The organism is Caloramator sp. mosi_1, assembly GCF_028622835.1.
GTDB lineage: Bacteria > Bacillota > Clostridia > Clostridiales > Caloramatoraceae > Thermobrachium.
In genome coordinates, this window is record NZ_CP117677.1 from 2442861 (window position 1) to 2500531 (window position 57671).

39 protein-coding genes, 39 pseudogenes and 1 other annotated feature (2 of these 79 cut by a window edge) are annotated in these 57671 nt (G+C 30.9%); of the genes and pseudogenes, 4 read left to right on the plus strand and 74 right to left on the minus strand.

Going from position 1 to position 57671, the window contains the following annotated elements; translation table 11 throughout:
* The 16 genes and pseudogenes from rsmB to dapF form a co-directional block, all read right to left on the minus strand.
* A pseudogene (gene rsmB / locus PL321_RS21935) lies at positions 1–708 on the minus strand (16S rRNA (cytosine(967)-C(5))-methyltransferase RsmB); it reaches 619 nt to the left of the window's first position.
* A gap of 57 nt (positions 709–765) precedes the next feature.
* Positions 766–1449: a zinc metallopeptidase gene (locus PL321_RS17240; protein ID WP_273962783.1), complete on the minus strand. Its 684-nt coding sequence runs from the start codon at positions 1447–1449 to the stop codon at positions 766–768.
* Between the two features lie 10 nt (positions 1450–1459).
* Positions 1460–2387 (minus strand): annotated as a pseudogene (fmt, locus tag PL321_RS17245) (methionyl-tRNA formyltransferase).
* A 4-nt stretch (positions 2388–2391) separates the two neighbouring features.
* On the minus strand, positions 2392–2841 hold the full coding sequence (gene def, locus PL321_RS17250) for a peptide deformylase (protein ID WP_273962784.1): 450 nt from the start codon (positions 2839–2841) through the stop codon (positions 2392–2394).
* Positions 2842–2854: 13 nt separating this feature from the next.
* Complete coding sequence (locus PL321_RS17255; RefSeq protein WP_337961215.1) at positions 2855–3436, minus strand: hypothetical protein; 582 nt, start codon at positions 3434–3436, stop codon at positions 2855–2857.
* Positions 3430–4620: a replication restart helicase PriA gene (gene priA / locus PL321_RS17260; protein ID WP_273962785.1), complete on the minus strand. Its 1191-nt coding sequence runs from the start codon at positions 4618–4620 to the stop codon at positions 3430–3432. The genes PL321_RS17255 and priA overlap by 7 nt, the downstream gene beginning before the upstream one ends.
* A gap of 8 nt (positions 4621–4628) precedes the next feature.
* Positions 4629–4853 carry a hypothetical protein gene (locus PL321_RS17265; RefSeq protein ID WP_273962786.1) on the minus strand — a complete coding sequence of 75 codons (225 nt, stop codon included), beginning with the start codon at positions 4851–4853 and terminating at the stop codon, positions 4629–4631.
* A pseudogene (locus PL321_RS21940) lies at positions 4841–5253 on the minus strand (hypothetical protein). The gene PL321_RS17265 and the pseudogene PL321_RS21940 overlap by 13 nt, the downstream one beginning before the upstream one ends.
* A gap of 160 nt (positions 5254–5413) precedes the next feature.
* A pseudogene (gene coaBC, locus PL321_RS17275) lies at positions 5414–6590 on the minus strand (bifunctional phosphopantothenoylcysteine decarboxylase/phosphopantothenate--cysteine ligase CoaBC).
* A gap of 13 nt (positions 6591–6603) precedes the next feature.
* A complete protein-coding gene (gene rpoZ / locus PL321_RS17280) occupies positions 6604–6828 on the minus strand; it encodes a DNA-directed RNA polymerase subunit omega (RefSeq protein WP_273962788.1) in 225 nt (74 codons plus the stop codon).
* Positions 6821–7440: pseudogene (gmk, locus tag PL321_RS17285) on the minus strand (guanylate kinase). Before gmk ends, rpoZ begins: the two are co-directional and overlap by 8 nt.
* 15 nt (positions 7441–7455) lie before the next feature.
* The gene (gene remA / locus PL321_RS17290) at positions 7456–7731 is read right to left on the minus strand and encodes an extracellular matrix/biofilm regulator RemA (protein ID WP_273962789.1); all 276 of its coding nucleotides are present in this window, start codon (positions 7729–7731) and stop codon (positions 7456–7458) included.
* 11 nt (positions 7732–7742) lie between these two features.
* A pseudogene (locus PL321_RS17295) lies at positions 7743–8619 on the minus strand (YicC/YloC family endoribonuclease).
* Between the two features lie 334 nt (positions 8620–8953).
* Positions 8954–9142, minus strand: a pseudogene (locus PL321_RS17300) (aminotransferase class I/II-fold pyridoxal phosphate-dependent enzyme); the annotation flags it as partial.
* A 31-nt stretch (positions 9143–9173) separates the two neighbouring features.
* On the minus strand, positions 9174–10025 hold the full coding sequence (locus tag PL321_RS17305) for an aminotransferase class I/II-fold pyridoxal phosphate-dependent enzyme (protein WP_337961216.1): 852 nt from the start codon (positions 10023–10025) through the stop codon (positions 9174–9176).
* Positions 10026–10168: 143 nt separating this feature from the next.
* A pseudogene (gene dapF / locus PL321_RS17310) lies at positions 10169–10961 on the minus strand (diaminopimelate epimerase).
* Positions 10962–11040: 79 nt separating this feature from the next.
* Between dapF and PL321_RS17315 the strand changes: the two are divergent.
* Together PL321_RS17315 and PL321_RS17320 are read left to right on the plus strand one after the other, a co-directional pair.
* Positions 11041–11611 (plus strand): annotated as a pseudogene (locus PL321_RS17315) (NFACT family protein).
* 50 nt (positions 11612–11661) lie between these two features.
* Positions 11662–12660 carry an NFACT RNA binding domain-containing protein gene (locus tag PL321_RS17320; RefSeq protein ID WP_337960872.1) on the plus strand — a complete coding sequence of 333 codons (999 nt, stop codon included), beginning with the start codon at positions 11662–11664 and terminating at the stop codon, positions 12658–12660.
* Positions 12661–12771: 111 nt separating this feature from the next.
* Here the strand turns inward: PL321_RS17320 and pyrR are convergent, their stop codons facing one another.
* The 41 genes and pseudogenes from pyrR to PL321_RS17530 form a co-directional block, all read right to left on the minus strand.
* Positions 12772–13308 carry a bifunctional pyr operon transcriptional regulator/uracil phosphoribosyltransferase PyrR gene (gene pyrR, locus PL321_RS17325; RefSeq protein ID WP_273962790.1) on the minus strand — a complete coding sequence of 179 codons (537 nt, stop codon included), beginning with the start codon at positions 13306–13308 and terminating at the stop codon, positions 12772–12774.
* Between the two features lie 14 nt (positions 13309–13322).
* A pseudogene (locus PL321_RS17330) lies at positions 13323–14242 on the minus strand (RluA family pseudouridine synthase).
* Between the two features lie 8 nt (positions 14243–14250).
* A complete protein-coding gene (gene lspA / locus PL321_RS21945; protein WP_443110837.1) occupies positions 14251–14652 on the minus strand; it encodes a signal peptidase II in 402 nt (133 codons plus the stop codon).
* A gap of 111 nt (positions 14653–14763) precedes the next feature.
* A pseudogene (locus PL321_RS17335) lies at positions 14764–15131 on the minus strand (DUF134 domain-containing protein).
* Between the two features lie 161 nt (positions 15132–15292).
* A complete protein-coding gene (locus PL321_RS17340) occupies positions 15293–15445 on the minus strand; it encodes a DUF5320 domain-containing protein (protein WP_273962791.1) in 153 nt (50 codons plus the stop codon).
* 403 nt (positions 15446–15848) lie between these two features.
* Complete coding sequence (locus tag PL321_RS17345) at positions 15849–16325, minus strand: Fur family transcriptional regulator (RefSeq protein ID WP_273962792.1); 477 nt, start codon at positions 16323–16325, stop codon at positions 15849–15851.
* Positions 16316–16669: a NifB/NifX family molybdenum-iron cluster-binding protein gene (locus PL321_RS17350; protein WP_273962793.1), complete on the minus strand. Its 354-nt coding sequence runs from the start codon at positions 16667–16669 to the stop codon at positions 16316–16318. Before PL321_RS17350 ends, PL321_RS17345 begins: the two co-directional genes overlap by 10 nt.
* A pseudogene (locus PL321_RS17355) lies at positions 16666–17536 on the minus strand (ATP-binding protein). The gene PL321_RS17350 and the pseudogene PL321_RS17355 overlap by 4 nt, the downstream one beginning before the upstream one ends.
* Positions 17527–18358, minus strand: a pseudogene (locus tag PL321_RS17360) (P-loop NTPase). Before PL321_RS17360 ends, PL321_RS17355 begins: the two co-directional pseudogenes overlap by 10 nt.
* A 17-nt stretch (positions 18359–18375) precedes the next feature.
* Positions 18376–18734 (minus strand): annotated as a pseudogene (locus PL321_RS17365) (NifB/NifX family molybdenum-iron cluster-binding protein).
* 13 nt (positions 18735–18747) lie between these two features.
* A complete protein-coding gene (locus tag PL321_RS17370; protein WP_273962794.1) occupies positions 18748–19200 on the minus strand; it encodes a hypothetical protein in 453 nt (150 codons plus the stop codon).
* The gene (locus PL321_RS17375; protein WP_273962795.1) at positions 19161–19904 is read right to left on the minus strand and encodes an NAD(P)/FAD-dependent oxidoreductase; all 744 of its coding nucleotides are present in this window, start codon (positions 19902–19904) and stop codon (positions 19161–19163) included. Before PL321_RS17375 ends, PL321_RS17370 begins: the two co-directional genes overlap by 40 nt.
* Positions 19898–20095: an FAD/NAD(P)-binding oxidoreductase gene (locus PL321_RS17380; protein WP_273962796.1), complete on the minus strand. Its 198-nt coding sequence runs from the start codon at positions 20093–20095 to the stop codon at positions 19898–19900. Before PL321_RS17380 ends, PL321_RS17375 begins: the two co-directional genes overlap by 7 nt.
* A 159-nt stretch (positions 20096–20254) precedes the next feature.
* Entirely contained in the window at positions 20255–20512 is a 258-nt protein-coding gene (locus PL321_RS17385) for a hypothetical protein (protein ID WP_273962797.1), read from the minus strand.
* Positions 20509–20781: a TraR/DksA C4-type zinc finger protein gene (locus tag PL321_RS17390; protein WP_273962798.1), complete on the minus strand. Its 273-nt coding sequence runs from the start codon at positions 20779–20781 to the stop codon at positions 20509–20511. Before PL321_RS17390 ends, PL321_RS17385 begins: the two co-directional genes overlap by 4 nt.
* An 89-nt stretch (positions 20782–20870) precedes the next feature.
* Entirely contained in the window at positions 20871–21002 is a 132-nt protein-coding gene (locus PL321_RS17395) for a DUF5665 domain-containing protein (RefSeq protein ID WP_337961217.1), read from the minus strand.
* Positions 20978–21154 carry a hypothetical protein gene (locus PL321_RS17400; protein ID WP_273962799.1) on the minus strand — a complete coding sequence of 59 codons (177 nt, stop codon included), beginning with the start codon at positions 21152–21154 and terminating at the stop codon, positions 20978–20980. Before PL321_RS17400 ends, PL321_RS17395 begins: the two co-directional genes overlap by 25 nt.
* Before the next feature lie 184 nt (positions 21155–21338).
* Positions 21339–22066: pseudogene (aroF, locus tag PL321_RS20435) on the minus strand (3-deoxy-7-phosphoheptulonate synthase).
* A gap of 8 nt (positions 22067–22074) precedes the next feature.
* A pseudogene (locus PL321_RS17415) lies at positions 22075–22766 on the minus strand (5'-methylthioadenosine/adenosylhomocysteine nucleosidase).
* Positions 22767–22866: 100 nt separating this feature from the next.
* Positions 22867–23241, minus strand: a complete 375-nt coding sequence (locus PL321_RS17420; RefSeq protein WP_337961218.1) for a 3-dehydroquinate synthase family protein — start codon at positions 23239–23241, stop codon at positions 22867–22869.
* Positions 23210–23832: pseudogene (locus PL321_RS17425) on the minus strand (3-dehydroquinate synthase). Before PL321_RS17425 ends, PL321_RS17420 begins: the two are co-directional and overlap by 32 nt.
* Before the next feature lie 61 nt (positions 23833–23893).
* Positions 23894–26681, minus strand: a pseudogene (gene ileS, locus PL321_RS17430) (isoleucine--tRNA ligase).
* Between the two features lie 47 nt (positions 26682–26728).
* Positions 26729–26922: a binding site (T-box leader), on the minus strand.
* A gap of 223 nt (positions 26923–27145) precedes the next feature.
* A pseudogene (locus PL321_RS17435) lies at positions 27146–27283 on the minus strand (DivIVA domain-containing protein); the annotation flags it as partial.
* 53 nt (positions 27284–27336) lie between these two features.
* Entirely contained in the window at positions 27337–28188 is an 852-nt protein-coding gene (locus PL321_RS17440) for a YlmH/Sll1252 family protein (protein ID WP_337961219.1), read from the minus strand.
* Positions 28189–28215: 27 nt separating this feature from the next.
* A complete protein-coding gene (locus tag PL321_RS17445; RefSeq protein ID WP_273962802.1) occupies positions 28216–28473 on the minus strand; it encodes a YggT family protein in 258 nt (85 codons plus the stop codon).
* A gap of 13 nt (positions 28474–28486) precedes the next feature.
* Entirely contained in the window at positions 28487–28729 is a 243-nt protein-coding gene (sepF, locus tag PL321_RS17450) for a cell division protein SepF (RefSeq protein ID WP_273962804.1), read from the minus strand.
* An 8-nt stretch (positions 28730–28737) separates the two neighbouring features.
* Positions 28738–28938: a hypothetical protein gene (locus PL321_RS17455; RefSeq protein WP_273962805.1), complete on the minus strand. Its 201-nt coding sequence runs from the start codon at positions 28936–28938 to the stop codon at positions 28738–28740.
* Positions 28931–29635: pseudogene (locus PL321_RS21950) on the minus strand (YggS family pyridoxal phosphate-dependent enzyme). Before PL321_RS21950 ends, PL321_RS17455 begins: the two are co-directional and overlap by 8 nt.
* A gap of 12 nt (positions 29636–29647) precedes the next feature.
* Positions 29648–30321 (minus strand): annotated as a pseudogene (locus tag PL321_RS21955) (HlyD family efflux transporter periplasmic adaptor subunit).
* A gap of 740 nt (positions 30322–31061) precedes the next feature.
* Positions 31062–32542, minus strand: a pseudogene (spoIVA, locus tag PL321_RS17475) (stage IV sporulation protein A).
* A 134-nt stretch (positions 32543–32676) separates the two neighbouring features.
* Positions 32677–33676: pseudogene (locus tag PL321_RS17480) on the minus strand (NAD(P)H-dependent glycerol-3-phosphate dehydrogenase).
* 1 nt (position 33677) lies between these two features.
* Positions 33678–34995, minus strand: a pseudogene (gene der / locus PL321_RS17485) (ribosome biogenesis GTPase Der).
* Positions 34980–36315, minus strand: a pseudogene (locus PL321_RS17490) (DUF512 domain-containing protein). Before PL321_RS17490 ends, der begins: the two co-directional pseudogenes overlap by 16 nt.
* 117 nt (positions 36316–36432) lie before the next feature.
* Positions 36433–36729, minus strand: a complete 297-nt coding sequence (locus tag PL321_RS17495) for a sensor histidine kinase (RefSeq protein ID WP_337961220.1) — start codon at positions 36727–36729, stop codon at positions 36433–36435.
* Positions 36699–37646: a sensor histidine kinase gene (locus tag PL321_RS17500; protein ID WP_273962808.1), complete on the minus strand. Its 948-nt coding sequence runs from the start codon at positions 37644–37646 to the stop codon at positions 36699–36701. The genes PL321_RS17495 and PL321_RS17500 overlap by 31 nt, the downstream gene beginning before the upstream one ends.
* A 199-nt stretch (positions 37647–37845) precedes the next feature.
* Positions 37846–38537 (minus strand): annotated as a pseudogene (locus PL321_RS17505) (response regulator transcription factor).
* A gap of 13 nt (positions 38538–38550) precedes the next feature.
* A pseudogene (gene pgeF / locus PL321_RS17510) lies at positions 38551–39162 on the minus strand (peptidoglycan editing factor PgeF); the annotation flags it as partial.
* 147 nt (positions 39163–39309) lie between these two features.
* Positions 39310–39801, minus strand: coding sequence for an anaerobic ribonucleoside-triphosphate reductase activating protein (nrdG, locus tag PL321_RS17515; RefSeq protein ID WP_273962809.1), 492 nt, complete (start codon positions 39799–39801; stop codon positions 39310–39312).
* A gap of 75 nt (positions 39802–39876) precedes the next feature.
* Positions 39877–41907 (minus strand): annotated as a pseudogene (gene nrdD, locus PL321_RS17520) (anaerobic ribonucleoside-triphosphate reductase).
* Positions 41908–41952: 45 nt separating this feature from the next.
* A pseudogene (gene nrdR / locus PL321_RS17525) lies at positions 41953–42375 on the minus strand (transcriptional regulator NrdR); the annotation flags it as partial.
* A gap of 234 nt (positions 42376–42609) precedes the next feature.
* The gene (locus tag PL321_RS17530; protein ID WP_273962811.1) at positions 42610–42801 is read right to left on the minus strand and encodes a PRC-barrel domain-containing protein; all 192 of its coding nucleotides are present in this window, start codon (positions 42799–42801) and stop codon (positions 42610–42612) included.
* A gap of 302 nt (positions 42802–43103) precedes the next feature.
* Between PL321_RS17530 and PL321_RS21960 the strand changes: the two genes are divergently transcribed.
* Both PL321_RS21960 and PL321_RS17540 read left to right on the plus strand, forming a co-directional pair.
* Positions 43104–43265, plus strand: a complete 162-nt coding sequence (locus PL321_RS21960; RefSeq protein WP_443110716.1) for a transposase family protein — start codon at positions 43104–43106, stop codon at positions 43263–43265.
* A pseudogene (locus PL321_RS17540) lies at positions 43262–44175 on the plus strand (ISL3 family transposase). The gene PL321_RS21960 and the pseudogene PL321_RS17540 overlap by 4 nt, the downstream one beginning before the upstream one ends.
* A 215-nt stretch (positions 44176–44390) precedes the next feature.
* Here PL321_RS17540 and sigG read toward each other — a convergent pair.
* The 17 genes and pseudogenes from sigG to PL321_RS17635 form a co-directional block, all read right to left on the minus strand.
* Positions 44391–45163 (minus strand): annotated as a pseudogene (sigG, locus tag PL321_RS17545) (RNA polymerase sporulation sigma factor SigG).
* Between the two features lie 68 nt (positions 45164–45231).
* A pseudogene (gene sigE, locus PL321_RS17550) lies at positions 45232–45955 on the minus strand (RNA polymerase sporulation sigma factor SigE).
* 1 nt (position 45956) lies between these two features.
* A pseudogene (gene spoIIGA / locus PL321_RS17555) lies at positions 45957–46917 on the minus strand (sigma-E processing peptidase SpoIIGA).
* Between the two features lie 189 nt (positions 46918–47106).
* The gene (gene ftsZ / locus PL321_RS17560) at positions 47107–48192 is read right to left on the minus strand and encodes a cell division protein FtsZ (RefSeq protein WP_273962813.1); all 1086 of its coding nucleotides are present in this window, start codon (positions 48190–48192) and stop codon (positions 47107–47109) included.
* Between the two features lie 20 nt (positions 48193–48212).
* Positions 48213–49478 carry a cell division protein FtsA gene (gene ftsA / locus PL321_RS17565; RefSeq protein WP_273962814.1) on the minus strand — a complete coding sequence of 422 codons (1266 nt, stop codon included), beginning with the start codon at positions 49476–49478 and terminating at the stop codon, positions 48213–48215.
* Between the two features lie 191 nt (positions 49479–49669).
* A pseudogene (locus tag PL321_RS21965) lies at positions 49670–50106 on the minus strand (DUF881 domain-containing protein).
* A complete protein-coding gene (locus tag PL321_RS17580; protein ID WP_273962816.1) occupies positions 50081–50329 on the minus strand; it encodes a hypothetical protein in 249 nt (82 codons plus the stop codon). The pseudogene PL321_RS21965 and the gene PL321_RS17580 overlap by 26 nt, the downstream one beginning before the upstream one ends.
* A 3-nt stretch (positions 50330–50332) precedes the next feature.
* Positions 50333–50688 (minus strand): annotated as a pseudogene (locus PL321_RS17585) (small basic family protein).
* A 4-nt stretch (positions 50689–50692) separates the two neighbouring features.
* Positions 50693–51397: a DUF881 domain-containing protein gene (locus PL321_RS17590; protein ID WP_273962817.1), complete on the minus strand. Its 705-nt coding sequence runs from the start codon at positions 51395–51397 to the stop codon at positions 50693–50695.
* Positions 51398–51614: 217 nt separating this feature from the next.
* On the minus strand, positions 51615–51938 hold the full coding sequence (locus PL321_RS17595; RefSeq protein ID WP_273962818.1) for an FtsQ-type POTRA domain-containing protein: 324 nt from the start codon (positions 51936–51938) through the stop codon (positions 51615–51617).
* 186 nt (positions 51939–52124) lie between these two features.
* Positions 52125–53289: pseudogene (murG, locus tag PL321_RS17600) on the minus strand (undecaprenyldiphospho-muramoylpentapeptide beta-N-acetylglucosaminyltransferase).
* 1 nt (position 53290) lies between these two features.
* Positions 53291–54400: pseudogene (gene ftsW, locus PL321_RS17610) on the minus strand (putative lipid II flippase FtsW).
* A 96-nt stretch (positions 54401–54496) separates the two neighbouring features.
* On the minus strand, positions 54497–55369 hold the full coding sequence (gene mraY / locus PL321_RS17615; protein ID WP_273962822.1) for a phospho-N-acetylmuramoyl-pentapeptide-transferase: 873 nt from the start codon (positions 55367–55369) through the stop codon (positions 54497–54499).
* Positions 55370–55378: 9 nt separating this feature from the next.
* The gene (locus tag PL321_RS17620) at positions 55379–55792 is read right to left on the minus strand and encodes a glutamate ligase domain-containing protein (protein ID WP_337961222.1); all 414 of its coding nucleotides are present in this window, start codon (positions 55790–55792) and stop codon (positions 55379–55381) included.
* Positions 55793–55918: 126 nt separating this feature from the next.
* Positions 55919–56829: pseudogene (locus PL321_RS17625) on the minus strand (Mur ligase family protein); the annotation flags it as partial.
* A gap of 2 nt (positions 56830–56831) precedes the next feature.
* Positions 56832–57314 (minus strand): glutamate ligase domain-containing protein, encoded by a 483-nt coding sequence (locus tag PL321_RS17630; RefSeq protein WP_273964671.1) that lies wholly within the window; start codon positions 57312–57314, stop codon positions 56832–56834.
* A 3-nt stretch (positions 57315–57317) separates the two neighbouring features.
* Positions 57318–57671: pseudogene (locus tag PL321_RS17635) on the minus strand (Mur ligase family protein); its annotated part runs 239 nt beyond the window's last position; the annotation flags it as partial.

The window sequence follows — 57671 nt, forward strand, 5'->3', positions numbered from 1 at the left end:
CGTCCTGAATTATAAAATAACCTTTATTAAACTCCTCAGACTTTTCTATATTAGAAAAATCCTCTAAAATCAATGCCTCTTCTACTATTCCATCATAAACATTTATGCCCTTATCCTCTAATATCTTCTTTAATTCTTCCTTGGTTATCTTTAAAGTATTTACTCTTACTGTGAGTTTTGGTGTTGTATTATTTGCCTTTAAAAGTTCCTCTGTAAAATCCTCTCCAAACTCATCAATAAACATCTTTACTATCCACTCTGGATGTGAATACTGTATTGACAGTCTTTTAATGTTATCCTTAATATTTATCTGATTAAATTGCTGTTTATTTCTCAATATGCTTCTTAACACTCCATTAACAAAGCCAGAGGCCTTCTTTTCCCTCTGTTTTACTATCTCTACAGACTCATTTATAGCTGCATACTCTGGAACCTTATCCATAAAAATATTTGGTATACAGCAATTCTTATAGAATTAAGAACCCATTTTGACATTTTATTCGTTTTTATATTTGAAAATTTATTTATAAAATAGTCTATTTTAATTAGATTTCTTAATGTTCCATATACTATTTCAGATGTAAAGGCTCTATCTAACGATTTCATATCATATCTTTTAAAATATTGATTTAACTTTATATTTGAAAATGCACCCTCTTCAATATCACATAATGTTTTTACTGCAACATATCGTGCTATGTCCTTCATATTAAACCTCCAATAATATAATATAAAATTATGAAGGAAGAATAACTTCCTTCATAATTAGTCACGAGAATCTCGTGTCAAAACCAAAAGTCTTAAGAGTTGAGATACTGCCATAAGAGTTGCTGCAACATAGGTTAGTGCTGCTGCACTAAGAACCTTCTTTGCTTTATAAAGCTCTTCTTTGTATAAAATATTGTAATTATCAAGTTGTTTTAATGCCCTTGAACTTGCATTAAACTCAACTGGCAATGTTATAACTTGAAACAAAACAACAGCTGTAAAAAGTAAAATACCAAGATTTATAAGGCCTGCACTACTTAAGAAAATTCCTAATACTATCAATACCCAAGATAGATTTGAACCAATATTTGCAACTGGAACTAATGCATTTCTAAATATAAGCGGTGCATAACCCATATTATGTTGAAGTGCGTGGCCTGCTTCGTGTGCTGCAACACCTATTGCTGCAATTGAACTGCTATGATAAACACCTTGAGATAATCTTAACACCCTATTTCTTGGATCATAGTGGTCTGTTAGATTTCCTGGTATCATTTCAATAGCAACATCATACAATCCATTGTAATTCAGTATTCTTCTTGCTGCCTCTGCACCTGTTAATCCTGATAAAGAGTACTGTTTTGAATATCTTGAATAGGTTGACTGTATTTTTGCTTGAGCGTAAAGTGAAAGCAAAATTGCTGGTATTAAAATAACAAACGTACTATCGTAATAAAACATAACTTCACCCCTATTTTAATAACTTACCAACCTCAAAATTATTTCCGTTTAAAAAGGTTGCTATATCCATTCTTTTACTTCCCTGCTTCTGTATTTCCTTCAATACTATTATACCCTCTCTGCAGGCTATTTTAACCCCATCCTTGTTTACCTCAATAATTTTCCCAGGCTCATCATATTTTCCACCTTCTATTACTTCACATCTCCAAACCTTGATCATAATATCGTCATAATAGAAATATGCACTTGGCCAAGGTGTAACACCCCTAATTAAATTAAATACATCTCTTGCATTTTTATTCCAATTAATATGTCCAAGTTCCTTATCCATCATTGGGGCATAAGTAGCCTTAGTATCATCCTGTTTTTCTGGGATAATTTCACCCTTTTCAAGTTTTTCTAATGTTTCTATTAAAAGATCTGCACCAACAACCATAAGTTTATCGTGCAGAGAACCTGCAGTATCTGTATCTAAAATTTCGACTTCCCTTTTAAAAGCATATCACCAGTATCAAGTCCAACATCCATCATCATTGTTGTAATGCCTGTTACTTTATTCCCATTAATTATAGACCAATTTATTGGTGCTGCACCTCTAAGCTCAGGTAAAAGGGAGGCATGCACATTTATACAACCAAACCTTGGTATATCAAGAACTTCCTTTGGAAGTATCTGTCCATACGCAACAACCACGCATACATCAGGATTTAGCTCTTTTAGTTTTTCTATATATTCTATTTCCTTTCTAATTTTACTTGGTTGAAAAACAGGTATATTATGTTCAATTGCAACTTCTTTTACAGGTGAATATTGAACCTTTTGTCCTCTACCCTTGGGTTTGTCTGGTTGCGTAAAAACGGCAATGACATTATGTCTTTCTATTAATCTTTTAAAGTAGGAACTGCAAAATCTGGTGTTCCCATAAATACAACCTTCATTTAATCACTCTCCCTGCTCAATTATTTTGTCAATAAACAATATACCATTTAAATGGTCAATTTCGTGGCAAAAGGCACGTGCTAAAAGCTCTTCTCCTTCTTCTATAAATTCATTTCCATTTACATCTTGTGCTTTAACCTTAACTTTATAGGGTCTCTTAACTTCACCTCTTCTATTTGGTACACTTAAGCATCCCTCAACATCTATTTGTTCTCCCTCTTCATAAATAATTTCAGGGTTGATGTACGCCTTTGGTCCATTTCCCACATCAATAACTATAACCCTCTTTAATATTCCAACCTGTGGTGCTGCAAGACCAACTCCATCTGCCTCATACATAGTATCTATCATATCCTCAACCAATATTTTTAACCTATCATCAAACTTAACTACAGGTTTACTTATTTTTCTTAATACGTCATCTCCTATTTTTCTAATTTGTCTCAAGGCCATTTACATCACTCCTTTATATTAAACTATATGGGTTTAAATCAATAGAATATTTAACTGACGTAGCCTTACTCTTATCATATATTATTTTATCAATTAATTCCACATAATCAATTATATTTCCCTTTATCATCATATTCCACCTAAAGGTATTTTTAATTTTTGAAATAAAGTTAGGTGTAGGACCAAGTATAGTAATATGATTAGGTAGAATTCTTCTAACTTCTTGTTCTATTTCTTTACACATTCTTATAAGCTCATCTTCTTTATCTGAAGTAAAAAGAAAATAGGTTAAATCAACAAAGGGAGGATTATTTAAAAATTTTCTTATCTCTATTTCCTTTTTATAAAATTCATTATAATTTTGAGTTGTTGCTAATTGTATACTATAATGTTCAGGTTCATAGGTTTGAATAATAACTTTTCCCTTTTCTTCTCCTCTGCCTGCTCTTCCAGCAACTTGAACAAGAAGTTGAAAAGTTCTTTCTGCCGCCCTAAAGTCAGGAAGATTTAACATTGTATCTGCTGCCACTACACCAACTAAAGTTACATTTTTAAAATCCATTCCCTTACTAATCATTTGAGTTCCAATTAATATATCTGCCTTATGCTCCTTAAAGAGCCTGTATAATCGTTCGTGTTCCCCTTTTTTCTTGTTGTATCCATATCCATTCTAATGACACGTGCTTGAGGAAATAATCTTTTTACTTCCTGCTCTATTTTTTCTGTGCCTGCACCAAAATGCTTTATATATTTACTTTTACAATTAGGACAAAGTTTTGGTACATACATCCTCTGCCCGCAATAATGGCATTCAAGTGTATTGGTTGAAATATGGTATGTCATAGATACGTCACAATTAGAACATTTGCAAACATACCCACATTCTCTACAGAGAACAAAGGTAGAATAGCCTCTTCTATTTAAAAATAAAATTGTCTGCCTATTATTTTTCAAATTTTCTTCTATTGAACTATAAAGCTCCCTGCTAAAAATTGACCTGTTTCCTGAAATCAATTCTTGACGCATATCTACAATGTTAACATCAGGTAGTGTTGCACTACCTATTCTTTCATCTATTTCAATCAAATTATAAAATCCCCTACTTACATTGTAATAACTCTCAATTGAAGGCGTTGCTGAACCTAAGACTAAAAGTCCGTCAATCAAGTTAGCCCTATATTCTGCCACTTCCCGTGTTAGATATTTAGGATTTTGTTCAGACTTATAGGAATACTCGTGTTCTTCATCAATTATTATTAGCTTTAAATCTTTAACTGGTGCAAACACTGCAGATCTTGCACCAACCACAATTTTAGCCTCTCCTCTAATTATTCTTCTCCATTCATCATATCTTTCACCATCCGAAAGCCTACTATGGAGTATTGCCACCTTATCATTAAATCTGCCTTTAAATCGCTCAACTGTTTGGGGAGTTAAGGATATTTCAGGAACCAAAACTATTGCTCCAAAGTTTAAGTTAATAAAGTGTTCTACTAAATTTAAATAAATCTCGGTCTTTCCACATCCTGTTACCCCTCTTATTAAAGACACTCTTCTACCTTCTCTATACTCCTTTAATATAGAATCAAATGCTCTTCTTTGTACATCAGATAAGATATGTTTAGGATAATTGACATACTCTGATGCAACCTCTCTATAGACTTCCTTTTCAAATATATCAATTACACCCTTTTCCTCTAAAGATTTAATTGTCACTCTTGAACAATTCAATTCACTCAAAATTTGTGATAGTAAAATCTCATTTATATTGTTACTCAAAATATACTCTATAACATTTTTTGCTGCTTTAATCTTTTATTATTTAACAGTTCCTCTGCCCTTTTATAATCTTTTATTCTTATAAATTCAACTGTTTTTTTATTTAAATTATGTTTCGTTTCTATTTTTAAATCTATAATACCTTTATTCCTTAAACCCATTAAATCTGCTCTTTTAAAATTAAATGATTTTAAATCAATTTTTGTATAGCTATTTTTATTTAGCATTGACAAAAACTGCTTTTCTTTTTAGAACATATACTAAAGTCTTCACTAATTATTTTTGCCTCAAACTGCTCTGAAATACCCATTTTAGGTGGCAGAATAGAATATATTGCTTCACTTAATGTACAAAAGTATTTTTGCTTCATAAAATACGCGATTTTAATAAGTTCCTCAGGCAGTGCTAATTCCTCATCAATTACATCATATATCTCTTTATACTTTATTCCATCTTCCTTTTTTCATTGATTGCTATAACAACACCCTGTATTAGTTTATTTGAAGCTCCAAAGGGCACAATAACCCTCATTCCTATTTTAATAACTTCCTTTAAATCCTCTGGAACAGAATAGTCAAAAAGCCTGTCTATTTCTTTAGAAGGATTATCTATACATATAGATGCTAATATCATATATTATCCTCCATATCTAATACTTCTCTGAACATTATGAGAAGATTTAACAATTAATTTATAATAAAAATTATAAAAGATATAATTTGTTGCAGCCTAAACTGTCATTTTATCAATATACTGTAAAATACAAAAAAGAGCAGAAATGCTCTTTTTCTGCTTATTTAACCAACAAATCAAGTATAGTATGTGCAACATCATCCTTAGACATATTTGGATAATCCTTAATATTACCAAACTTGTCTATAATCTTTATAGTATTTGTATCTGTACCAAAACCACTATCCTTTTGGCTTACATCATTTGCAACAATAAAGTCTAAATTTTTCTTTTGAATTTTCTTAATTGCATTATCCAAAACATCATTTGTTTCTGCTGCAAATCCAATAACAGTTTGATTCTTTTTCTATCTTTTATTTCTAACAAAATATCCTTATTTCTCATAAGCTCTATTTTTAAATCGTCGTCTGACTTTTTTATCTTTATATTACTTTTTTCTTTAGGTCTATAATCTGCAACTGCAGCAGACATAATAAGCACATCACAACTATCAAATCTTACGCTTACTTCTCTATACATATCCTCTGCACTATAGACCTTTACAACATCTATAAAGGAAGGTGGTTTTAAATCTGTTGGTCCTGTTATTAATGTTACATTTGCTCCTCTATCTCTTGCTGCTCTTGCAAGGGCATAACCCATCTTTCCTGTTGATCTATTTGTAATAAATCTAACTGGATCTATATCTTCTCTTGTTGGTCCAGCTGTTATAATAATGTTCTTATTTATCAAATCCTTTTCTTCGCTAAGAAGCATTTCAATGTATTCTACTATTTTCTCAGGTTCTGCTAATTTACCCTTGCCAACAGCTCCACAAGCAAGTCTTCCTTCATCTGGCTCTATAAAATGATAGCCCATTGACTTTAAAAACTCTATATTTCTTTGAACTATCTTGTTTTCATACATATTAGTATTCATTGCTGGTGCAATTAAAACTGGTGCCTTTGTCGCCATAACTGTTGTTGTAAGCATATCATCAGCAATTCCATTTGCTATTTTACCTATCACATTTGCAGTTGCTGGTGCTATAACAAAAACATCCGCCTTTTCTGCAAGAGAAATATGTTCTACCTCCCAAGTTTTAGGATCCTCGAACATATCCACAACAACGTAATTTTGGCTTAACGATTGGAAACTAAGTGGTGCAACAAACTCAGTTGCAGACTCTGTCATAATAACATATACATTAATCCCCTTCTTTTAAGCCTACTTACAACATCTAACGCTTTATAACAGGCTATTCCACCAGATACCCCAAGTACAACATTTTTGGACATATAAACACCTCAATTATTTTATACCAGATTTTAAGCTTTCGTACTTTATTTTTCCTTCATTAATTTCATTTATAGCAACAGTAACAGGCTTGTTTGAATTTACTTTAACAAGAGGTTCTGCTTTATCAATTAACTGTCTTGCACGTCTTGCTGTAACTACCACAAGTGAATACCTATCGCTAACCTTTTGTAACAGTGATACAATTGATGGATTAATCATATTAGAATTATTAGTCATTTAAAAATCCCTCCTGCAAAAATATATAGTTTCCCTTTAATCTATCAACTCTACACTTTTCAGCTACAATTATAGCTTCTAATCTTTTAACTGCATCTTCTACTACATCATTTACTATAACATAATTATAATTTGCAACAAAATTAATCTCTTGGAAAGCTGATTTAAAACGCTTTAAAAGAGACTCTTCAGTTTCTGAACCCCTCTTTTTATTCTATTTTTCAACTCCTCCATTGAAGGTGGCATAATAAACACAAATACACCCTCTGGATATTTTTCCTTAACCTTAAGGGCACCTTGTATATCTATTTCTAATATTATATCATTTCCTTCATTTAATATACGCTCAACATTTTGTCTTGGAGTACCATAATAGTTGTCATACACTTCAGCATATTCTAAGAACTCGTCCTTTTCAATCATTTCTTTGAATTTATCTTTAGAAATAAAATAATAATTTATACCCTCTACTTCATTTTGCCTTGGACTTCTTGTCGTACAAGAAACCGATAATTTTATTTCTGGATGCTTTTCTAAAAGTGCCTTACAGATTGTACCCTTACCTGCACCTGAAGGTCCAGAAATTACAATTAAAAGTCCTTTATTTTTCATAGCAATACCCTTCCTTTATTCTTCTGATTCTTCTATTACATCTACTTCTTCTTTTGTTGATAATCTATGTGCAACTGTTTCTGGTTGTACTGCAGATAATATTACGTGGTCACTGTCTGTAATAATAACTGCTCTGGTTCTTCTTCCATATGTAGCATCAATAAGCATTCCTCTATCTCTGGCCTCTTGAATAATTCTTTTTATAGGTGCTGATTCTGGGCTTACAATTGCGATTATTCTGTTTGTTGAAACAATATTTCCAAAACCAATATTTATTAATTTTATTGCCATCACTGTTCCTCCTATTCAATATTTTGTATCTGTTCTCTTATTTTTTCTATTTCACTTTTAATTTGAACTACAATATTTGTTATAGTTAAATCATTAGATTTTGAACCTATGGTATTTGTTTCTCTATTCATTTCTTGAACTAAAAATCAAGCTTCTTTCCTATTGGTTCATCTAAAGTTAAACTTTCTTTAAACTGTTTAACGTGACTTCTTAACCTAACTATTTCTTCTGTTATGTTACACTTGTCTGCAAAAATGCAACTTCGTTTAAAAGTCTTGCCTCATCAACTTCAACATTCTTTAAGAATTCTGATACTCTTTGATAAATTTTTTCTCTATACTCTTCAACAACTAAATCAGATCTTTCTTCTATTTTATCTACAAACTCTATTATTTTATCACATCTTATTAATAAATCCTCGCTTAATTTTATACCTTCTTTTTGCCTCATGTCAATAAACATATTTAAAGCATTTTCTAATGCATTCTTTAAAACATCCCAAATTTCCTCAGTAACTTCTTCCTTCTTTTCAATGCTTAAAACATCTTGGAATTTTGCTAACCTTGAAACTGTTATATCATTTTCTAAGCTTAATTTCTCACTCATAGCTTTAAAGGCATCACAGTATGCCTTTGCTATGTTTTCGTCAAGTTTTACTTCTATATCATCTTTGTTGAACTTATCCTGTGATACATAAACATCAATTTTACCTCTTGAAATATAAGTAGATATGTATTTTCTAATTTTGTCTTCCAACGACATTAAGTGTTTTGGATATCTAATGTTTATGTCTAAATACCTGTTATTTACTGATTTAAGTTCCACAGTAAATGCTCTGTTGTTTAATTCAGAGTATCCTCGTCCATACCCTGTCATACTCTTTACCACAATTTCACCTTCTAACCTTTAATCTTTATTTTTTCATTCTTTCTTATTATATCTAATGTATACATAATTTTTCAAGATTATTTTACAAATCTCCTATATAAATATGACTCCTTAAAGATTACATTGAGCTATTTCATAATATTTAGCAAGTCTTATTTTAGACTTTGAAAAGTCCGTATTCTGCACACAATGTATAGAACAAAGTAGCCCTCAAAGATGAGGGCATCTTAAGAATAGCACTTTTAAAACAAAAACTTATACTTAATTAACAAAACGAAGGAATCTTCAAGGAGCAAATCTTATCATAACTTTTTCAACAACCTTAGGAAATTTATTAAAATTCTATTGACTTTATATTTTCCATAGCCTCCCTCAATTCTTGACTATTACAGGTTAAGGATATTCTTGCAAATCCCTCTCCTCTATCTCCAAAGGCATTCCCTGGTGTAATTAAAATATGTGCCTTTTCTAAAAGCATTGTACAGAATTCTTCTGATTTATAATTGTCAGGTATCTTAAACCATACATAAAAGTTCCCTCAGAATCAAAAACAGTTAAGTTTTTGACCTTAAAGTATCTACAACTAATTTTCTTCTTTCATTATATATATCATTTATAAAATCAACATATATATCAGAAAAGTCCAGTGCAAAGGCTGCTGCCCTCTGTATTGGAATAAATTGTCCAGAATCAAAATTTGATTTAACAGAGACAATTTTATTTATTGCTTCTTTATTACCGACAACAAACCCAATTCTCCAACCAGTCATACTAAACATCTTAGAAAGACTTCCAAATTCAATTGCTATGTCCTTTGCTCCTTCAATCTGAAGAATACTCAATGGTTTTTGTGACTTAGATATAATTTCAACATAGGCCGCATCGTTTGCAATTAATATATTGTTTTCTTTTCCAAACTTTATTAACTTTGAAAAGAATTCTGTATTTGATACTGCACCTGTGGGATTATTTGGATAATTTGTAATGAGTATCTTTGCCTTTCTTTTTACTTCGTCATATATATTCTCTAATCGAGGCAAATATTTATCCCCATAGGTTAAAGGCATTGTATATACATTACATCCTGCTATATAGGCACTGGCTCTATAAACGGGATATGCAGGATCAGGTATTATAACATAGTCCTCTATATCCGTAAGTGCAAGAAACATATGTGCAATTCCCTCTTTTGAACCAATAAGCACTGCAACTTCATCTTTGTAATTTAAATCTACATTAAATCTTCTTTTATAATAATTTGATATAGATATTTTAAGTTCCTCAATTCCATCATAGGGTGGGTATTTGTGATAGTTTGGGTATTTTAAAGCCTCTGTTAAATAGTCAACGATAAATTCTGGCGTCTCAATATCTGGATCACCAATGCTTAAATCAATTACTTTTATTCCCTTGGCATTGTAATTAGTTTTTAATTCATCAAGTCTTGAAAAATATACTTTGGAACCCTATTTAATCTGTTAGACAATTTCAAAATAGGCTCTCTCCTAAAATTACTTTAATAATATAATATTCAAATTAAAATATTATGTCACAAAAGCAATCTTCCTTCACATATAAATTCAGCAGGTCCCTCCATATATACATAATCATCGTATAATATTTTTAGTTCTCCTAATTTTAAGTGAGCAATTACATCGTTGTTTGTTAATCCATTTATAAAAGTAGAAACAGCACCTGCACAGGTCCCTGTTCCACAGGCCAAAGTATATCCAGCTCCTCTTTCCCAAGTTCTGATTTTAATGTTTCCCTTATCAATAACCTTTACAAAATTAACATTAGTACCCTTTTTAAAAATATCCATTTTTTCAATTATTGGTCCATATTTTAGCACAGTTTCATCGTCTATTTCATCAACATATATTATTGTATGTGGAACTCCCATAACCATTGTAGTTGCTTTAAACTCCCTATCTAATACATTTAGCTTATAAAGTCTCCTGTCCTCTTCTATTATTGGTTTTCCCATATTAACCCTTATTGTTTTTACTTTTTCATTATCAAAAGTTAAAATCACCTCAAGTATGCCTGCTCCTGTTTCTACATTAAATTTTTGTTTTTTACTATACCCCTTTCATAAACATATTTACTAAAACACCTTAATCCATTTCCACACATTTCAGCTAAACTTCCATCTGAATTTATTATTGTCATCTTAATATCAGCACATTTTGACTCTTCAACTATTAGTATACCATCTGCACCTATACCTATGTGCCTATCACATACTTTTTTGCAAGCTCATTTAAATTTCTATTAATTTTTTCTTTTGCTTCAAAGATAATAAAATCATTTCCAAGCCCGTGCATTTTAACAAAATTCATATTATCTCCCCATTATAACTATTACATTTTATAATATATTATGTTATACTTATTTAAAAAGTCTACTGGAGGTTTTATTATGCCATTTGACGGATTAGTAACCTATAGCGTAATAAATGAACTTAAAGAATTTATAAACGGTAAAATAGATAAAATATATCAACCAAACAGTGAGGATATCGTATTAATACTAAGAAAAGAAAAAATACAAAAAACTTTTGATTTCAACAAATCCAACATCCTCAAGATTTAATCTAACAGAACAGAGCATTGAAAACCCCGTTAAACCACCTTCCTTTTGTATGGTACTTAGAAAATATGTACAAAACGGAAGAATTTTAAATATTGAACAGGTATCTCTTGATAGAATTTTAAAAATTTCTATAGAAGTAAAGGATGAACTTGGTTATCCTAATACATATTATCTAATATCTGAAATTATGGGAAAACACAGTAATATAATTCTTACTAATTCTGAATACATAATAGTTGATTCATTAAAACATATTGATTTTACTATAAGTTCTGTAAGACAAATTCTACCTAAACTTAAATACGAACTTCCACCAACAAAAACAAAAATTAACCCTCTACTTGTTACAAAAGAAGACTTTTTAAATATAATTAATGAAAATAAGTCTAAAAAATAGGAAAGGTATTAATAGATAATTTTTATGGGATAAGCAATATTTTTAGCCAAATGGTTTGTAAAAATAAAGGAGAAATTGAAATACTAAATCTATCAACCGATGATATTAATATTATTGCAAACAATTTCTTTTACTATATAGCAAAACTTAAATCCTACTCATTTGAATTTAATATTTTTATAAATGCTAAAGGTTCTAAGGATTTTTATGTGTTTAAAACAGGCAATGAATCCGATGAAACTTTTTATAACAAACCAAGCGAAATGATAGATGCCTTCTATTTTAATAGAAGTTCTGAAATAACAATAAAACAAAAATACAAGGATTTATATAAATTAGTACAATCTTTATATGAAAAAACTAATAAAAAGATTGAATCCTATGTAAATAAAATAGAAGAATGCAAAGAATTTGATAAATATAAACTTTATGCTGAACTTATATTAGCAAATCAATATACTATTAACGTTAATAGCGATGCTATTATGCTTCAAAATTACTATGATGAAAATCTAAATTTAATTGAAGTACCTTATATAAAAGGTATGACACCAATTGAAGTGTCCCAGCAGTATTATAAAAAATACAACAAAAACAAGAATACCTATGAAATGTTAAGTAAAAATTTAGAAGACTCCTTTAAAGAAAAGGAATATCTTGAAACAGTTCTAATAAATTTAGAAAATGCTACAGATTCTGAAACAATTGAAGAGATAAGAAGTGAGTTAATTATAAACGGTTTTATTAAACGCAAAATATCAAATAAATCAACAAAGTCGCAACCTATGCATTTTGTATCCTCCGACGGATACGATATATATGTCGGTAAAAGCAACCTACAGAACGACTTTTTGACTTTAAAATTTGCCTCCCAGGAGGACATTTGGATGCATACTAAAAATATACCTGGGTCCCATATTATTATAAAATCTAAAAATGGTGAAGTGTCAGATACTGCACTATTAGAAGGAGCTCTTCTTGCTGCTTATTACAGCAAAGCAAAAATTCAACTAACGTTCCTGTTGATTATACAGAAAGAAAAAATGTAAAAAAGCCAAACGGTGCAAAACCCGGAATGGTAATTTATTATACAAATAAAACAATATACATTACCCCATCAAGTGAAAAATAGAAAAAATAAAGAGGCTTACATAGCCTCTTTATTTTTCTGAAATAAGAACTACATCCTCTCCATCTATTTCCTTAAGATGCACGTGTACAATCTCCGACAAAGATGTAGGAACATTTTTTCCAACATAATCTGCTCTGATTGGAAGTTCTCTATGGCCTCTATCTATTAAAACAGCAAGCTGAATTGATTTAGGTCTTCCTATATCCACAATTGCATCTAATGCTGCCCTTACAGTTCTTCCTGTAAACAAAACATCATCCACTAATATTATCTTTTTATTTTTTATATCAAAATCAATCTTAGTATCGTTAATCTTTGGGTCTTCATATTTTTCTGTTAAGTCGTCTCTGTATAACGTTATATCAAGTATACCAACTGGTATATCTACTCCTTCAAATTGATTTATAAACTCAGCAATTCTTTTTGCTATTGGTACTCCCCTTGTTTTTATTCCAACCAAAGCTATGTCAGATACGCCTTTATTCTTTTCTATTATTTCGTGGGATAATCTTACAAGTGTTCTTCTTATTGAATTTTCATCTAATAGTTTTGCCTTTATATTCATAAACTCACCACCTATTATTTCATATTACGTAATTTATTTAATAATTCTATAAAATAATCTGGAGGAGTCGAAGTAAACTCCATATATTCCTTCTTAGTTGGATGAATAAAACCTAATGTAGTAGCGTGAAGTGCCTGACCCTGTAATTTATACTTCTGTTTTTTATAACCATAAACTGGGTCTCCAACCAAAGGATGACCTATAGAACTCATATGAACACGAATTTGATGAGTTCTTCCTGTTTTAAGTTTGCATTGTATGTACGTATTCTCTTTAAATCTCTCAAGTACATTAAAATGAGTTACAGCCTCTCTTCCACCTTCAACTATTGCCATCTTTTTTCTTTCAACTGGATGCCTTGCAATAGGTTTATTTATAGTTCCTGCCTCTTCCTTAATTACCCCTTCAGTAATTGCCAAGTATATTCTATTAACAGAATGCTCCTTAATTTGTTCTGCTAAGCTTCTATGAGCTATATCGTTTTTGCTACAACCAAAACTCCTGAAGTATCCTTATCAATTCTGTGAACAATACCAGGTCTTATTACCCCATTTATCGATGAAAGGTTTTTACAATGATACAACAATGCATTAACAAGAGTACCTGAATAATTGCCTGGTGCAGGATGTACAACCATACCTTGCGGCTTATTAACTACAACAATATCATCATCTTCATACAAAATATTAATCGGTATATCTTCAGGTTCAACCTTTAACATAACAGGTTCTGGTAAATTTAATAGTATCTCATCCTCTTCTTTTAGCTTGTAGTTATTTTTAACTACTTTTTCATTAACAGTAACATTACCATTATTAATAATCTTTTGAATTTGAGACCTTGACATATTTTCTATCATTTCAGCTAAATAAACATCTATTCTTTTACCAACATTGTCTATATCTACAATAAAATTCATAGACTGTGTCTGCATCTATTACATCACCTCTGTTTATCAAAGAATATCAATTTAATTGATAGTAAAACTGCTCCAATTGAAACATATATATCTGCAAAATTAAATACAGGCCAATCAAATATATTCTTTATATAAAAATGTATAAAATCCACAACATAATTTAAATATATTCTATCAATTAAATTGCCTATAGCTCCAGATATAACTAAAACAAGACAAAAATCAATAAATCTATCTTTACCCTTATTTTTAAATAAATAATAAATAAGTCCAAGTACAACTATTGAAGTAAAGCCTATTAATATTATCTTCTTATCTCTAAATATTCCAAAGGCAGCACCTCTATTTTCTACATAAACAAGATTTAAATACCCATTAATTAAATTTATAGGTTGTTTTACGATTAAATATTTTTTGCAATATATTTAGTTAATTGATCTAATAAAACTAATAGAATTATTAAAAATTCCATTTTATCCACCCCATTCTAACACTCAAAATTAAATATTTTAATAATAAATGATTTATATATTAATTTAATCTTTCTCCTTATTTTGCCCGTGCATTTTACCATTTCGTCTGCACATTGGACATCTATTGTCTTCTAAATCAATATCACAGATTCTATAATCCCCTCCTTCTATTTTAAGAGTTTTTCCATTTACAATAAAATCTGCAAGCTTTTTCTACCCTCTTCATATATTCTTTGTATAGTTGAACGGGCAACTCCCATTCTTTCTGCTGTTTCTTCTTGGCTTAAATTTTCTAAGTCTATCAATCTTATTGCTTCATATTCCTCTACTGACATATAAACAAATTTGTTTTCATCATTTTTCATAGCAGGACCAAACTCATTTACTTTTGGTAGACAGCATACCCTTCTATGCTTCCTTGGTCTTGGCACTTTTATCCCTCCCTCTAAAAGTTACATTTTCTATTTTATCATAAAAACTCCAATTATATAATGCCTTTATTACAAAACTAAAATAAAAAGTGCTATGGTTAATTGGCCTGCAAATTTTATTGCAACTTTGCCAATAAACATAGCACTTTTACTATAGGTTTTTAATTCTCATTTCTTCTACAGAATCTACCGCATCCCCTGCCACGTCTATCTCTTCTGCATTGTACATTGTCTTGATTATTTCCACATCTTCCAAGTCCACGCCCCGTTCTTGGTCCTCTACCATCTGGTCCTGTTCCATCTCTTCTTGGCATATTCTTAACCTCCTTTTTGGGTATATGTTCATTTCAATTTTATTGTACTACCTTTTTGGGTATATGTCAATAAACAAAAAGTAGTTTATTCTAATAAACTACCAGATTGTTGACAAACACAAAAGATGCATTGATTATGAAATTGCCCCTTGAAAGGATTTCAAATTGGCATATTTCATAAGCTTTAGCAAGTGCATCTTTAGACTTTGAAAAAGTCCGTAATTCGGCACACGATGTGCCGAGCCGAGCGGCCCTCACGGATGAGGGCATCGCGAGAGTAGGACTTTTTCAAACAAAGAAAAGCTTACACTTGATTAGCGAAATGAAGGAATGCCAAGGAAATCCTTCAAGGGGCCAAACATATTATAGCTTTTTCAACAGCCTCGTAGTTTATTCTAATAAACTACTTTTTATTACTACAACTACTGCATACACCCACAAGCATAATATCAGCATCTTGAACTTCTACATCAAAATTATTTTCTACTAAGTTATTTAATTTAATATATTCTAATATCAAATTTTTATCGTTAATATCTAAAATATTTTTGCAGTATTTACATATAAAATGAACGTGTAACACCTTACCACTGTATATCTTTAATTCATAGTAACTTGTATTGTCTATTTTTATTCTCTTTAATATTCCAAGTTCGGTAAAAGAATTAAGTGCTCTATATACAGTTGCAAGTCCTATATTTTTGTTCTTAACTAAGTTAAATATTTCATTTGCTGATATATGTCTATTTACTTCTAAAATCGTTTCCAATATTAATTGCTTTTGTTTTGTAAACTTTTGTCCAGATTCTTCTATAATTTTTCTATACCTTTCTATCATCTCTGACATATCAACATCCCACAACTTTAAAATTAATGACAATGTCCTTCATGTTGGTGTTCTCTACAAATGCTTCCACTCGACTTTAATTCACCATTAATATAATTTATAACAACATCATCGCATAAACCAGATACACCAACTATAACTTCTATTCCATTTTCATTAAATAGCATCTGAGCTGTTTCTCCCATTCCACCTGCTATTATTACATTAACACCTAAATCCTTTAAAAATACTGGTAAAAATCCTGGTCTGTGTCCTGGGTTGTCTCTAAACTCTGAATTTAAAATCTTATTGTCCTCTACATCATAAATTCTAAATCCTTCACAATGTCCAAAGTGAGCACTAACATTTTTACCTTCGCAGGCTACGGCTATTTTCATATCTTTTCCTCCTTTATTTTTAATTTTAAAAATTCCCACATTTCTCTTATAGCTTTATTGGCACTGCTTTCATCATAATCTGTAATAGGTTTTAAGTTGTTGATAGACTCCATAACCGTTTCATCAAAGGGTATTCTACCTAATATCAAAATATTGTTATTTTGAGCAAAGTCTTCTATATCCTTTGTAACCTCTAAATTTATATCATATTTATTAATACATATATAACTATTTATTCCAAAATGTTTGCATAGAGAATATACTCTTTTAAATCTTCCAATCCAGACTTTGTAGGTTCGGTTACAATTAACGCAACATTGCTACCTGTAATTGAAGATATTACAGGACAACCAATACCAGGTGAACCATCTATAATTGTTATTTTATTTTCTTTATTATATCTTTTCGCATTTTCCCTAAGCTGTGTTATAAGCTTGCCTGAGCCATCAGCTCCAATCTCCATTTCAGCCCTGGAAAGCAAACCTTTTTCTAGCTTTGTAACAAATACATCTGCTGTTTTTTCGTCCTCTAATGATATTGCGTTAGAGCTACAAACCAAACTACATAAGCCACATCCTTCACAACTAAAGGAATCTACAGTATATTCCCCCTTCTTCATCTCAATAGCGTCAAACTTGCAGACTTCTTTACACTTACCACATTTAACACAAATACTACTATCTATAGTTGCCTTTTTACTACCTAAAAATCCTTTTTCTCAATATCTTCTCCATCATAGTACAAATAAAAGTTAGGTGCATCTACATCACAATCCACCCTAATTACATCCCTTGCTAATTCTGAAAGGGCATTTGCAATTGTAGTCTTACCCGTGCCTCCTTTACCACTTAAAACAACTAATTCCACGGCAGCACCTCCCTTATGCTGTTTGCCAAACCATCAAATATTTTTTATGTTCTTCATCAAAATACATCAAATTACCCTTTGAATATAGTTTGGCCGTGTTTCTACTAAAGGGTATAGTTCCTAATATGTTAATATTGTTATCCCTGCAATATTTTTTATTATATTTTCTTTTCCGTCATCTTTGTTTATCACAACTCCAAAGGGTTTATCAAATATTTTAACAAGTTCTACCGCAAGTTTTAGATCGTGTAGTCCAAAATTAGATGGTTCTGTTACAAGCACTGCAAAGTCAGAAAATTTTAATGTATTTACAACATTACAGGAGGTACCTGGAGGACAGTCAATAACATTAACTTGATTCTTATTAACAGAATTAAGCAACGCTTTAATTACTGGAACTGCCATTGGCTCTCCAATGTTAAGTATTCCCTGCTTAACTCTTAAACCGTAGGCACTACCTGATTCAATTCTACCAATTACTCGTTTTTTATAATCTATTGCTCCTGATTTACAAACAAATTGGCAGGCTCCACAGCTATGGCACAACTTATCAAAAACTAATACATTTTCCTTTACCTTAGCAAGTGCATTAAAGTTACAAACTTTAACACACTTGCCGCAACCTACACATTTATCTTTGTTTATTATTGGATATTCTTCTTCAACCTCAAAAATTTCATCAATATTAGGTTTAAAAAACAAAAATCCATTTGGTTCTTCAACATCACAATCAACATAATTTGCATTTAGAGAAATTGCTAAATTAGTTGAAACAGTCGTTTTACCTGTTCCGCCTTTTCCACTTAATACAGCAATAATCAAGGTAATTACCTCCTAAATCACATACCGTGGTGAGCTGGGCCAGCCACATTAATTTCCTCTAATTCTTTTGCTCTTAACTTTTTAATAACTTCTACAATGCTCATCTCACTACATTTATAAGCCTTAATACCTGCTTTGTTTATAAGTTCAAAAGCATTAGGTCCTAAGCTTCCAGTTATTAAAGCATCTACTCCTTCATCTATTATTTGCTGGGCAGCTGTAATTCCTGCTCCACCCCTGATTTTTGACCTTCATTTTCTAATACTTTTACTTCTCCATTGTCAAGATTATGAATTTGAAAATATTTGCACCTTCCAAATCTTACATCCATAAAATCGCTTTTATCTTTTCCTGTAGCCGATATTGCTACTTTCATTTTAACATCTCCTTTATCTATTAATTTTTGTTAATGCATCAAGTGAAGCTGCATTTATTGGATAAGCAATTGGTGAAGATGTTAATAGTGGATGTGTTGCTACTTGGAATGTATTTAATTCATTAGCAGTTAATCCCTTTTGGATTGCAAGGCTTAATATATTTATCATCTCACCAACACTTTCTCCTCCAACTACTTGAGCACCAATTAAAACCCCAGAAGTTTTTGAGAACATAAGCTTTAATTCAATTTTACTTGTATTTGGTAATGACCCTGGATGTTTATCCATTGTTGCAAATCTTCCTATAACATAATCAAATCCCTCTTCTTTTGCTCTTCGTTCTGTTAAGCCTGCTGCAGCAAATGTTTTATTAAATACCTTAGTAGAAAAAGCACTTATTGTTCCCCTATTTTCCCTTACAAACTTTATACCATAAAGATTTGTAGCCGCAACCTTTGCTTCCATAGCAGCTGTTGATGCAAGTAGTATTGGAACATTTTTATTCGTAAAGAAACATCTTTTTCAGCACAATCACCAACTGCAAATATATCTTTTTCACTTGTTCTCATATATTCATCAACAAGAATAGCACCTTTTTCATTTAATTTTAGACCTAATTGTTTTGCAAGTTCTGAATTAGGAACTACCCCCATTCCTAAAATAACAGCATCTGCTTTTATCTTTTCTCCATTTTCAAATTCTACTTCTTCAACTTTATTATTTCCTAAAATAGACTTAACCTTTGTTCCAACCTTTAATTTAATGCCATTATTAATCATTTCTTGTTGTGCTAATTCAGCATATTCATCATCAAAGGCCTGCCATAAAATCTTATCTGCAACTTCAACTAAAGTAACATTCTTATCGTTAATCTTTAACTGTTCAGCAAATTCAACTCCAATAAATCCACCACCAATAACAACAATATCCTTCATTCCTTTTATTCTGTTCAATATATCTGCAAGGTATTCTTCATCTTTAATTATTGGAAAAACATTTTGCAAGTCATATCCATTAATAAATTTTGGTATTATAGGAAGTGAACCAGTTGCTAAAACTAATTTATCAAAACTTATTTCTTCTCCACTGACTAATTTAGCTACTTTATTTTCTTTATCTATGTTTATTACCTCATCAATTATTAGTTCAACCCCAGCATTTTTTACCATTTCATCAGGTATCCTATTTTTGATGTATCATTTAATGTACCAAATATGTAAGGTATACCGCAAGGAACCATAACACTCTTGTTTTTTCTTACCATAACAACCTTTTTATCTGGATACATTTTCCTTGATGTAGTTGCAGTTAAAATACCTCCTGCACTACCTCCTATTACTAAAATATCTGCATTTATCATCTTAACCCCTCCATATATTATTATTAGCATTTGCTATTTTAATATTACACCTATTTTTGGTTATTGTCAAATGCTTATTATATAATTACAATAGAATGATAATTACTATAAAATAAAAAGCCACATATTTTAAGTTTTGTGGCTTTTTATTTTATACTCTTATGGCAACTGATTTTTATATTGCTGATTACTAATATTTTCTACCCACTCAACAGTACCTGGTATTTGTTCATCATCATAATTTAGCTTTGCGTGTTTCATTCTATTAAAATTACCCACTTGCTGCCAAGCATCCTCTCCATCATATTCATTTTCATCGCTTACATCTCTAAAGCTTCTTCCAAAGGGAAATCCTAATACTTCCTCCTCAACTGGCCTATCAGGTTTGAATGTACTGTAGCCTAACTTATCATTCATACATTTTTGCAAGTAGAAACATAAGGAATAGCTTCTAATCTGTCCTTTTCTATTTCACCACCACATACTTCACAAATTCCATAGGTTCCATCCTCAATATTTTTTAATGCTGCATCAATCTTTGCTAAAATATTCTTTTCATTTTCAAATAATGCATAACCTCTTTCTTTATCGTATACTTCTGTTGCCATATCTGCAGGATGGTTATCTATAGTTGAAAGCTCACTTAATTCCTCCCTTTGACCTTCCTTTATACCATTTTCCTCCATATCATTTATCGTATTTAAAATGTCTCCTCTCTTTTTAAGAGATCCTGTTTATATTTATCAAATTTATTATCCTTCATAGTACCATCTCCTTATTTAATATTTAGTTGAACAAGTTTTACAACCTCTGCTACAAACCCTCCAATAATAGGAAGATTCAAAACCACTAACTTCTGTAATAGATATATAACAAAGGCACCTAAAATAGCAAAACCAAAGGCAATCCCAAATCCTCTTGCAACTCCTGAAAAAAATTTAAAGCAATCATTCTATAAGGATTTTGCATTAAATCAACATAATCTCCAATTCTTGATTTTTCAAGTTGTAAACATACTTTATTCAAAAGTTCTTCTGTTTTTCTATTATCTTCTCCCATAACAATTCCCTCCATACATATATTTTTTATAGTTGAGTAAATTTATGCATTAATATTGTTTATGTTTATCATTTATGATAATATCATTTATTATGCAAAATAAAAAAGGCTAACATACTTCAATGTTAGCCTCAACTCTAATTTATACACATATAAATTCTGTTACATTCCTCTATTATTTGTTTTAACTCCCTAAATCAATCGTTTGGTCAGAATCAGAAAAAGCTTTATCTGGATTAATATGTGCTTCAATTATTAATCCATCTGCTCCTGCTGCAATTGCTGCTCTACTCATTGGACGCACAAGCTCTCGTCTTCCTGTGCCGTGGCTTGGATCTACTATAACCTTTAGTTTTGTCTTCTGCTTAATTACCGGAATAGCATTTAAATCAAGTGTATTTCTTGTATAGGTTTCAAAGGTCCTTATTCCTCTTTCACATAATATAATGTCATTATTACCCTCTAATGCTATGTATTCAGCGGCATTTAGCCATTCTTCTATAGTTGCACTAAAGGCTCTTTTTAATAAAACTGTTTTTTAGTTTGACCAACTTCTCTAAGCAGAGGATAATTATACATATTTCTTGTACCTATTTGCAGTACATCAACCACTTCAAGCATATACTCAACATCGCGGACATCTAAAACCTCTGAAACAATTTTAAAACCATATCTTTCCTTAATACTCTTTAAAATTTCAATTCCTTCATCCTTAAGACCCTGAAAACTGTAGGGTGATGTTCTTGGTTTAAATGCCCCTCCCCTTAGATATTCTATGTTTAACTCCTTTAAACCTTCTGCTATACTATTCATTGAATCATAATCTTCAACACTACAAGGGCCAGCTATAATCAGGGGTCTTTCCTGTTTTACAGTTACATTTTTATCCTTTAAAACCCTTTTTAATTTCATATTTTCACCTACATTGCTCTTAACATATTAGAAAGTATTCCTATTGAATTTTCAATTGCTTTATTCATAAATGTTGGATAATCTACATGTGCACTTCCATCAGCCTTGTCTGAAATAGATCTTAAAACTACAAAAGGAACAGAATTCAAATAACAAACGTGTGCTATTGCAGCACCCTCCATTTCAACCGCATAGGCATTAAATTTTTCTCTAAAATACTGAATCTTTTCTCTTGAATTAATAAATTGATCACCAGATATAATTCTTCCACTATAAACTTTAAACTCATTAAGAGCTTCAGCACTTCTAACTGCAATTTGAACTAATTTTTCATCGGCCTTAAAGGAATAAACCTCCATCCTTGGAACTTGACCTACTTCATACCCAAAAGCAGTTGTGTCAAAATCGTGATGCACAAGATCAGTAGAAACCACAACATCTCCAACGTTTATTTCACTATAGACTCCACCTGCTATACCAGTATTTATAACTACATCAACATTAAAATCATCAATAAGTATCTGAGTACATACAGCTGCATTTACTTTACCTATGCCACTTCTAACTACAACTACCTCTTTTCCTAAAAACTTTCCCAAATAAAACTCCATACTTGCCTTTTTTCTATTCTTTCAACTTCCATTGACTCCTTTATCTTAATAACCTCTTCATCCATTGCACCTATTATACCTATTCTCATACTTACCTCCTATTATATTCTTGTATATTTTGTATAATCATATCAGCCTTTACATCAGTTGTTATTATAGCACGACCTATACCCTGTGGCAAAACAATTTTTATATTATTATCCACATTTTTTTATCTTTACAGATAATGTCCTTAAGTAACTTATAGTTTTCTATTTCTATTTCTGTTGGAAGTTCAAAATACTCAAGTATTTTTATTAGTCTCTCAAACATATTCTTTGTAATCAAATTTCTTTTCAATGCAATATAACTTTCATAAACCATACCAATCGCAACAGCTTCTCCGTGAAGTATATTAAAGTTGAATAATGTTTCAATTGCGTGCCCTATCGTATGGCCAAAATTTAAAATATGTCTCTCACCTAAATCCAATTCATCCTTTTCTACTATTCCTGCCTTTAGTTTAACACATTCTGAGATAATATATTTTAATTTATCTATTCCCTTTCCTAATTGATTTTTTATTTTCCTCTATAAATCTAAAAAGATTTTCGTCAAGAGATAAACCATATTTTATTACCTCAGCCATTCCATTTTTAAAATTCTTATAATCTAAGGTTTTTAATAGATTTACATCTACATATACTAAGGCAGGCTGATAGAAGGTTCCAATTATATTTTTATGCCGTCTAAATTAAACCCGTTTTTTCCTCCAACACTACTGTCAGTTTGAGAAATAATTGTAGAAGGAACATAAACTAAATGCGTACCTCTTTTATAGGTAGATGCTACAAATCCTGCAATATCCCCAACTACTCCTCCTCCAAAGGCTATTATAGTACACCTTCTATCAACATTATATTTTAGAAGTACCCTATAAATATCAAGTATTGTTTCAATTCTTTTACTTTCTTCACCGGCCTTTACAATATACTTACCTATTATTTTATTCTCAAAGTTTTTAAAATAATCTTTATAAATTGATTCAACCCTTTCATCGGTTATAATAAATATTTTTCCAATCTTTTTTTGCTCAAACCAAAAGTTCAATTGAGCATTGGTGGATGTAACAATAACACTATAGGGATTTTTAAGATTAACCTTTATCTCCTTCATATTAACACCTCAAAAATAAGGATAGCCTGTAAATGCTATCCTTATTATACAATAAAATATTTTATTTTAAAACACTCACACATCTTGAACATAAAGTTGGATGTTCACTATCCTGTCCTACAGTTTCGCTGTACACCCAGCATCTTTCACACTTTTCACCAGATGCAACAGATACAACAACAGCAAGTTCCTTATTCTCTTCACTTCTAAATGTATATTCCACTCCATCCTTTATTCCTTCATAAAGTTCAACTTTAGATACTATAAATACTGTTTGTAGATAGTCTCTAACCTCATTTAAGAATTTATATGTGTCACCCTCTGCATATATTTCTACCTTTGCATTTAAAGAGTGTCCAATTAATTTATTGTTTCTTGCAATTTCAAGAGCCTTAGCAACTTCTCCTCTGATATTTAGAATATTATCCCATCTCTTTTCAAGTTCTTCATCCACATATTCTTCTAATACCTTTGGCCAGTCTGCTAATAGAACACTGTCAACCTTTTCTCCTTCAACGTGTGGCATATACTTCCATATTTCATCTGCTGTGAAGGATAAAACAGGAGCTATCATCTTAACAAGTGAATTTAAAATTCTATACATTACTGTTTGTGCTGCTCTTCTTTCCTTAGAATCTGGTTTTTCTGTATAAAGTCTGTCCTTAATTATATCTAAATAGAAGTTACTCATATCAACTACACAGAAATTGTGTATTGCGTGGTATAGAATATGGAATTCATATCTTTCATAGGCTTCTGTAACTTCCTTTGTTAAATGTTGAAGTTTAAGTAGTGCCCACTTATCAAGTTCATTCATCTCTTTATAATCTACCATATCTTTATTTGGATCAAAATCATATAGATTACCTATCATATATCTTGCAGTATTTCTAATCTTTCTATAAACCTCTGAAAGTTGCTTTAATATATCCTTTGATATTCTAACATCACTCTTATAGTCGGCAGAGGATACCCAAAGTCTTAAAACATCTGCACCATATTCCTTGATTACATCCATTGGGTCAATTCCATTTCCAAGAGATTTTGACATCTTCTTTCCTTCTCCATCAACAACCATACCGTGAGTTATTACTGTTCTATATGGTGCTCTTCCTCTTGTTGCAACAGAAGTTAAAAGCGATGATTGGAACCAACCTCTATATTGATCGTTTCCTTCAAGGTACATATCAGCAGGCCAACTTAAATCATCTCTTGTTTCAAGAACACCTGCGTGGCTGGAACCTGAATCAAACCAAACGTCCATAATGTCTTTTTCTTTTCTAAACTTTTGTCCACCACATTCACACTTGGTGTTTTCTGGAAGAAGATCCTTAGCATCCATTTCAAACCAAGCGTCAGAACCCTTTTCCTTAAATATTTCTACAACCTTTGCTATTGTTTCCTCAGTAATTAGTTCCTTTCCACAATCCTCGCAATAGAATATTGGAATTGGAACACCCCATATTCTTTGTCTTGAGATACACCAGTCTCCTCTATCTTGAACCATACTTGCTATTCTATCTTCTCCCCAACCTGGTATCCATTCAACATCCTTAACAGCATCAACTGCTTCTTTTCTAAATCCATCTATTGAAGCAAACCACTGTTCAGTTGCTCTAAATATTATTGGATTTTTACATCTCCAGCAGTGTGGATAGGAGTGAGTTATTCTTTCTTCTGCAAGAAGCATATTTGATTCCTTTAAATCCTGTAATATTGCCTTATTACCTTCCTTATAAGTCAAACCTTCATATTTTCCAGCCTTTTCAGTAAATCTTCCCTTGCATCTACAGGATTTAAAACCTCTAACTTATACTTCATTCCAATTTCAAAGTCCTCTTGACCGTGTCCAGGTGCAGTATGAACACAACCTGTACCTGATTCTAATGTTACGTGCTCGCCTACAATAACAAGTGATTCTCTATCTATAAATGGATGATAACATACTTGACCTTCTAATTCGCTTCCCTTAAATGTCGCAAGTATTTCTTCATTTTCAAGATTTGCAGCCTTCTTAACTGCCTCAAGCAATTCTTTTGCTATTACATAAACTTCATCATTAAACTTAGCAAGAACATATTCAAAATCTGGACCTAAGCAGATTGCAAGGTTTGCAGGTAGAGTCCAAGTTGTTGTTGTCCAAATTACATAATATATATTATTTAAATCTACATTTACATTCTTAAATAGCCCCTTATCATCCTTAACTCTAAACTTAACATAGATTGAATTTGACGTTTCATCTGCATATTCAATCTCTGCCTCAGCAAGGGCAGTTTCACAGGATGGACACCAATATACAGGCTTTAAGCCCTTGTAGATGTAACCCTTTTTAGCCATCTCGCCAAACACTTCTATTTGTTTTGCTTCAAATTCTGAGTTAATGTTAAATATGGATTTTCAAAATCACCAATAACCCCAAGTCTCTTAAATTGTTCCTTTTGTCTCTCTACTTGGCTTAATGCATAATCCTTACACATTCCTCTAAATTTAACAGGATCAACGTCATTAACCTTTATACCAAGTTTCTTTATTGCCTGAAGTTCTATAGGAAGACCGTGAGTATCCCAACCTGGTACATAGGGTGAATAGAAGCCCTTCATTGTTTTATATCTTACTATAATATCCTTTAAAACTTTATTAAGTGTATGACCTAAATGAATGTCCCCATTTGCATAAGGAGGCCCATCGTGTAGAATGAAGGATTGATTATTCTTATTCTTTTCAAGTGCCTTCTTATAAATATTCTTACTATCCCATTCTTCAAGCATTACAGGTTCTTTTTGTGGTAAATTTGCACGCATAGCAAACTCGGTTTGTGGTAGATTAAGTGTTTTACTATAATCCATTATAATACCTCCCTTTTCAATTTTATCCAATAAAAACAGACCTATGCCACTGGGGCGAAGGTCTGTCCGCGGTACCACCCATATTTATAACTCATTAAGATAACGGCATACACCGGCTCAGCCTACTTAGTTCAGCCTGCAACTCAAGGGTGATTTTCAACAAAGTTAGTTTATGGGCTCTCACCAAATCCCACTCTCTGTAAAACATCCTTTGTCTACTCGTCCCTGTCATCGTTTTTTATATTTACCCATAAATATACAATAAACTAAAAATTATGTCAAGTAATTATTTTTGATTTATTATGTATTCCTTTTCAAGATTTTCAAGTTCTGATTGTAAAAGTGCTCTAAATCTATTTTTGAACATATTATACTCATTCTTTAATATTTCATATTCTTTATTTATCTCAAGAACTCTTTCTTCAGCCTTTTTATAAGTTCATTTGCAGACTCTTGAGCATTTTTTATAATAAGCTCTGCCTCCTTTTTGAACTCTCCTTTGCTTGGTCTGCTGCAGACTGTGCAAGCAGCAATGTATTCTGCAGTGTACTTTCTAAGTTCACATAATGATTTAATTTTTCATTTAAAGCTTCAATTTTTTCCTTTAAATTTAAATTTTCTTTATATAACTTTTCATAATCTTCACTTAACTGTTCTAAAAATCCTCCACCTCATCAACGTCATATCCTCTTAATACCTTTTTAAATTCTTTATTTATAATTTCATTTGGCGTTATTGTCATTATAATTCCTCCTTTATACGTATTTTTTATAGATAGAACAAGCCTTTGACTTTTTGTATTTCTAATAACAGAACTAAATATAAACCTTCCAAATCCCTTAACTGATACTATATCTCCATCATTTAATTTATAGCTTTGGTCATCGTTAGATATATAGTTTATTTTTACATTCCCTTGTTTTATAAGAGATGATGCTTCACTTCTTGAAAGATTGTATACTTCAGAAATTACTGCATCTATTCTTAAAGATGCTGCATTAACCACAATTTCTTTAAAGAACTGTACTCTTTCTCTTGCTTCTTCAAAGGTAATCTTTTCAAGTTTTATACCTGTATGCTTTATTTTATTTAAGTTAAAGACAATATAATCACTTAACTCTTTAGAAACATATATTTCTGCTCCATCATCAAAAACATTTATGTCGCCTATCTTTTCCCTTTTAATTCCCAAAGACAGCAATGCACCAAGATAGTCCCTATGACTTAGCTTTTCAAATTTAAAATTTCCATTAACCTTAATTATATCAATAGGAAAATCAACATCTAACTCTACCTTACTTATAAGGGCAACTGCCCTCTCAAAATTTCCTTTACCACCAAAATATCTTAAATGTATTTCCTTTTCCTTTGAAATTAAATTTAAGAAATACTGTTCGTCTGGCGTTAAAAAATCTGTAAACTCCTCCTGCCAAGTTCTATTAACTCTATTTACTATATCAATTAATTTGATGTATGCATCTTTTTTTCTTCGTTTCTTTTTAAAAATACGTCTATATTCATTCTCATCACCATATTATAAAAGTATAGATTTAACAAATTCTAAAAATAGAATTGCCAACATAGGTGAAAAATCTACAGGAGTATTAGGTAAAAGTTTAAATTGAAGTCTATAGAAGGGCTCTTTAATAGGATCTATTATAACCCCTATTAATCTAACTATCTGGTTATTGTGCCTATTTGGTACAACCCACGATAAAAGGGCGTCAAAGAATATAAGAAATTCTAATAGGTTTACAAATCTTAAAAAGGCATATCTTAATGAATATATCATCTTTTACCTCCCTTTATTCCATCAAAAATATATCGCTTTTACTCAATATGTTTTTTAACTCATTTTCTATTTGAACTCCCTTAGGTGTTATCAAATATATTCCTCTTTCATTATCAATCTTTTGCAAAGTACATTCAAGTGCATAAACAGCACCTGAAACCGCATCTAAAAGCCTTCTTCCAATACTTTTATCTACATCTGCTATATTCATAATAACTATGTTCTTAACCTTTAATGCATCTATCAAATCCTCCATATCATCTCCTAATGTTTGAGGATTTTTACAACTATTTTTGGAGTTATAGTTTTACTTTTTATACTTACTATTTTACCCTTTGTTTCTCTAATTTCCTCAAAATCAACATCTTCTTCAGTCTCTTCAACCTGATTTTCTATTTTCTCAACTTGTTCTTCCTCATCAACAATTCCAATTGAACCAAGCAGCTTATTTAACACATTACTCATTATTAACTTCCTCCTTATTGTAATCTCTTTCACCAAAAATACCTGTTCCTATCCTTATTATATTTGCTCCTTCCTCTATTGCAACTTCATAATCATCTGTCATTCCCATTGAAAGGTATTCAATATCAAAGTTATGGTAATTCAAATTTTTATTTCCTCAAACAATTGCTTCATCTTTTTAAAATAAAATCTGGTTGTATCAATATCTTCATTAGGTGGTATACACATAATACCCTTTATTCTTATATTTTTAAATTCAGATAACCTTTTACAAAACTCAAATAATTCTTCTTCATAAATACCATATTTTGTTTCTTCTTTACCAATGTTTATCTGTATAAGCACATCCATTATTTTATTTATCTTCTCAGCTCTTTTATTTATTTCAACTGCAAGTTCATAATCATCAAGAGAATGTATAAGTTCAACTTTATCTATTATATATTTAACCTTATTTTTTGTAAATGTCCTATAAAATGCCATTTTACATCCTTAACTTCTTCATACTTTTTAGAAATTCCTGAACTTTACTTTCACCAAAGACATAAAGGCCTGCCTTTTTAGCTTCAATAATCTTCTCTGATGGATGTGTCTTTGAAACTCCAACTAATATTATATCCTCCATATTTTTAGCACATCTATCACAAACAGCTTTAATTCTTTCCTCTATATGTCTTATATTATCGGCAATCCCCATAAAATCACCTCTTTATTTTTGTTTATCCTTTAAATTTTTAGGATTAGTAACCACCTCATCATTATCCTTTAAAATAGGATCAGAAGTAATACAAACCTTATAATCCATATGATTTATTTGAATTGGCTTAAAGTATGCATAATCTCCCTTTTTAACAAAGACTCCCTTTTTCCCATTATACTCAACAACTGACTCTCGTGGCAAAATGTACCCATAATATCTAGATTTTATTATATACCCTTCAATATATCTTTGCAAATTAAATACTGACAAATCATATTTAGTCGACAATACTATAAATATATTTTCGTTCTTTACAAAATAATCTTTAATTGTGCAGTTATATTGTTCACTATTAACCTCTAAAATCATCTCTCTATTCTTTTTAAAGTTTTAAGTTCATCCTTATTTGCAACAATACAAATATACCAGAGCGTATTATCTACTACTTTTATTCCTTCTGTTTGTTTTGAATTCTTAAAAGCTAATATATCATCCTTTGTTATGTTCTTTATATTATTTATTGTATACTTGTTTTCTGCACCATCTATATATAAAAATACTCTTCCTTGAATTGGGCTTTTTATATTTTCATATAAAATCTTATCTTTTTTAACTACTTCACCATTTTGAACCTTTAAGGCACTATTTTTAAGCTCCCCAATCTTTAAAACTTCTTCATTCATTATATATATTCCTTCAAAATAAGACTTATCTTCATACCATTCCTTAGTAATTTTTACTGTCTTATATTGAGTCTTTAAAGCTATGCTACAAAAACTATAGCTATTATCACAGATATAATTGCGGTATATTTTATCAAAAATTGCTTGTTAACCACTACATAATACCTCCTCTTCTTATAATATTTCTTCAAAAAGAACAAATTCCTTCATAGTTTTTTATTTTTTATTATTCAACAAATAATAATATAAATCATATAATAATAAAATTCAAACATACTAAAAGATAGGAGGAGATTAAAGGAGTATTGAGGAAAAAGGAGGCTATCAAATTTAATACTGAATAAACAAATTTTAAGAATATTTATACCGTTATTTCAAATTTGTATTTATCTTTTCCTTATGATATTATATAATCAAACAAATAATAAGCTCAATAATTTGTTGGGAGGTTTTAAAATGATTTCCGTAAAGGTGGTAACCTTCATTAAAGAGGTTTTCCACAAACACGATGAGTCCTTTAACTAGGCCATCCATAATAGCTCATCCAAATTATATTAAGAAAGGAGTGTATATTATGGACATCGGCAACATTAAGATGGTTAAAGAGACTATAATAGACACAAAAAGACTACTAATAACGATAAGGCTACTACTAATAAGCCAGGTTGCATAAAGATGAATGATTACTTTGCATTTTAATATACTATAAAAATTAAAGGGACCTAAGGTCCCTTTAATTTTTATAGTATTATACATAAAACTCCACTATTTCCTTCATTTATTATCTTCTGTAGCACTCTCTGCAATTTTTCCTGTACGTCTTCTGGCATCATATAAACTTTGTTTTGTAACCCTTCTTTAACAAGCTCCTCTAATGATTTTCCAAACATATTAGACTGCCATATTCTTTGAGGATCACTTTCAAATTCCTCCATCATAGATTTAACAAGTTCTTCGCTCTGCTTTTCTGTACCCACAATTGGCGATACCTCTGTTTCAACATTTGCTCTAATAATATGAAGTGATGGTGCACTTGCTCTTAATTTAACTCCAAATCTATTACCCTGTCTTACTATTTCAGGTTCTTCAAGCTTTAATTCCTCAAGCTGAGGAGGAACTAAACCATATCCAACATCCCTTGCATCCTTTAGAGCATTTGATATCTTATCATATTCCTTCTTTGCAAAGGATAAGTCCCTCATAATTTCAAGCAAATGATGTTCTCCATTAATATCATATCCAGCTATTTCACCAAGAACCCTAAAGAATAATCCTTCCTTAACCTTCATAGAAACTACAGCGGTTCCCTCGCCAAGCCTAATATCATCAAGATTTACATCACCAACAAATTCATACTGTCTGTAATCTAATACAGTTGGTTTAATATCCTTTATTTTATCTAAATTTCCAATTGAATTTTTAACTGCGTTAACGAAATTTCTCTTTAACCAGTGGTCATAGGATAGCTTTTCAACCCACTCAGGTATTCTAATTCCTATTTCTTTTATTGGGAATTCATATAAAACTCTTTCTAATATATTTTTAACATCATCTATCTTCATATTAAGTGCATCAACTGTATAAACAGGCACCTTATATTTATCCTCTAAATTTTTTCTCAAATTAATTGTATCTGGATTGTATGGATGTGTTGTGTTTAACACAACAATGAATGGTTTATTTATCTTTTTAAGTTCGTTTATTACCTTCTCTTCAGCATATATATAATTTTCTCTTGGTATATCTGCAATAGAACCATCTGTTGTTACTACTATTCCTATTGTTGAATGTTCATTTATTACCTTTCTTGTTCCTAACTCTGCAGCTTCAACAAAAGGAATTTCTTCTTCGAACCAAGGTGTCTTAACCATTCTTGATTCTCCGTTTTCAATATGTCCTGAAACTCCATCAATAATGTATCCAACACAGTCTACCATTCTAACACGCATTTTAGCATTATCATTTAATTCAATTTCAACTGCTCCATCGCTTGGTATAAACTTTGGTTCAAAAGTTGATATAGTCTTTCCTGAACCACTTTGTGGAAGTGTATCCTTTGCCCTATCTCTTACTGATTGATTAGGAATATTAGGTAAACCAAAAGCTCCATAACTCTTCTTATGAATGTTGATTTTCCTGTTCTAACAGGACCAACTACACCTAAGTAAATATCTCCCTGTGTTCTTTCAGCTATCTCCTTGTATATATCCAATCCTTCCACAATGTTACCTCCTTCTACAAACCTTCTATGTAATAATATTATTTTAAAAATAATTTTAGAACAAAAATATTAAAAACTAAAAGGTTTGTAGAAATAAAAACCTAAGCCTTAACCATAAGGCTTAGGTTTTTGAATTATATTATAATTTCAAGTTCACTCTTTTTATCTCTTGTCATAAGCTCATTGACAGCTTCTCTTGGATTTCTGTTGTTGAATAAAACTTCATACAGGGCATTAACAATAGGCATCTCAACGCCTACATTTTTAGCCAGATTATAAACTGCCTCTGTAGCGTGTACACCTTCAACAACCATACCAATGCTATCCATTGCAGTCTTTAAATCCATACCTTCCCTAACAAAATTCCACACCTTCTATTTCTTGAATGCATACTTGTACAAGTAACAATTAAATCTCCAATTCCAGCAAGGCCTGCAAAGGTCATTGGATTTGCACCAAGCTTTACTCCTAATCTTGTTATTTCTGCAATACCACGAGTCATCAATGCCGCCTTAGTATTATCTCCATAACCTAATCCATCTGATATACCTGCCGCAAGTGCAACTATATTTTTAACAGCAGCACCAATTTCAACTCCAACAACATCACTGTTAGTATAAACTCTAAAATTTGAATCCATAAATACATCCTGTATGTATTCAGCAGCCCTAATATTTTCTGAAGCTGCTACAATAGTAGTTGGAATACCAATAGAAACCTCTTCAGCGTGGGTAGGACCTGATAAAACAACTACTTCGTTATTTGGACATTCTTCCTTTATTATTTCTGACATCCTTTTATATGTATTGTTTTCAAGTCCCTTAACTAAACTTACAATTGTCTTATCCTCTGTTAAAAATCTACTTGCCTGCTTGCAGACAATTCTAAGTGCGTGGGAAGGAACAGCAAATACTACTATTTCCTTATCCTCTATGCATTGTTTTAAATCTTTAACTCCCCTCACACTATTAGGAATTTCAACATTTTTTAAATACTTTGTATTTGTGTGATTATTGTTTATCTCATCTAATAGCTCCTCATTTTTATCCCACACATCAACACTATATCCCTTTTTGCTAAATGTATAGAGATTGCACTTCCCCAGCTTCCCGCACCTATAATACCTATCCTCATATTAATCCTCCTGTTTTGATCTATATATAAATCTTATTGGCGTACCCTCTAATCCAAAATGTTGTCTTAACTGATTTTCTAAGTATCTTGCATAGGAAAAATGCACTATTTCAGGGTCATTAACAAAGAAAACAAATGTCGGAGGCTTTGTGGATACCTGTGTAGCATAATATATTTTTAGTGCTTTGCCCTTTTCAATTGGTGGCTGCTTCATCATTACAGCTTCACTTATTACTTCATTTAGTGCACCTGTCTTTATTCTCATAGCGTGCTGATCTGCAACATATTTTATAAGCTCTATTAGCTTATTTACTCTTTGACCAGTTTTAGCTGATATAAATATTATTGGTGCATAGTCTAAAAGGCTAAATCCCTTCTTATATTTTTGTAAATTCATTTATTGTTTTATCGTCCTTTTCAATTACATCCCATTTATTTACTACAATCACTACTGCCTTTCCAGCTTCGTGGGCATAACCTGCTATTCTCTCATCCTGTTCAGTTACGCCCTCATTAGCATCTAACATAACAAGACAAACATCTGCTCTTTCTATTGCAGTTATTGATCTTAAAACACTATATTTTTCAACATCTTCCTTTACCTTGCTTTTTCTTCTTATACCTGCTGTATCAATAAACAAAAACTTATCCTCACCTATTTCAACATAGCTATCTATTGCATCCCTTGTTGTTCCTGGAATATCACTTACAATTGATCTTTCTTCTCCAACAATTCTATTTAAAAGTGTTGATTTTCCTGCATTAGGACGTCCAATTATGGCAACTTTTATTTCTGGGGATTCCTCCTCATCATCTCCACTTCTTTTAAAGTGGCTTACAATTTCATCAAGCATATCTCCGAGTCCTAATCCTAATGCAGCTGATATTGAAATAGGTTCTCCAAGTCCAAGGTTATAAAAATCATATTTATTATTTTCCATTTCAATATTATCTATTTTATTAACTGCAAGAACTATAGGTTTATTTGTTCTTCTAAGCATATTTGCTACTTCATAATCATCCGCAGTAATTCCAGTTTTCCCATCCACAATAAACAAAATTACATCTGCTGTTTCTATTGCAATCTCAGCCTGTTTTCTCATCTGCTTTAAAATGATATCTTCACTGTCAATTTCAATTCCACCTGTATCAATTAAAGTAAACTTATGATTTAACCACTCAACCTCACAATACAATCTATCCCTTGTTACCCCTGGTGTATCTTCTACAATTGCAATTCTTCTTCCTGCCAGTCTATTAAACAATGTTGATTTACCTACGTTTGGTCTTCCTATTATAGCTACTATCGGCTTTGACATCTTACCACCTCACGTTCTATATTTTCTATTAGGTCTTCACCTGTAAATTTACACTTAATTATCTTTACATTTAACCTTCTACTAAGTTCATCAATACTAATATCATCTAATAGCACATCCTCATAGGCCTTAAACATATTAGATGATAGCAGCAAAGTTGTTCCTTCAATTTTTCCCTTTAGCTGTTCAATTAAATCTTTACCTGTCAAAAGACCCGTTACTGTTATTTTTTCTCCAAAGAAATTATTTATAATAGGATAAACCTTTATGTCTACATTAAATTTGATATTTATTTTTTCTGCAATGGATTTTATAAAGTTGTAGCTTGACACACCTGTTGCTATTGAAAACTTCTTTCCTTTTCCATCAAATTCAAAATACTCGATGTCACCCTCAACACAACCCTCAAAAACCTTATCATTCCTATTCCATCCTCAAGCTGTTCAAAGTCATCATAGTGTTCATAACTTGGCAATTCTTTATTTGCCATAATATAAAATTCATCTGCTAATCTAACAAAAGGTGTAGATATTTCTTGTTCAATCTCCCTTTGTATTTTCTCAACCTGTTCTATTACTGCTCTTGATGACTCTTTATTAAAGGCTTCTAATGGATATAATCCTTCTCTAAATTTTGTTATTCCAACAGGAACAACTGCAACATTTGATATATTAGGATACATTGTATATAAATCTTTTATTGTCCTTTCAAGTTCCTTACCATCATTTATTCCTGGGCATAAGACAATCTGACAGTTTACTCTAATTCCTGAATCCGTCAATCTTTTTAGATATTCTAACACCTTTCCAGCTCTTTTGTTGTTTAACATCTTAACCCTTAACTCTGGATTTGTAGTATGCACCGATACATTTATAGGACTAATTTTAAACCTGATTATTCGCTCAATGTCCTCATCCTTCATATTAGTGAGAGTTATAAAATTACCCTGAAGAAAAGAAAGCCTTGAATCATCATCTTTAAAATACAGAGTATCCCTCATCCCCTTGGGCAGTTGATCTATAAAGCAAAAATGCACTTATTAGAGCATCGTCTCGGATTATTTATACAAGGGTCATCAAACTCAATACCTAAATCTTCATAGGCATCCTTTTTAATAAGTATTTCTTTAATTTCTCCGTTCTTTTTCTTAATTTTTAGATTAATTGTACTATCAGTTGTAATATATCTATACTCAATGGTATCTAAGACATCAACACCATTAATTGAAATAATCTCATCAAAGGGTTCTATACCGTATTTTTGTGCTAAACTGTTTTTTAAAACATTTGTTACAACAATATTCCTTCTTTTGTATTCCATATACTTCACTCCATTTGTAATTTCATTATGTAATAATAACATTTAAACTAAAAATATGCAATATTAAGAATTAATAAAGCTATGAATAAATAATTTAATATACTTATTCATAGCTTTCTATAACCTATTTGTTTTCATATAGGGAAGAAAAATAGTAAAGGTTGTACCCTTATTTACTTCACTGTCAACATAAATGTTGCCCTTAAACATTAGAGCAATATGCTTTACTATCGCAAGCCCAAGTCCAGTTCCTCCCATCGACCTTGACCTTGCCTTATCAACTCTATAAAACCTCTCAAATAACCTTGGTAAATGCTGTTTTGGTATTCCAATTCCAGTATCTTTAACTTCAATTTTTGCACTATCCTCTTGCTTTTGTAATGTTATACAGACTTCCCCTTTTGAGGAGTATATTTAATTGCATTATCAACCAAGTTTATTATCATTTGTTTAAACTTGTCCCTATCTCCATATATAAATAAAGGTTCTTCTGAGTTTATAAATGTCAACTTAATATTCTTCTCAAGAGCTATTCTATCCATTATATAATAAACTTCAGTAATACATTCATTTAAGCAAACCTTTTGAAAATTGATAGAATAATCCTTATTTTCAAGCTCTGATAAGGTTAATATATCGTTTATCAATCTTGATAGTCTCTCAGATTCAACATAGATAATATCTAAGAATTTATCCCGTGTTTCTTTGTCTTCTACAAATTTTAAAGTCTCTGCAAACCCTTTAATAGATGTAAGAGGGGTTTTTAATTCGTGGGAAACATTTGCCACAAACTCAGACCTCATATTTTCCAACGCCTTTATCTTAGTAACATCGTGAATAACAAGCAAGACTCCTATTATATTTCCTGTTCCATAGTCTGTAACAGAAATTGATTTTACCTGAAGTATCCTCTGCTTATTACCATTTACTATCATTTCAACAGGCGTTTCATCTGGATTATTGATTAACTCCTCTATTCTATTATCTCTTATTACCTCAAGTATATATCTGTTTTTAGTCTCACAATGTACATTAAATATTTCCATTGCAGCTGGATTTATTAAAACTATGTTTTGATCATTATCAACAAAAATAACACCATCATCCATACTATTTAAAATTGAATACAGTTTATTTTTCTTATCATTTAAATCCTTTATTGTCTCTTCTAATCTACTTGCCATTAGATTGAAGGAATGACTCAACTGACCGAATTCATCAGCTTCATAAAATTCTATTCTTTTTTCATAATGGCCTAAAGCAATTTTCGTTGCTGTATTTGTTAGCTTTTTTATTGGATTAATTATAAAATCAACCTTAAAAATAACCAAAATACAAGTAAAAATAAGAGTAAAACTAAACTTGCTACAGCATACTGTATAAAGTCAAACTTAAACTGAAGTGTATCTATAATATATCCATATAAGTTATATTTATTTAGAATGGCATAAAAAGATAGAAATTTAAAATCACACAGAAAAAAACTATAGGAGTTATAAAAAAATCAATTTTTTTCTCATAAAATCACCATTAATCCTTAAACTTATATCCTATTCCCCTTACAGTCTCTATAAATCTTGGGTTTTTATCATCATCCTCAATTTTCTGTCTAAGATGTCTTACGTGTACATCAACTGTTCTTGTTTCTCCGTAATATTCATATCCCCATATTCTATCAAGAAGGAAATCACGTGTCATAACCTTACCCTTATTTAAAACAAGAAGTTTCAATAGTTCAAATTCCTTTAGGGTTAAATCTATTCTCCTGCCATCTTTTACAACTTCGTGTCTTTCTAAATCTATTGTTAAATTACCAATATTTATTATATTCTGTTGATTTTCATCCTTTGAATTTCTTCTCAAAACAACCTTTATTCTTGCTACAAGTTCACGTACAGAAAAGGGCTTAGTAATATAGTCATCTGCACCAAGTTCTAATCCTAATATCTTATCAAATTCCTCTCCCTTTGCAGTTAGCATTATTATTGGAATATTAGAAAGTTCATTATCTCTTTTAATTTTTTACAAACCTCAAAACCATCCATTTCAGGTAGCATTATATCAAGTAGAATCAAATCCGGCTTTTTCTCATATGCAATGTTAATTCCTTCGGTACCATTTAATGCATAATAAACCTTGTATCCATTCATTTCAAGATTATACTTAATAAGTTCTACTATATGAAGTTCATCGTCAATTATAAGTATCTTTTCAGATGCCATAGGTTTAACCTCCTTAAAGTGAAATAAAGGTACCAATTCTTCCTGTATTATTATTTACTCTATATGAATAGAATAAATCATTATTGCATTTTGTGCAAATGTTGGATATAAATATATTCTCATCTGATATGCCTAAATCAATTACCTGTTTTTTATTTTCTAAATATAAGTCTACATAGTTTTTTCCATCTCTTTTTTCTTTATAAGTAAATTTATTAAAAACATCTTCTCCTACTTCAAAACAGCAGAATGCAATTGCTGGTCCAAGTACAACATAGATATTTTCAGTTTTTGAATTAAATTCTTTTACCATCTTTTCTATCGTTTTTCTTAAAATCTCTTTATGTGTTCCCTTCCATCCTGAGTGAACAACTGCTATTACTTCATTTTTTATGTCAATTACAATTATCGGAACACAGTCAGCGGTAAAAACACCTAAAGGTATGCCCTTTTCATTAGTAATAAGTGCATCCCCAAACTTTTCCTTAATCTCTCTATAATTATCTTTATTTACAATATAAATTTCATCACCGTGTACCTGCTTTAAATACACAGCTGTATCTTCATTCATATCATTATCCTTAAGTGCCTTTGTTAAATTTTCCATTGCCCTTTTATCTTCAGTATATACCCCTAAATTAAGTTCACTATAATCCCCTTCACTAAATCCGCCTAACCTTGTTGAGAAAAATGTCTAATTCCTAAAGAATCCAGTTTACTATTCTTTAAATAAACACTTCCATTTATCTTTAAATACTTAAATTCCATAAAATCACCACTCTACTTCTATAACTTTATTACTTTCCAATGATTTTTTAACATCTATAATTCTTTGATTAGAGGAGCCTACGAAGGATTTTTTCAAAGTTCTCTTTTCCTGCATAAAAGGTCCATCTATCAAAATATCAATATTATTTAGAAGTTCCCTCTTATCCTTTTGTTTTATAATATCCTCAAACACATAACCAGTATAGCATATTATATGAATATTCTTCTCCTTTAACATTTTAGATAAAACTGAAAATTTATCTGCTTGAATTAAAGGATCTCCACCCGAAAAGGTAACACCATCAATAAATCTATTTTGAATTATATCGTTATATATTTTTTCTAATTCTACCTCATATCCACCATCTAAGGGATGCGTATCTTTATTATGACAACCTTTACAATTATGTATACATCCCTGAGAAAATATAACATACCTAATCCCTGGTCCATCAACTAAACTTTCTCTATTAATGCCAGCTATTCTTAATTTCATAATACCACCACTTCCATTATAAGATATTCTTAAAAATTTAGCATGCCTTTATATTAAAAGCATGCTAAATTTATGTTAAATATGTTTTACTCTCATTTCAAGTTCCTTTAATTTTGCATCGTTAAATCTATCTGTTGTTGATAAATAACCTGTTATTCTTCTAATTCTTCTTATATCATTTCCTTGGCACACAGGACATTCATCTTCATTTATTACTCCCTATATCCGCATATTCTACACTCATCAATTGGAAAGTTTACTCCTGCATATCCTATGTCACATTCCTTCATCCACTTTATTATCTTTTCAAAGGCATCTAAATTATGTTCAAAGGTTGATGGAAGTTCTACATAGGATATATGTCCTCCATTACATAGGCTGTGGAACTTACCTTCTATTCTTATCTTTTCAAACATACTTATCTCATAATATACTGGAATATGATAGGAATTTGTGTAATAGTCCTTATCTGTAACTCCTTTTATTAAACCATATTTTTCTCTATCCTTAGGGACAAAACGTCCTGAAGTTCCCTCTGCTGGAGTTGCATAGGCAACAAAATTCAAACCAGTTTCTTCGCTTGTTCTATCACAGTAATCCCTTAAATGTTTAATTATTCTTAATCCTAATTCTAAAGCTTCTTCATCTTCTCCGTGATGTTTTCCAATAAGTGCTATTAACGTTCTCAGCAAGACCTATAAATCCAATACCTAAGGTACCATTTTTAATTGTTTCTAATATTTCATCATCATCCTTTAAATTTTCTGATCCCATATAAAGTTTTTGTCCCATTAAAAATGGTAAATCCTTTACCTTTAGTTTAGATAAAATATTAAATCTATGAAGCAACTGTTCTTTACATAGTTCAAGCATACTATCAAACTCTTCAAAGAAACCTTCTATATTACCATAACCTGCCTTTAATGCCAATCTTGGAAGATTAATGGTAACAGGTGCAATGTTTCCTCTGCCTGCTGAAATTTCAAGACCATTTCTATTTTGAATAGTTCTTGTTCTGCATCCCATATAGGAGATTTCATCACCATACTTTTTATTAAAACTTGAATCCATAAAGCTAAAGGTTGGATTCATTCTATGAGACGCAACCTTTATTGCCAATCTAAATAAATCATAATTAGGATCACCTTCATTTAGGTTAATTCCTTCTTTTACTCTAAATACTAAATTAGGAAATATTGGGCTTTCTCCCTTTCCTAATCCTTTATCAAAAACCTCTAAAACAGCTCTGATAACTAATCTTCCTTCCTCAGATGTATCCGTTCCAAGATTTATTGAACTAAATGGCACCTGTGCACCTGCTCTTGAATGCATACTATTTAAATTGTAAATTAGAGCCTCCATAGCTTGAAAAATCTCTTCGTAGGATGGTTTCTCCTTAAGATTTCTTATAACTTCAGCCATTGATTTATCAAAATGAGGAAAACTTTGTCCTCCATACATATCATTTTGGTTGCTTTGAAGTATAATTGCTGCCTGTGCAGTTGCAGATGAAATTCTCTTAGGTGGTCTAATATATCCATAACCTGTATTAAATCCATTTAATAAAAGCTTTGTTAAATCTATTTGAAGGCAGTTTAAAGTTTTGCCATAAAAGTCCAAATCATGTATATGTATGTCACAATTTACGTGAGCCTTTGCAATGTGGGCCGGAATTACATTTGATAAATAATATTGTTTGCTTGCAGCTGATGCAATCTGAAGCATTTTAGTTGAAGGAGAATTACCAATATTAGCATTCTCTCTACTTGTTTCAACTAATATTTCTCTAACGATATCCATAAGTTCTGTTTTAGCTTCTCTATATCTTGTTCTTTTTGCCCTATATAAAATATACGCCTTTGCTGTCCTAGCGTGTCCATCTTCAATTAGCACCTTTTCAACACAATCCTGAACAAATTCAACTGTAGGAATTTCATCCTGTGGCAGTACAGTAGCCATATAATTAAGCACTTTATCTGCAATGCTGTCTGCCATTGCAAAGTCAGAACCACCAACCTCTCTTGCAGCCATAAAAATAGCTCTTGATATCTTTTCTTTGCTAAAATTTACTATTCTTCCGTCTCTTTTTCTTATTTGGCTAAACATTGTAACACCCCTTCTATTTTTCCTGAAGTAACTTTTGAAGCTCTTGTAAAAAGTATTTATATCTTTAAACTGTCTGTAGACAGACGCAAACCTTACATAGGCAACATCATCTAAATTTTTTAATCTTTCCATAACAAGTTCTCCAATAAAACTGCTCTCTATTTCCTGTTCCATTGAATTAAACACGGTTCTCTCAATATCATCAACAATAGCCTCAATACTATTTATAGAAACTGGTCTCTTTTCGCAAGATTTTATTATTCCATTTAATATTTTCCTTTTATCAAAGGGTTCACGCGTTCCATCTCTTTTAATAACATAGATGGGCATATCTTCAATTATTTCATATGTAGTGAATCTTTTTTGACAACTAAGACATTCTCTACGCCTTCTAATAGATGAATGGTCTTCATTATGTCTTGAATCTAAAACCTTTGTTTCGATATGATTGCAGAAGGGACACCTCATCTAATCACTCCAGACATCAATATTTAGTATACTTTGATTATTATATTAACTATATATAGTTTTGTCTACTACTAAAAAATTATTATGTTATATAAGAGGTGTATAAATAACTTTTACTAAACATATCTTATTTTTTCTTCATTTTATACAATTACTTACCTGTTGAATTTTCCTCATGTCTTTCTATCAATATAACATCTATACCCAATGTCTTTATATCGTTCCAGGGAATAATTACCTCTTCCTTTTTCTTGAAAATAGAAAAATTCCTCCCTCAGGCGGAAGAACTATGCTCTCTATTCTGTTAAAGCCATCATCAAATATGATGTCACTAATAAATCCAAGTTTTTTACCACTTGATACATCAATAACCTCCATTTGCCTTAGTTGAGATAAAGTTATAGACTTATCATCTTTGTTTTTCATAAATATCAACCCCTAAAAAATTATATTCTTTTATAAATGGAATAATTCTAATTTATTTTTATAAAGGTTCTATAATAAATGTTGGGGCGTAGACCCAGCATATTTTTTACAAAAAATATGTGCACCTGATTAGACACCTGGTAAAATTAAAATAACCAAACAAAAACCTTACCTGAAAGGAGGCATCCATCAAGTGCACACTAATAATTCTATCAAAAATTTATTAGGTTTTAAAGATGTTATTATAAAAAGATTATTCATAATGACACGTACATTGAGATATACTTAGAAACTAAGAAAAAATTTGTACTTGCCCTAATTGTAATTCCAAAGTTACAAGAGTTCACGATTATAGAATTCAGCGTATTAAAGACATACCCTTATTCTTTAAACATACTTTTATCATTCTTAAAAAACGTAGATATCGTTGTAATGCCTGCGGCAAAAATTTTATGAACATATAGAATTTTTACCTCGTTATCATAGAATAACTAATAGATTAGCTATGTTTGTAATTTATGAATTATCTAATGAATATAGTATGACATCAGTTGCTAGAAAAACTAATCTATCTATCGATACTATAAAACGTATTTTTGATAATGTATCTTACTCTTCTCCTACTAATTTACCTAAAATAATATCTATAGATGAATTTAAAGGTAACTCTGGTGGTTCTAAATATCATTGTGCAATAGTCGATCCTGTTAATCATAAAATACTAGACATTATTAAAGATAGAAAAGAGCATATTCTTATAGATTATTTTAGAAAAATTAAAAATCGCGATAGCGTTACACACTTTATTTGTGATATGTGGCAACCCTATATTGATTTAGCTAAAACTTATTTCAAAAATGCTGTAATTGTTATAGATAAATTTCACTATATTAGACAAGTCATATGGGCAGTAGAAGCGGTAAGAAAACGTATCCAAAGAGAACTATCAATTAAATTAAGAAAATACTTTAAAAGAAGTAAAAGCTTATTTTAAAAAGATATGGCTTACTTGATACAGATTCAAAGTTAGCTTTACAAGTTATGTTTTCTTATAATAGTGAATTAGCAATTGCCCACACTTTAAAGGAAAAGTTATTGAGTATTATTGATGCTTCACCTTCTTCTAACGAAGCTCGTGTCCTCTTAAAAGATTGGATTAAACTTGCACAAAATAGTGGTATCAATGAATTGAAAAGATGTGCAAATACCTATATCAGATATTTTAATGAGATTTGTAATTCTTTTGATATTCCTTATACAAATGCTTGTATAGAAGGATTTAATAATAAAATCAAAGTTATTAAAAGAATAGCCTTCGGCTATAGAAATTTTGATAGATTCAGGAATAGAATTCTTCATTGTTGTAATAAATAATCTGTTAAATATTGTATTTTAGGAAATCCAACTATCGTTGGTCTTTTTGTCGTGCAATTTTTTAAGGGTAAACTCCCTCATCCTATCTATCTTGCTAAAATCATTATCAAATAAGAAAGGACAGGCATTCTAATCTAATGCCCGCCCCAACTATTGACAAAGAGCCTTTATAAATTAAAAGGCTCTATATAGTACATAACTATATAGAGCCTTAATTATATATATTTTCGCATATGCGATAGTGCAGACTTTTCAAGTCTTGAAACCTGTGCCTGAGATATACCTATTTCATCAGCCACCTCCATTTGTGTCTTTCCTTCAAAGAACCTTAAAGTTAAAATTAACTTTTCTCTACTTGATAGTTTCTGTAAAGCCTGTTTTATAGATATATTTTCAATCCAGCTATCATCTGTATTTTTGTTGTCGCTTATTTGATCCATAACATAAATTGCATCTCCACCATCGTGATAAATTGGTTCAAATAATGATATAGGATCCTGTATAGCATCAAGTGCAAATACAACTTCTTCTCTTGGAACATCAAGTTCCTTTGCTATTTCTGAAACTGTTGGTTCTTTGTTGTTTTTGATATAAGGCTATCCCTAACCTGTAGAGCTCTGTATGCTATATCCCTTAATGATCTACTAACCCTTATTGAGTTATTATCTCTAAGATACCTTCGTATCTCTCCTATTACCATAGGAACTGCATATGTAGAAAACTTAACATTTTGACTCAAATCAAAATTATCTATTGCCTTAATTAGTCCTATACATCCAACCTGAAATAAATCATCTACATTTTCCCCTCTATTATTAAACCTTTGAATTACACTAAGTACAAGCCTTAAATTGCCCTTTATAAACTTTTCTCTTGCTTCTTTATCTCCATTTTTCATCTTGACTAATAGTTCCTGCATTTCTTCATTTGAAAGTATCGGTAGCTTTGATGTATTTACTCCGCATATTTCAACTTTGTTTGTCTGCATAAAACCAACCCCTTCAGAAGTTTGTATTAAAATTATTTCCGAAGGGATTATTATTTATTCATATTATTTTATGTCATTTTTGTTATTTCTTTCCTCAATCTTTTAATTATTCTTTTTCCAACCTTGAAATGTAGGATTGAGATATACCTAAAATATCTGCAACCTCCTTTTGAGTTTTTTCTCCTCCACCTGAAAGTCCAAACCTTAAGCTAACTATCTGCTGTTCTCTTTTATTAAGCTTTCCCATTGCATTTCTTAAAAGCTGTTTCTCTACATCATCTTCAATATAGTTAAAAATCATATCTGAGTCCGTACCAAGTATATCAGATAATAACAGTTCATTTCCATCCCAATCCACATTTAAAGGTTCATCAAAGGAAACCTCGGCCTTTATTCTACTATTTCTTCTTAAGTACATTAAAATTTCATTTTCAATACATCTTGATGCATAGGTTGCAAGTTTTATTTTTTAACAGGATCAAAGGTATTTACAGCTTTGATAAGGCCAATTGTTCCGATAGATACTAAGTCTTCTACGCCTACTCCAGTATTTTCAAACTTCCTTGCAATGTATACAACTAATCTTAGGTTTCTTTCTATTAAAATGTTCTTTACACTCTCATCTCCAGCTCTTAATTTATCTACAAGTTCCTTCTCTTCTTCATTAGAAAGTGGAGGTGGCAGTACATCATTTCCACCGACATAGTAAACTTCATCTAAACCTACTATGCTGCTGTATATTTCCCTCAGCTTTTTTAAGATAGTATAGATGACATAACGCAGCATTCTCATATCATTTAACCTCCCAATTAATTATTTCTGGATACGCAATTGCTTGATAATCTTCCTTTTTAGAAAGATGTTCCTTTGATAAGGCTATTATTGGGTTCTTAATAAGCCCTACCTTTTCCTTTGTAATAACATAAATGTAATCCACTCTATACCCTAAAAGCACACCATTTTGTACTCCTATAGTTGTATATGGTATTACTCTTATTCTCTTATGTACTTCATAATCATTTATTTGAGATACTTGTTCTTTATCATTTAAAATGTTTATAATTTCTTTTGGTAAAAGTTCTGAAACATACTCTGCATCAGCAATAATAATTGGACAACCTGATATAGGATCCTTAAGACAATTTCCTGTATCAAGTAGAGCTGTAACTCTAATTTGTTTATCATCATTGATAATGCAAAGCTCAACAGTTTTATTTTTTAAATAGTAGTGCCTATCTACTACATCAAATACAATTTTTACTATAAATATTGATACAAAAACCCCGTATACTAAATACTTAGAAGATAGTTTGTTTAACATCATTACTCCATTTACTGAATTAACATTTCCTGCATTACTTAAATAAAATATAGATAGAATAGCTCCTCCAACAAAAACGAAACTCCATAAAACAATAAAAGCTGCTTTAAAAATGCTTTTAAACTCTTTGGCCAATAGGCAATAATAATCATCAAAATAGACATACATATTTTCATTACTGCTGAATAAAATATACTTAGTGATGGAAAAAAACAATAAATACATAAAGTGCACCAATTATTGACGAAATTAAAATATAATATACATTCCTGTTAAGCCTACAAAATCTATTTACAATATATAACAATAAAAAGTTAAGTAAAACATTTTCTATTAAAAGTACATCTAAATATATCACCTGCATCAATGCCCACCTCCACGTGGACAACTTTTTATTATAATTATACAACCTTACAGTTATAAATTTTGTCATATCATATTCTATTTATATAAAAAATAAATACAGATTATGATTTTTTTATACAAATAAATAAGTCGTATAATACAATTTGTAGAATTATAAAAAGCCCGTAGTTTAGCATAAAGTCTATCTAAAAGGTAGGTCTTTTAAACTACACAAAGGGATAGGTTTTTATCAAAACCTATCCCTTTTAAAAATATTTTATCTTCTTGCTCTTTGATTACGTATAAATGGTGGTATATCTAAATCAGAATCAGTATCAACATTAACTACTCTTGGTGCCTTTTCTTCATTATGTGCTTCTTTTTCCTTTTCCTCTACTTTTACTTCCCTTACTTTATCAAAACCTGTTGCAATAACTGTTATGCTAATTTCATCACCTAAGCTTTCGTCAACTGCAGTACCAAATATTACGTTTGCATCTGGATCTGCAACTTGTCTAACTTGTTCTGCTGCTTCATCTACTTCAAACAGTGTTAAACTTGGTCCACCAGTTACATTAATTAGTACTGCTGTTGCTCCATCAATTGTTGTTTCAAGTAGTGGGCTGGAAATAGCCATTTTCACAGCATCAATTGCTCTATTTTCACCTGAAGCCTTACCAATACCCATATGAGCTAAACCTCTATTTAGCATTATTGTCTTTATATCTGCAAAATCAAGGTTAATTACTCCAGGTTTAACTATTAGGTCTGAAATACCTTGAACACCCTGTCTTAAAACATCGTCTGCAATCCTAAAGGCCTCAGTTATTGGTGTCTTTTTATCTATTATGTGCTTTAATCTGTCGTTTGGTATAGTAACTAAAGTATCAACCTTTTCCTTTAACTTAGCTATTCCCTTTTCAGCATTAATTCTTCTTGTTCCTCTTTCAAAGTCAAAGGGCTTTGTAACCACACCAACTGTTAATATTCCCATTTCCTTTGCAATTTCTGCAATAACAGGTGCAGCACCTGTTCCAGTACCGCCACCCATACCAGCTGTAATAAACACTAAATCTGCATCCTTAAGAGCTTGTACAATGATTTCTCTACTTTCTTCTGCTGATTTCTCTCCAATTTCAGGATTAGCACCTGCACCAAGTCCCTTTGTTAGCTTTTCACCTATTTGTATCTTAACTGGTGCCTTTGAGTGATGTAGGGCTTGTCTATCTGTATTTACTGAAATAAATTCAACACCTTGTAGTCCTGATTCAATCATTCTATTAACAGCGTTATTACCGCCTCCACCTACACCTACAACTTTTATTTTAGCACCTGCTTCAATTTCGAAATCAAAATCTAGCACATTTATACCCCCTTTGTATTTTAGAAAAAGTCTGCGAAAAATTCTTTTATCTTATCTAATAATCCAGATTTATTTGAAGAACTTTCTTCAACATATTCTTCAAAATGATTTGTGTCATCCTTCTTAGGAGCTGCATTCGATAGCTCTATAGTGCTTGTTCTTTTTTCCTTTAAAGCATAGAAGGCAGTTCCAGCAGAAGCTGAATAAATTGGATTTGCAACTCCAATATAATTTGGATACCCAAATCTTACAGGTAGTTCAAAACTTGACTGTGCCACATCCTGAATACCTTTAATATTAAAAAGACCTCCTCCTGTTATAACAGCACCAGCAGAAAGTGAATTGTATAGATTCCTATCCTCCAATTCCTTTCTAACAAGATATAGCATCTCTGAAATTCTTGCCTCCATTATTTCTGCTATATCCTTAATATAAACTTCCTTTTCTGATTTACCACCTATACTATTTATCTTTATTATATCATTATTTCTTATTAAATTTGAAGTAGCTACTCCATATTGCCTTTTAATTTTTTCTGCATCAGTCGATGTAATTTTACATATGATGGAAATATCATTTGTTATATGGTTTCCACCTACTGGAATAACCTTAGTAAATACCAAAGAACCTTTTCTAAATACAGAAATATCTGTTGTCTCTGCACCAACATCAATTAATGCAACCCCAAGCTCCTTTTCGTCGTCATTTAATACTACACTTGATGTTGCAAGTGGCTCTAATATTATACCATCGCAGATTAATCCCGCCTTCTGGATGCTTCTTATTATGTTTTGAACAGTTGTACAAGATGCAACAACTAAATTTGCATCTACTTCAAGTCTAACTCCTACCATACCTATAGGATCTCTAATTTCATCATATCCGTCAACTATATACTGTTCTGGTATTATATCTATAATTTCTTTATCCTGAGGAATAGCCACAACCTTAGCTGCCTCAAGTACTCTATTTACATCTTCTTTTGTAATTTCCTTATCCTCCCTTGAAACAGCAATAACTCCCTTTGTTTTATATAGATTTGTATATCCTCCAGGAATATTAACAAAAACTGACTTTATTTTTTTATTTGACATATGTTCTGCTTGTTTTAATGCATTATGAATAGCTTCAACAGTTGAATCTATGTCTACAATTATTCCCTTCTTTACACCCTTGCACTCGGAGGTTCCAACACCTAAAACGTTAAACTGCTTATTCTTCATTTCTGCAATAATTATACACACTTTAGATGAACCTATATCTAAGGCTGCAACCACATTGCTCATTTAATTATTAACCTCCCAACATTAGTATATTAATTATATAATTCAACAAAAATTTTAATTTCCCTCTTAACTAAAAAAATTTTTGTTCTACAATTAATTATCGTAATATATTAAAAAAATTTAGCTTTAAATTATGTTATTTTTTTATTTTTAAATATTTTGGTTCAAAATCTTCATTAACTCCCTAACTATTACTTCATCTTTTTTTCAAGGCTTAACGACAAACCCCTCAATTCCATAGTTTTATACCAGCTATCAGGATTATACATTGCATAGTACAGTGCATCCTTATCTCCAATTGCTTTAATTTTAAATGGAGGTGTAATATAGTTTCCATTTATCATAATAATTGGACCTTCACAGGTTATGGAAGTATTTGAAACTACTCTGTAACCATTTACTTCTATTGCCTCTGCATCAGCATTTTTAAATCTACTATTAATTGTCTTAAGTCAAAATCGTGTACAATACTGTTCCATAGTTCAAATTCATTTGAGTAGTTACCTTTTCTTGCATCATCAGCCTTTATTTCAATTCCTGGTCCTTTTACCTGCTCAACACCTGATAGCAATTTAGCCTCCTCATACTCCTTTTTAAGGATTCTAAAATTGTTTTTGTCCTTTTTCACTTGTAATATACTGATTATATTTTACCTGGAGATCAATTAAATTTTTAGATAACGCTGCTACTTCTCTATTTAAAGTAAAATTTTCGTGCTTTAGCTTTTGATAATCCTTATAGGTCAAAATTATAGTTTTATTTGGTGTTGACTTAACTAAAAAGGATGTAATTATAATCCCTGTAAATATACCTGACATCATAAGGAGAAGTTTTGACTCATTAATTTTCATTATTTACTCCTCCTTTTCCTTTAACTTACCCCTTAACTTTTCTAATAGTATTCTTCTTATAATTGCAAAATTGTTAAAAAGTCTACTACCAAAAACTACTACAGCAGCTAAATAAATAGGTACGTTTAATGCATCTCCAAGATAAGTTAAACCTATTGCAAGTACAATATTGCTAAAGAAACCTGAAATAAATATGTCAGAATCAAATTTTTTTCAAGAGATGCCCTTGCACCTCCAAAGACAGAATCAAGAGCTGCAAGGATTGCAACTGGTATATATGCCGTAAAAGAATTTGGAATATCTATTTTTAAAAATATACCCAATAAAACTCCAATTAGTAATCCTATTAAAGGTATCATCTCATCACCTTCCTGGTTTAGCATATTTAAATTCTATCTTTTTATTGTACTTTAATATTTTTATATTATCTGATTTTTCAATTGTGTAAGCAATTCTCTCTGTATTTTGCTCTAAAATATTCCCTGGCATTTTAAAGGCACCTTCTAATATACTCGGATCTCCTATGGCTTTTATAACAAATTTTTCCTGTGGGCTGAATTTTGTTTCGTTTATCTTTATATAAGCCCCAGCCTCTCTTATTTGAGTTCTTGCTATATATCTTTCTTCATTTATTGAAATTGCCTCAGCACCTGAAGAATTTAATTCGTTTATAATATCTAAAATATCTGTAGCATATATTTGATTTATATAATTGCTTTTTATATTATCTACTGGAGATATTGTTATTATAATTCCCTGCCCTTCAGCATCATTTAGTCCTGAAAGTATTCTTAAGTTGTCAAGTTCTGTTTTTAGCTTTTCAGCAGCTTCACTTCCCATTGTAACTGATTTCTCCATCTCATCTATTTTTGATTGATATTCTCTAACCTTTGCATCTAACTCTTCCTTTTGTTTTTTCAAAAGTTCATTCTGTTTAACCAAATCACTTATCTGTCTTGTATCAACTATTTTTGTCTTAGAGAAAGATATCCTGTATTGATAAGTAATCATAAATCCAAGTATAAGGCATATAAAGGCTAAACTAAACTGTGATTTAAACCTTTTCATCTAATCACCTCTTGTTTCTTTAAATACTGCAGTACCATCGGAACTTACATCTATAATTCCTTTTTACCAGTTAACTCTTGGCTATTAATAAGAGTCATTGCAAAGGATAATTTATATTCTAAGTTTGAACAATCACCTACACATATTGTCATTCCATTTTTGGTTATAATATTAACATTATAAGGGTCTTTTACATTTACCTTTTCAATTTGAGCTTTTATATCAGAGTAAGAAAAATCTTTAACACTTCAACAATACTTTTTAATTTAATACTATCATTTGTTACATATTCATTAAATACATATTCCTTAACATCAATTCCTTCTAAATATATGAGCTTACCATTTGGAAATTTATTAATAGTATGAACCATCCTACCTTCACTATCTATATCTACAAAATAATTTTTAACCCTTATAATACCCTTAATATCCTTTTCTTTTAAGGTCAATACAACCTTTGAAGGCAGCTTTCTTGTAATTTTCACATCTTTTACATAGGGATTGTTTAAAACATTAGTTTTCACTCTTTCTTTATCCATAAAAAAATGTTTTCACCTATAACATTGGCTAATAAGACGATTTCATCCCTTGAAATTAAATTATTATTTTTAACTTCAACTTCTTTTATTTTAAAATAGTCAGATTTTAAAGATATTACAATTGTTGTTGAAAGCACGATTATAATTATAATAAACGACAAAAAGCCTTTTTGTTTTTTCTTTTTGTTAATTTTTCCTCCATAGCACCATCCCTTGTATTCTAATAAATTTGTTGCAGGATAATACCTGCAACATCACTTTTATATCATCTATAATTCCTACAATTTTATCTGCTGCATCTAATTTTCCTAACCTTTTTGAAGCAGTTGACATATTCTTTAGTATGTCTTTATTTTTAACTATATTTAAAACCTGTTCCTTCAAAATATCGTTTTTGAGTTCTGATTCTTTTATTACAATACAAGCCCCCTTTTCCTCTAACGCCCTTGCATTGTATTCTTGATGATTATTAGCAACATATGGTGATGGTATTAAAATAGATGGCTTACCTAAAGCTGTGATTTCAGATATAATTGTAGCACCTGCCCTACTAATAATTAAATCAGAAGCTGCAAGGGCATCGTGCATATTATATACATAAGGCAAAATCTTGATTCCCTTCATATTATTCACTTTATATTTAGCCTTTATTTCATCCATTACTTCCGCAAAATTGCTTTCCCCTGTTATAAAAATAAGCTGAATTTCATTCCTATATAGCTCATCTATTATACCTATAACTGCATTATTTATATTTTTAGCTCCTCTGCTTCCTCCTACTACCAATACTATAGGCTTATTTTTTTCAAGTCCCATAGATAAAATTGCTTGTTCCTTGTTAGCTGTTAATATCTGTTTTCTAATAGGGTTTCCAGTATAAACAACCTTATTTTTAGGAAAATATTTTTCAGATTCCCTAAAAGTTATTGCAATTTTATCAACAAAATGAGAAAGAATTTTATTAGTTACTCCTGGAAAGGCATTTTGTTCGTGTATTATTGTTGGAATTCCCTTAAGGGCTGCCTGCATAACAACAGGGCCACACACATATCCACCAGTTCCAATAACAACATCTGGCCTAAACTCATTTATGATTTTACCGGCTCTTCCAAATCCCTTCAATACCTTAAGAAGAGATCTAAAGGTACTCAAAGATGGTTTTTATTGAGTCCTTCAACAGGTATCAGTTTAATTTTAAATCCTTCCTTTGGAACTAATTTGCCCTCAAGTCCATTTTCACTTCCAACAAAAATTATTTCTGCTCCTTTATACTTCTCCTGTATCTTTTGGCTATAGCAACACCCGGATAAATGTGTCCTCCTGTACCCCCACCAGTTATTATTACCTTCATATTAATCAACTCCATCCTTTGTTATATATCTTGATATGTTTAACAATATTCCAAGTCCTGCCATTGTAAAAAGTAGTGACGAGCCTCCATAGCTAATTAAAGGCAGCGTAACACCCGTAACTGGCATAAAGGAAGCTACAACTAAAAAGTTAATTGAAGATTGAACTGCAATTATTGATGTAATACCGAGAGCTACAAGACTCCCATATTTATCTTTACATTTAATCGCAATTCTAATTCCTCTCCAAATTAAAACTGAAAAACAAAGAATTACAAAAAGGTAGCCAAAAATCCCAATTCTTCTCCAATAATAGCAAAAATAAAATCATTTTGTGCCTCTGGTATATAGTATTCTTTTTGCCTTGAGAGACCAAGTCCCCTACCAAACAATCCTCCTGAACCTAAAGCATAGAGAGACTGAATTGCTTGATAGCCTAAACCTAATTTATCTGCCCAAGGATTTAAAAATCCAGTTAATCTGTTCATTCTATAAGGTTTAATCATAATTGCAAAAGCTGCTAAAGCAACTCCTAATAAGAACAAAAGCACCATATGTTTTGTTTTTGCACCACCTACAAATAATAAAATAAGTGATACCGTAGCAATAATGACTGATGTACTCATATTAGGTTCAGCTATTATTAATCCAACAAAAATTCCTGTAACTAAAAGGCCAGGGAGTAGTCCCTTTAAAAAACTTTGCATTTTTTCCTGACCCTTTTTTCAATCATATTAGCCAAAAACAAAACAATAAATATCTTTGCAATCTCAGATGGCTGAATTTTAGCAAATCCAAAACCCAACCATCTTCTTGCACCCTTAACAGGTGGAAATAAAAATACCCCAAAAGCATAAGTACTACAATTACAAATCCAAAAATTAAAATGTTTTTATTTCTCCAGAATCTATAATCTATGTTAGAAGTAAATAACATAACTATTATTCCTAATATTGCCCATATGCCTTGCCTAATCAAGAAATAAAACATAGTACCATAATATCTTTCTCCCTCAGGCATACTTGCACTAAAAACCATACACACACCTATTGATAGTAAAATAAGTATATCTGCAAATAAAATAAAATCAACAGGTCCTTTCTTTTCCTTCATTTTAAACCCCTAGAAACTAATTGCTAAAAATCCAACCAAGCAAAATATAGCAGTAAAAATGCTAAACCAAGCAACAATCTTTGTTTCAGTGCCAACCTAATTGTTCGTAATGATGATGCAGCGGTGCCATCTTAAATACCCTCTTTTTGTTAACTTAAAACTTATAACCTGAATAATTACTGAAAGGGTTTCTACAACATAGATTAATCCTACTATTACTATAATAAATGGCATTTTTAACAATATTGCAAGTGCAGATATTGCACCACCTAAAGCAAGGGATCCTGTATCTCCCATAAAAACCTGTGCGGGATATGCATTATATTTTAAAAATCCTAAAAGTCCACCTGCTAATGCACCACAGAACAATGATAGATCTTGTCTTTTTAAGCCATAGGTTACAATAGCAAAGAAAACACATATAATTAAAGTTACACTTGCTGCTAAACCATCTAAACCATCAGTTAAATTAACTGCATTTGTTGTTCCAACAACTACAAAAACCATAAATGGTATATAAAAAGCTCCAAGATTTATAAATTTAGTTGTGTAGGGTATATGCACCATACTACCTATATCAGGATTATTGTAAGCATATATTGATAGTATTAATGCAAAGGTTATTTGACCTAATAGTTTCTGATAGGCTCTAAGGCCTAAATTCTGCTTTCTTATTATTTTTAAACTATCATCAAAAAGTCCTATAACTCCATATCCAACAGTTGTAATTAACGCAATCCAAAGTGCACTGTTTATTTTAGATGAAAGTGCAAGTACAGTAATAATTAAGCTTATTATAAACATCAAACCACCCATCGTTGGTGTCCCAGCCTTCTTCAAATGGCTTTTTGGTCCTTCTTCTCTAATATTTTGACCAAATTTAAATACCTTAAGAAGAGGAATTACTATTGGTCCTATTAAAAGTACAATTATAAAAGAAAGTATTGTAGCAAATATCGTTAGTTCCATTTTACAACCTCACTTCCTATGCTCTTTTAAATTGTCTGATATATATTCAAGCTCCATACCCCTTGAAGCCTTTATTAAAAGCACATCATCCTTCTTAATATTAAGCTTAATAAATTCAAGTGCCTCCTCTTTATTGTTGAAATAATAGGATTCAATGTTGTCTTTTGCTGCTTCATAGTAATGTTTAGCATATTCACCAATTGAAATTAAGATATCACACTTATCAATACAGTACCTTCCTACTTCTTTATGTAAATTAACGGCATACTCTCCAAGTTCAAACATATCTCCAAGTATTGCAATTTTTCTTCCCTCAAACTTACTTAGTACATCTAATGCAGCCTTCATTGAATCAGGATTAGCATTATAACAATCAATTATTAACTTAACACCATCTTCCAATTCAACTATATTCATTCTCATATTACCAGGGTTAAAAACTAAAATCCCATTGTATATTTCTTCATAATTTAAACCTAATAAGTCACCAATTGCTATTGCAGACAATGCGTTATATACATTATGAATACCAGGCAGATTAATTTTAAACTTTCTTTCTAAACCATCTAAAGAGCACTTAAATTCCATTCCTTGTGGACCTAAGTCTATTATATCATAGGCTTTATATTCTGCATCATTATTAATTGCAAATCTTATAACTCTATATTTATCTGTTGTTACTTTACTTAACATATCATCATCTGCATTTATTATCAATATATTATCATTTTTAAAATATGAAGTTATCTCCATTTTTGCCTTTAATATATTTTCCCTACTACCTAACTTCTCGATATGAGCTGTTCCAATATTGCTAATTACTGCAATGTTTGGATATGCTACATAGGCCGAGCTTTCTATTTCTCCAAATCTATCCATACCCATCTCTAATACTGCTACTTGATGCTTTGAATCAAGATTTAAAACCGTCATTGGTATTCCAATTTCGTTATTGAAGTTTTTTCTGTCTTTAATACATTAAGTTTTTGGGATAAAACTGAAGCTATCATTTCCTTTGTGGTTGTCTTACCACTACTTCCTGTAACCGCAACAATAGGAATACTGTATCTTAGCCTATAATATCTTGCTATTTCTTTATATGCCTTTAAAGTATCGCCTACTAAAATTTGAGGTATATCTACACTTAAATCTAATTTTGAAACTACAGCACATAAAGCACCCTTCATTTTAACATCCTTTAAAAAATCGTGTCCATCAAATTTTTCTCCTTTTAGAGCAACAAAAACATCTCCCTCTTCAATCCTTCTACTGTCTGTTTGTATTCTATTAATCCTTACCTTTTCATCACAAATATTATGTGGTTCTCCCTTTGTTGCTTTAATAACATCCTCAATTGTTATTACTTCCTTTAAAATATCCTCTACTATTTTTCTTTCATCAAATTCAATAACCTTATCCTTAAGAATTTGATATTTTTCGTGTCCTTTTCCAGCAATCACTATTACATCACCCTTCTTTGATTTTTTATTGCATATTCTATTGCTTTTCTTCTATCCTCAATTATAACATATTTACATTTAGTAGTATCAATACCAGGCAAAATATCATTTATTATATCCTGTGGTTCTTCACTTCTTGGATTATCTGATGTTATAATACAAAAATCAGAAAGCTCACCAGCAGCCTTGCCCATAAGTGGTCTTTTACCCCTATCCCTGTCGCCTCCACATCCAAATACAGTAATCAAGCGTCCCTTTGTATATTCTCTGGCTGCCCTTAATATATTCTCAATTCCGTCTGGTGTATGTGCATAATCTATTACTATTGTAGAACCTAAACTACAACTAATTTTTTCACTTCTTCCAGGTACTGATTTTAAGCCTTCAACTCCCCTTATAGCAACATCAAGGGGAATATTTAATGCTAAAGCTGCAGCAATACTTCCTAAGGCATTATATACATTAAACTTACCTGGTAAATGCAATTTTACTTTTATTGTATTTTTATCTACTAATAAATCAAATTCAGTACCATCAGAATTAATTATTAAATTTTTGCCATAACATCAGCTTTGTTATCTATGCCAAATGTTATTACTTTCTTGTCCTTATACATCTCTGCTGCTCTTTTTCCATATCCATCATCTATATTTATAACACAATATTCACTATAATTAAACAACTTCATTTTAGCATTAAAGTAATTTTCCATAGTCCTATGGAAATCCAAATGGTCCTGAGTGAGATTTGTAAATATTCCAACCTTAAAATTAATTCCATAAACCCTTTTAAGCTCAAGGGAATGGGAAGACACCTCCATAACACAGTGAGTAATGTTATTA

Excerpts from the sequence above, each read along its gene's own strand:
- PL321_RS17240 (WP_273962783.1), bottom strand. The coding sequence starts at position 1,449 with ATGTTTTATTACGATAGTACGTTTGTTATTTTAATACCAGCAATTTTG.
- def (WP_273962784.1), bottom strand. The coding sequence starts at position 2,841 with ATGGCCTTGAGACAAATTAGAAAAATAGGAGATGACGTATTAAGAAAA.
- rpoZ (WP_273962788.1), bottom strand. The coding sequence starts at position 6,828 with ATGACTAATAATTCTAATATGATTAATCCATCAATTGTATCACTGTTA.
- remA (WP_273962789.1), bottom strand. The coding sequence starts at position 7,731 with ATGGCAATAAAATTAATAAATATTGGTTTTGGAAATATTGTTTCAACA.
- PL321_RS17320 (WP_337960872.1), top strand. The coding sequence starts at position 11,662 with ATGGTTTGTAAAAATAAAGGAGAAATTGAAATACTAAATCTATCAACC.
- pyrR (WP_273962790.1), bottom strand. The coding sequence starts at position 13,308 with ATGAATATAAAGGCAAAACTATTAGATGAAAATTCAATAAGAAGAACA.
- PL321_RS17340 (WP_273962791.1), bottom strand. The coding sequence starts at position 15,445 with ATGCCAAGAAGAGATGGAACAGGACCAGATGGTAGAGGACCAAGAACG.
- PL321_RS17350 (WP_273962793.1), bottom strand. The coding sequence starts at position 16,669 with ATGAAAATAGCCGTAGCCTGCGAAGGTAAAAATGTTAGTGCTCACTTT.
- PL321_RS17370 (WP_273962794.1), bottom strand. The coding sequence starts at position 19,200 with ATGGAAGCAAAGGTTGCGGCTACAAATCTTTATGGTATAAAGTTTGTA.
- PL321_RS17375 (WP_273962795.1), bottom strand. The coding sequence starts at position 19,904 with ATGGTAAAAAATGCTGGGGTTGAACTAATAATTGATGAGGTAATAAAC.
- PL321_RS17380 (WP_273962796.1), bottom strand. The coding sequence starts at position 20,095 with ATGATAAATGCAGATATTTTAGTAATAGGAGGTAGTGCAGGAGGTATT.
- PL321_RS17385 (WP_273962797.1), bottom strand. The coding sequence starts at position 20,512 with ATGAATGATAAGTTAGGCTACAGTACATTCAAACCTGATAGGCCAGTT.
- PL321_RS17390 (WP_273962798.1), bottom strand. The coding sequence starts at position 20,781 with ATGGAGGAAAATGGTATAAAGGAAGGTCAAAGGGAGGAATTAAGTGAG.
- PL321_RS17400 (WP_273962799.1), bottom strand. The coding sequence starts at position 21,154 with ATGGGAGAAGATAATAGAAAAACAGAAGAACTTTTGAATAAAGTATGT.
- PL321_RS17445 (WP_273962802.1), bottom strand. The coding sequence starts at position 28,473 with ATGATATATTCATTAAGATATGCCTTTTTAAGATTTGTAAACCTATTA.
- sepF (WP_273962804.1), bottom strand. The coding sequence starts at position 28,729 with ATGGAGGATTTGATAGATGCATTAAAGGTTAAGAACATAGTTATTATG.
- PL321_RS17455 (WP_273962805.1), bottom strand. The coding sequence starts at position 28,938 with ATGAGTAATGTGTTAAATAAGCTGCTTGGTTCAATTGGAATTGTTGAT.
- nrdG (WP_273962809.1), bottom strand. The coding sequence starts at position 39,801 with ATGAAATTAAGAATAGCTGGCATTAATAGAGAAAGTTTAGTTGATGGA.
- PL321_RS17530 (WP_273962811.1), bottom strand. The coding sequence starts at position 42,801 with ATGAAAAACAAAGATGATAAGTCTATAACTTTATCTCAACTAAGGCAA.
- ftsA (WP_273962814.1), bottom strand. The coding sequence starts at position 49,478 with ATGAGCAATGTGGTTGCAGCCTTAGATATAGGTTCATCTAAAGTGTGT.
- PL321_RS17580 (WP_273962816.1), bottom strand. The coding sequence starts at position 50,329 with ATGAAAATTAATGAGTCAAAACTTCTCCTTATGATGTCAGGTATATTT.
- PL321_RS17590 (WP_273962817.1), bottom strand. The coding sequence starts at position 51,397 with ATGAAAAGGTTTAAATCACAGTTTAGTTTAGCCTTTATATGCCTTATA.
- PL321_RS17595 (WP_273962818.1), bottom strand. The coding sequence starts at position 51,938 with ATGGATAAAGAAAGAGTGAAAACTAATGTTTTAAACAATCCCTATGTA.
- mraY (WP_273962822.1), bottom strand. The coding sequence starts at position 55,369 with ATGGAACTAACGATATTTGCTACAATACTTTCTTTTATAATTGTACTT.
- PL321_RS17620 (WP_337961222.1), bottom strand. The coding sequence starts at position 55,792 with ATGAGAATGAATATAGTTGAATTGGAAGATGGTGTTAAGTTAATAATT.